Origin of the sequence: Streptomyces sp. NPDC056361 (assembly GCF_042262805.1) — a bacterium.
Taxonomy (GTDB): domain Bacteria; phylum Actinomycetota; class Actinomycetes; order Streptomycetales; family Streptomycetaceae; genus Streptomyces.
This window is the reverse complement of the sequence record NZ_JBHJQI010000024.1, coordinates 1-56,817: the sequence shown is the minus strand read 5'-3', so window position 1 is coordinate 56,817 and position 56,817 is coordinate 1. Positions and strand designations below refer to the sequence as shown.

The following is a 56,817-nucleotide window of genomic DNA, read 5'->3' as shown; positions in this document are numbered from 1 at the left end:
CCGTCGAACCCGGCGTCGAGGATCTGCCGGGCCGAGCCCACCACGGCCCGCCGGGACCCGGCGTCCTCCAGGCGCAGCCCCGTGGGGCCCTCGGTGGCCAGGACGTCGCCCAGCCAGGCCTGGACCCGTATCCCGGGCATCGTCCGGTGCACCCCGTCGATCAGCCACTTCGCCTTGGGGTACCTGGCGGCCGGCAGGGTGCCGTCGTGCTCCAGGGGCCCGGCGTGCACGTACAGGTCGCGTATGCCCGTGCCCTTGAGCCGGGCGGCGAGCGCCGTGAGGTCGGCGTCCTTCTTGCGTCCGTCGACCCAGGCGTGGCCGATCCAGAAGGCGTCCTTGCCGCGCGTCCTGGCGTCGTCCCTGAGGTCGCCGGCGTAGCTCACGCGGAGGGCGAGGGCCCCGAAGAGCGGGGGCGCCACGAGAACGAGCACGAGGCCGACGACCCACCAGCGCCCCCGCCGCCACCACCGCCGCAGCCGTCCGTTCAACCCGAGCCCCCCGAAGGTCGTCACGCCACTGGAACCACCGTAGGGGCGGCCACTGACAGTGACGCCGGGCGGCCGGGAACGGTTTCGGTCCGGTCGCGGCATGCGATACCCGGACATAGCCTCCCCTTTGTGACGCGAATAGCCACCCGAGCCCTTCTCGCAGCACTGGTGGCGGCGTGGTGGCTCCTCGTGCCCGCCGTTCACGGTGCCCACGCCGACGACCCCGTCGCCCTGTCCCGCGACGGGCAGATCACCGACCGGGTGGACGCCCTCGGCGACCGCCGCCCCGCGGTGGTCGATGCCCTCGACCGGCTCTACGACGACCAGCGGATCCAGCTCTTCGTCGTCTACGTACGGGACTTCTCCGGGCGCACGGGGCAGAGCTGGGCCGACGCCACCGCCGAGCGCAACGGCCTCGGCGCCGAGGACGTCCTCCTCGCCGTCGCCACCCACGACCGGCAGTACGGCTACTCCGCCGACCCGGCCTCGCGCCTCACCCAGGACCAGCTCGACGACGTGGCCAGGACCGCCGTCGAACCGGCGCTGCGGCAGAACGACTGGGCCGGCGCCGCCATCGGCGCCGCGGACGGCTACGACGCCGTCCTCGCCGGGCAGCCCGTCCCCGCCCCCGCGATCACCCCCGGACCCGCCGACCCCGGCGGCGCGGCCGACGACGGCACCTCCGCCTCCGACCTCGTCCTGCCGGTGGTCCTCGTCGGCGGCGCGGGAGCCGTGGCGGCCTACGCGTACACCAAACGGCGCCGGCGCACCGAGACCCGCACCACCCCCCAGGGCGGGCAGGGCTGGGGCCCGCCGCGCGAACCCGCACCGCCGTCCCTGGACGAACTCGACGGCCAGGCCCGGCACGTGCTGGTCGCCACCGACGACGCCGTCCGCACCAGCCAGGAGGAACTCGGCTTCGCGTCGGCCCAGTTCGGCGAGGACGCGGTGCGCCCCTTCACCGAGGCCGTCGCGTTCGCCAAGGAGCAGCTGACGGCGTCCTTCCGGCTCCGGCAGAAGCTCGACGACTCCTTCCCCGAGGACGACTCCACCCGCCGGGCCATGCTGGACGAGATCCTCCGCCGCTGCGCGGAGGCCGACGCCCGGCTCGACGCCGAGACCGAGGACTTCGACCGGCTCCGGGCCCTGGAGCGGACCGCCCCCGAGGCGCTGGCCGCGGTCGAGGCCGCGTTCCGGGAGCAGACCGGGCGGGTGGGCATGGCCGAGGCGGCGCTGACCGCCATGCGCGAGCGGTACGCCGAGACGGCCGCCTCCCCCGTCGCCGGCGACGCCGAGCAGGCGAAGGACCGGCTCGTGTTCGCGACGACCCACGTCAACCAGGCCCGCCAGCAGATCGACGCCGGCGACAACGGCGGCGCCGCCGTGCACATCCGGGCGGCCGAGGGCGCCGTGGACCAGGCGGCCCGGCTGATCGAGGCCGTGGACCGCAGGGCGCAGGAACTGGCCGAGGCGGTGGGCAAGCTGCCGGGTGCGCTCTCCGAGACGGACGCGGACCTCGCGGACGCCCGCGGCCTGCTCGGCGGGACCGCCGCCGGGGTGTCCACGGCCGACCTCCAGGGCCGGATCGCCCGGGCCGAGTCGGTGGTCGCCGAGGTGCGGCGCGGTGTGGAGGCCGGGCGGTACGACCCGATCGACGCCCTGCGCCGGGTCGAGGAGGCCGACACGGCGCTCGACGAGGCCCTGGAGGGCGCACGGGAGCGCGAGTCGGGCACCCGGCGCGCCCGCGCGCTCCTCGATCAGACGATGCTGACGGCCCGCTCGGCGATCGGCGCGGCCTCCGACTACATCACCACCCACCGGGGCGCGGTGGGCAGCGAGGCCCGCACGCGCCTGGCCGAGGCCCAGCGGCACTGGAACGAGGCCCACGCGCAGGCCTCCGCCGACGACCCGCAGGCCGCGCTCGCGGAGGCCCGGCAGGCGGACGCGCTCGCCCGGCGCGCCCAGGACCTCGCCGAGCAGGACGTCCGCACGTACGGGAACCCGAACGGCCTGGGCGGTGTATCAGGAGTGGGAGGAAGCGGCGGCGGCGGGCTCGGCGGCGCGGTCCTCGGCGGCATCATCCTCGGCGGGCTGTTCGGCGGGGGGCGGGGAGGCGGACACGGGGGGTTCGGTGGAGGTTCGGGCGGGGGTTCCGGTGGGGGGTTCGGGGGTGGTGGCTTCGGCGGCGGGCCCGGCAGCTTCGGCGGCAGCGGCACGCGCGGCCGGCTGGGCGGCGGCGGCCGTTTCTGAGGGCGGACCGTCCCGCGTCCTCCCCGCCCTCCCTTTTCCCGTCCCTCTCAAGGAGCTCAAGGAGAGCCATGAGCAAGCAGACCGTCCTCGGCCGTGTCACCCAGCTGGCGAAGGCCAACATCAACGCGCTCCTCGACCAGGCGGAGGATCCGCAGAAGATGCTGGACCAGCTGATCCGCGACTACTCGAACAACATCGCGGAGGCCGAGGAGGCGGTGGCCGCGACCATCGGCAACCTCCGGCTGATGGAGCAGGACCACCAGGAGGACGTGGAGGCCGCGAAGGAGTGGGGCGGCAAGGCCCTCGCCGCGAGCCGGAAGGCGGACGAGCTGCGGAACGGCGGGCAGACGGCGGAGGCGGACCGGTTCGACAACCTGGCGAAGGTGGCGCTGGGCCGCCAGCTCCAGTCCGAGAAGGAGGCGCGGACGGCGGAGCCGACGATCGCCTCGCAGACCGAGGTGGTGGCGAAGCTCAGGAGCGGCCTCGACCAGATGAAGGCGAAGCTCGGCGAGCTCGGGGCGAAGCGCGACGAGCTGGTCGCCCGCGCCGAGTCGGCGCAGGCGCAGAACCGGATGATGGACGCGGTGAAGAGCATCGACGTGCTCGACCCGACGAGCGAACTGAACCGCTTCGAGGACAAGGTGCGCCGGGAGGAGGCGCGGGCGATGGGCAAGCAGGAGCTCGCCGCCTCCTCCCTGGACGCCCAGTTCGAGCAGCTGGACGCGCTCGGCGACAGCGCCGAGATCGAGGCCCGGCTGGCCGCGCTCAAGGGCTGATCCGGCGGCTGATCCGGCGACTCCTCGCGGCCACCGTCCGGAAGCACGCCGCAGAACACGCCTCCGAGCATGTCCCGGACGTCTCCGAGCATGTCCCGGACGTCTCGGAACATGCCTCGGAACATGTCTCAGAACATGCTGAGGAGTTGCTCCACCGTGGGCTCCGCCGCCCCCTCGCCGTCCGGCAGGGCCAGTTCGAACCAGACGGTCTTGCCGCGCGGGGTGCGGCGCGAGCCCCAGGAGGAGGACAGCAGGCCGACGAGCTGGAGGCCGCGGCCGCCCTCGTCGGTGTCCCGGGCCCGTCGGCGCCGCGGCTGGACCAGGCCCGCGTCCCAGACCTCGCAGACGAGGGTGCGGTCGCGCAGCAGCCGCAGCCTGATCTCCCCCTCGCCGTACCGCAGGGCGTTGGTGACGAGTTCGCTGACGAGGAGTTCGACGGTGTCGACGAGCGGTTCGAGGTCCCAGGCCGCGAGCTGGGCGCGGGCGAGTTCGCGGGCCCGGCCGACCGAGCGGGGTTCCCTGGGCAGCTGCCAGTCGCCGACGGCCTCGCTGGGGAGCCCCTGGATCCTGGCCATGAGGAGGGCGATGTCGTCCTCGCCGTGGCCCGTGTTCAGGCTGTTCAGGACGCGGTCGCAGACGTCCTCGAGCGGACGGGCCGGGTCGGTGAGGGCGCGCCGGAAGGCGTTGAGGCCCTCGTCCAGGGGATGGTCGCGGGACTCGACGAGGCCGTCGGTGTAGAGCGCGAGCAGGGCGCCCTCCGGGAGTTCGACCTCGACCTCCTCGAAGGGTTCGCCGCCGACCCCGAGCGGCATCCCGGGGGGCACGTCGAGCAGCAGGGCCTCCTCACCGGGTTCGACGAGCACCGGCGGGAGGTGTCCTGCGTTGGCGAAGGTGCAGCGGCGGGTGACCGCGTCGTAGACGGCGTAGACGCAGGTGGCGAGGTAGACCTCGGAGAGTTCGGGACCGCGGGACTTCTGGCTGCGGGACTGCTGCGTGCCGATGGGGGCACCGAGGCCGCGGGCGATCTCGTCGAGATGGGAGAGGACCTCGGCCGGCTCCAGGTCGAGCTGGGCGAGGGTGCGGACGGCGGTGCGCAGTTCGCCCATGGCGACGGCCGCGCGCAGGCCGCGGCCCATGACGTCGCCGATGACGAGGGCGGTGCGGTGGCCGGGGAGTTCGATGACGTCGAACCAGTCGCCGCCGACCTCGGTGGCGGTGGTGCCCGGGAGGTAGCGGCAGGCGATGTCGAGGCCGGCCGCCTCGGGGTCGCCGGGCGGGAGCAGGCTGCGCTGGAGGATGAGGGCCCGTTCGTGCTCGCGGCGGTAGAGGCGCGCGTTGTCGATGCAGACGGCGGCGCGGGCGGCGAGTTCGACGGCGAGGGCCCGGTCGCGCTCCCCGAAGGGTTCGCTGCCCTTGGTGCGGGAGAACTGGACGAGGCCGACGACGATGTCGTGGGCGACCATCGGGACGACCAGGGTGGACTGGACGAGTTCGCCGTCGGCGCCGGGCACCGTCCGGACGCGGCCGGTGCGCAGGGCCCCGGCGCACGGCGAGTTGAAGGGGTAGCGGTGGACGGCCCCGACCTCGATGGGCACGGGTCCGCAACAGCCGCTGTCGGCGGCGTGGCCCTCGTCGGTTCTCAGGGGGGTGTCCGAGACGGCACTGGCGAAGGCGACCCTGCGGAGTTCGGCGCTGCCCGCTCCGTAGCCGACGTCGTGGGAGCTGCCCCAACGGCCGGGCGGGGCCTCGTCGCCGGTGAGCAGGCCCTGGTAGAGGTCGACGGAGGCCAGGTCGCAGAAGCCGGGGACGGCGACGTCGAGCAGCTCCCGGGCGGTGGCCTCCAGGTCGAGGGAGTTGCCGATGCGGGCCCCCGCCTCGTTGAGGAGGGCGAGGTTGCGGCGGGCGCTGGCGGCTTCCCGGGCCGCGTTGTGGCGGCGGGTGACGTCGATGCCGAGGCCGGCGACGCCGACCGGCCGGCCGGAGCCGCTGTGGACCCGGTAGAGGTTGATGGACCAGTGGCGGCGGTCGCGGGCGCCGGGCGCGGCTCCGACGATCCTGAAGTCGGTGACGGACTCCCCGGTGTCGAGGACCCGCTGGAGGGCGGTGGTCATCCGGTCGGCCTCGGGCCGGGTGAGGTAGTCGTGGACGGTGCGGCCCCGGTGGTCGTCGGCGGAGCCGCCGAAGACGGTGGCGAAGCGCCGGTTGGCCCGCTTGACCGTGAGGTCGGTGCCGAAGAGGAGGAAGCCGAAGGGGGATTGGCCGAATATCGCCTGGGAGGCGGCGAGGTCCGTCTCGATGCGGCGGAGGGCGCGCACGTCGACGACGATGCACAGCGCGGCCCGTTCGCCGGTCTGGGTCTCGCTCGGCATCACGTACATCTCGGCGATGCCGTGGGGCTGCTCCTCGCCGGGCAGACGGAAGGGGACGAGGCCCGTCCACTCCTTGCCGTCGAGGATCTCCTTGACCCGTCGGTGGCCTCGCTCGCGCAGGTCGGCGGGCATGAACGCCTCGACGGGATCCTTGCCCCTGGCCTGCTCGGCAGTGACTCCGAAGAGGTCCACGGCCCGTCGGCTCCACTGCTCGACGAGGCCGTCGGGCCCGATCGAGAAGGAGGCGACCCGGATGTAGTCATAGATGGAGCCGGGCGGGCTGCTCTGCCACACGACGCCGCCGCTCGCCGTCTCGAATATCTCGCTCACGCGACCGTCCCCTCCAGCTCACCGCACCGGATCGGCCATGCCCGCAGTATTCAATACGGCAGGCCCCGACGGCACGACGTTCCCGATCACAGGGTGGTCTCGGTCGTCCCGTGCCGAGTACCGGTGATCGTTGTCCCTCCCTGTTTACTCACCAGGGAGAGCCAGCTCGAACCATACGGTTTTGCCCGTCCTTCCTTTACGGGTCCCCCAGCGGCGGGCGGAACAGGCCACGAGACCGAGGCCGCGGCCCCCTTCGTCCTCGGGTCCCGGGGCGCGCGCGGTCGGCGGATCCGGAAGCGGATCGGAAACCTCCACGAGCAGCGCCGGGGGGTGGGACGGGTCGGCGTCGGCGGGGCGGGGCCGGACGAGTCGGACCCCGATCGGGCCGGACGCGTACCGCAGGGAGTTGGTCACCAGCTCGCTGACCAGCAGGACGGTCACATCTCCGAGGGCCGCGTCGAGCTCCCAGGCGCGCAGGGTCTCGCGCACCGCGTGGCGGGCCGTACGCACGGCGTTCGCTTCCGCGGGGAAGTTCCACTCGGCGCGGTCGCCGTCGGTGTCGATCACACCCGATCACTTCCCCAGCCGTGTGTCAGCGGAAGGGCCACGTCCCCTTACAGGGATCAATCTGGACATACCCGTAATTACGGGCGGGATATCGTGCGGGTCGCAGGAGCGGGCGCACGGTGGCACGAACGGCGTAGAGACTCAGCTCCGCGCTCCGTCGGCGGGCGCCTCCGGCAGCCGCAGCCCGGCCTCGGCGACGGCGGGGCGGTCCTGGTCGAGCCAGTCGACCGAGTCGAGTTCGTGCCGGGCGAGCCAGCGCAGCGCGTCGTGGTCCTCCAGCGGGCGCGGCGTGCCGGAGATCAGCCGGGCGGTCCACACCCGCAGGACGTAACCGGGCTTCAGCGGCCATTCGCCGGGGATGCGTTCACCCGGCTCGACCTCCACGCCGAGCTCCTCGCGGAGCTCGCGGACCAGGGCCTGCTCCCCCGTCTCGCCCGGTTCGAGCTTGCCGCCGGGCAGTTCCCAACGGCCGGCGAGCTCGACGGGGGCGCTGCGGCGGGCGGCGAGCAGCCGCCCCTCGTCGTACAGGGCTCCCGCGACGACGACCACGGCGTCGGGTTCGCGGGTCGGGGCGGGGTCGGCGGCGGGGCCGGTGGCGCGTTCGGTCATGGGCGCGAGCGTAGCCCGGCCCCGCCGGGCGGCCGATGCGCTCGAAACGAGCGGGGGTGCCGACGCGCCCAGAGGCCGGAGTGCCGACGCACTCAGAGGGCGGGGGTGCCGATGCGCTCGACCCAGTAGAGCTGCTTGTGACCGCGGTCGTCGAGGCTGTCCGCGATCTTCTGGGCCTCGTCCCTGGTCGCGTACCGCCCCACCCGGTAGCGATTGCCGTTGTCGTCCTGCCTTATGACCAGCCAGGGAAGGAGGGAGCCGCTGTCGGTCATCAGGCCGCTCCTTCCGCCGGTCCAGGCGCCGTCGAGGATCTCCGGGAAACCGCAATCCGCATATGCCGGAGCTTACGCCTGACCTTCACACAGCGGATATGTGTTTTCACAAAGAGATACGGATCGGCCGGGAACCGACGGAAGGCGGCCGAAGCTCACACCTCCGGCGTCACGCGCGGGGGGACGACCGGCACCGGCATCAGGACGGGACCGCCCGCACCCTGCGGATCCTTGCGGCAGACGTCGCCGCAGGCGGCGTCGAGCGAGCAGCACAGGGAGCAGATCGGCCCCGACCGCACCGGGCAGTCGGCGATGTCGGGCAGTTCATAGGCCGTCTCGCAGACTGCGCAGAGGTGGGTGGCCCGCTCGTCGGCGACCTCGGCCGACGGGCCGTTCACGGTGTTGGGACGGGCCAGGTAGTAACGCCCCTTGGTCGCCCAGGCGATCAACGGGCAGAGGACGACGGCGAGTCCGGCGGCGATGAAGGTGGAGAACGCCTGCGCGTACGTGCCGAAGAGACCGAAGAAGGCGAGGATCGAGACGGTGGAGGCGACGACCATGGCGCCGAAGCCCGCCGGGTTCACTGCGTACAGGTAGGCGCGCTTGAACTCGATGTACGGGGGGCTCCAGCCGGCCCGCTTGTTGACGACGAGGTCGGCGGCGACGGCCGCGATCCAGGCGATGCCGACGTTGGAGTAGAACCCGAGCAGCTTGTTCAGCGCCGCGAACATGTTCATCTCCATCAGCGTCAGCGCGATGGCGAGGTTGAGGAAGATGTACCAGACCCGTCCGGGGTGCCGGTGGGTCACGCGGGAGAAGAAGTTCGACCAGGACAGCGAGCCGCTGTAGGCGTTCGTGACGTTGATCTTGATCTGGGAGACGATCACGAACAGCGCGGCGGCGGGCAGGGCGAAGGAGCCGAGCCAGGGCCTGAGCGCCTCGATCTGCGGGGCGATCGGCTCCAGCGCGTGGGTCGTGCCGACGGCCTCCAGGGCGACGAAGGCGAGGAACGCGCCGCCGAGCTGCTTGGCGGCGCCGATGATCACCCAGCCGGGGCCGGCGGCCAGCACGGCGAGGTTCCACCGCCGCCGGTTCTTCTCGGTCTTCGCCGGCATGAAGCGCAGGTAGTCGGCCTGCTCGCCGATCTGCGCGATCAGCGAGAGGGCGACGCCCGTGCCGAGGCCGAAGCCGATCCACGAGAAGCCCGCGCCGGCGCCCTCCGTACCGCCGAAGGACGTGAAGGCACCCCAGGCGTCGGGGGCCTCGACGGCCAGGACGGCGAAGGGCAGCACCAGACCGACGAGCCAGATCGGCTGGGTCCAGGCCTGGACCTTGGCGAGGGCGCCCATGCCGCGGAAGACGATCGGGATGACGATCAGCGTGGTGACCAGGTAGCCGATCTCGACCGGCAGGCCGACGGCCTGGTGCATGGCCTGGGCCATGATCGAGCCTTCGAGGGCGAAGAAGATGAAGGTGAAGGAGGCGTAGATGAGTGACGTGAGGGTGGAGCCGAAGTAGCCGAATCCGGCGCCGCGGGTGATGAGGTCCATGTCCAGGCCGTACTTCGCGCAGGCCCGGGCGATGGGGATGCCGGTGAGGAAGATGAGGGTGGCGGCGGTGAGGATCGAGGCCAGGCCGCTGCCGAAGCCGTAGGTGAAGACGATCGACGCGCCGATGGCGAAGTCGGCGAGGTAGGCGATGCCCCCGAGGGCGGTGCCGGCCACGGTCGCGGGCGACCAGCGTCGGAACGAGTGCGGCGCGTAGCGCAGCGAGTAGTCCTCGCGGCTCTCGTCCGCCGCCAGCTTGGCGTAGCTGCGTCGGGGGCCGGGCGGCGGCGCGGCCGCCCCCGGCTCCGGGGTGGGCGTGGTGACCGTTTCCGTCATGGGGGTTCCTGTCGTCCGGCCGGATCGCGGGTACGGCCAGGAAGCTAGGACCCCGGGATGACGTCCGCCGTAGGCGAGGAGTTGCCGCGCGGTTACGCGACCTGACGCCCCGTTAACTCCGGGTCACACGCCCCGGACACCCGACCCCGCTCACCGATCCACCGGCCCCGGTCAGCGGACCGGCAGGTGGTAGGCGATGCGGTAGCGGTCGGCGGGGACGACGACGTCCGCGGTCTCGACGGCTCGGCCCGAGGCGTAGTAGGTCCGCTCGACGACCATCACCACGTGCCCGGGGACGCCGCCGAGCGCGAGGAGCTCCTCGGCGAGGCCGGGGCGGGCGCCGACCTGCTCCACCACGTTGTCCACGACGACGTCGATGGCGGCCATCCGCTCGACGACGCCGCAGCCGCCCAGCGGCCCCTCCTCGGGCAGCATGACGGGCGTCCGGCCGGTGACGGCGAGCGGCTCCCAGGAGGTGGAGACCATCATCGGCTCGCCCCCGTCGCGGTACACGTACCGCGTGCGCATGACCCGCTCCCCCGGGTCGATGCCCAACCGCTCGGCGACCTCGGCGCTCGCCGGCTCCTGCTCGCTGCTCGACTCCCAGGTGCCGCGGGCCCCTTCGGCGGCCTGCTCCTGCCGGAACGGGGTGGCGCCGGTCGCGGGCCGGTAGCCGGAGCGGGCGATGCGGCGCGGCACGGGGCGCTCCCGCACGTACGTGCCGGAGCCGGAGCGCCCCTCCACGAGCCCCTCGGCCATGAGCACCTTGCGGGCCTCCAGCGCGACGGTGTCCGACACCCCGTACTCCTCGCGGATGCGTGCCTGCGAGGGGAGGCGGGTATGCGGGGGAAGCGAGCCGTTGGCGATCTTCTCCCGTAGATCGCTCGCCACGCGCAGATAGGCGGGCTGCTCACCGAACGTCACTGGACACTCCCCTCAGGTTGACTGACAGCTACAGACTGACAACCGACGGTGGTGATCCGCAAGCATGGGCCAAAGTTTCACCCGATGTGATGACAGCGTGGCGAGAGGGCTTGCTACCCGCGGTCACCCCGGATAGGCGGCGCGAACCCCTTGACCCCATTGGTCCAGACCAATACGTTCCTGCCTGAACCCTCCGGAACCACCGCACGCTCCATCCCGCCTCGCACAGGAACGAGCCCATGCGTCCCAGAGCCATGACCAAGCTGACCTTCGGCGCGGCCGCCGCCGCCACCCTCGGCCTCCTCGCCACCCTGGCCCCGACCGCCGACGCGCACCAGCCCTCCTCCCCCACGCCCGCGCTGAAGCGCGTCGGCTACTTCACCCAATGGGGCATCTACGGAAGGAACTTCCAGGTCAAGGACCTGGAGACGAGCGGCACCGCCGCCAAGCTCAGCCACGTCAACTACGCCTTCGGCGTCATCGGTCCGGACGGCAAGTGCCTCATGGGCAACGCCCCCGGTTCCGACCCCTGGGCCGACTACGTGCGCCCGGTCGGCGCGGCCGATTCCGTGGACGGCACGGCCGACACCGCCGACCAGCGCCTCGCCGGCAACTTCAACGAACTGCGCGAGCTCAAGGCGAAGCACCCCGGCCTCAAGGTCATGATCTCGCTGGGCGGTTGGAGCGGCTCGGCCCACTTCTCCGACGCGGTGCGCACCGATGCCGGCCGCAAGGCCCTCGTCGCGTCCTGCATCGACACCTACATCAAGGGCAACCTCCCGGCCGACGGCGCCCGCGGCGGCGCCGGAGCGGCGGCGGGCGTCTTCGACGGCGTCGACCTGGACTGGGAGTGGCCGGGTTCGGACGGCGCCCCCGGGAACGTGATCCGCCCGGAGGACAAGCCCAACTTCACCAAGCTGGTACGGGAGTTCCGCACCCAGCTCGACGCCTACGGCCGCTCGCTGCCGCAGCGCAGGCACTACGACCTCAGCGCGTACGTGCCCACCGCCCCCGCCAAGATCGACGCGGGCTTCGAAGTCGCCAAGATCATGCGGGACTTCGACTTCGTCAACCTCCAGGGCTACGACTTCCACGTCTCCGGCGAGAAGACCACCGCCCAGCAGTCCGCGCTCTTCGCCAAGAACGACTTCAGCGTCGACGGGACCGTCAAGGCCTGGCTGCGCCGCGGCGCCCCCGCCCGCAAGCTCGTCGTCGGCATGCCGTTCTACGGCCAGGGCTGGACCGGCGTCACCGGCGGCGGCGACGGCCTCGGCCGGCCCGCCACCGGCCCCGCGCCGGCGACCTGGACCGCCGGCTCCGAGGACTACAAGCACCTGAAGAAGCTGGCCGATTCGGGCGCGTACACGCTCTACCGGGGACCGGGGAACGGCCACGCCTGGCTCTTCGACGGCACCACCCTGTGGACGTACGACGACCCCACCGTCCTGCGCACCAAGGCGTCCTACGTCCGGCAGCACGGACTCGGCGGCGCCATGGCCTGGTCCCTCGACGCCGACACCTCGGACGGTGAACTGATCACCGCGATCGACCGCGGCCTGACCCGCCGCTGACCGACCGGAACGGCACGGCACGGCACGGCACGGCACGGAGCCCGGGCCGCCGGCGGAACGACCCGCCCCGCCGGCGGCCCGGTCCGAGACCCCCGCCTCGGACCGAGACCCCTTCGCCCTCAGGCCGAAGGGCCGCCCTCGTCCTCAGACCGAGGGGGTCGCCCTCGTCCTCAGACCGACGTGCCGCCGCCCTCGCCCTCCGGCAGCGTGCCCGTGAGGCCGAGCGCGGTCCGCGCGTCCGCGCCGAGGTCCGCGGGAAGGGCGTCCCAGGCCGTCTCGTACGTCGCCCAGTACGCCTCCGCGTCGGCCGCCGACGCCAGCTTGGCCCAGTGCCGCGAGGCCCCGTCGAGCGTGCTGCCGAGTTCGGCGATCGGGGCGTTGGCGACGGCGGGCCAGTGGCGGCCCTTGAGGCCGGCGCGCGCCCGGTCGATCTCCTTCAGCAGGTCTCCGGCCCATGCCTTGTTGGCCGCGAAGTCCTCGTCGGGGTCCTCCTCCGGCTCCGCGTACACGATCGTCTCGATCGGGTTGACGGTCAGCAGGAAGGACGTCTGGTCCGCGTTCAGGGTGGACCGGTCGGACCGCACCGAGCCCTTGAAGGGTTCCTTCTCGGTGGCGTACGCGCAGATCACGGTCCGGTCGCCGCCTCGCCACGTCTGGCTGCTGGGCAGGTAGTAGTAGGTCCAGACGTCCTTGGGGACGGCCCAGGTGTCCAGCGCGTAGGCCGTGTTGATCGTGTCGCAGCGCTTCTCCGCCACCTCTTCGAGCGCGTCGTCGCCGGGCCACTTGGAGAAGCCGGTGATCTTGAAGCGGCCGGTCGCCTCGCCGTCGTGCGGGAGCGCGCAGTCGACGACCTGGACGTCGGTCGCGAACTCCTTCAGCTTGTCCTCGTCCTCGAAGCACTCCCCGATCCGCAGCGAGGTCGGGGACTTCGAGCGGGCCGCCTCGTCCATGCCCTCCTTGAAGCCCTCCTTGAAGCCGTCCCACGCCGTGCCGAAGCCGCCGGTCACGAGGCCGACGACGAGCAGCAGGCAGCTGAGCGCGGAGAGGACGATGCCGGCGATCGCGAGCCCCTTGCCCGCCTGGTCCCGCTTCCTGATCCGCGGCAGGGCGGCGAGCCCGAGGACCAGGCCGAGCGGCGGGAGGCAGCAGACGATGCCGGAGACGAGGGAGCCGATGGCGAGGCCGTTGGTGGTGCGCCGCGGCTGCCCGTAGGGAACGGCGCCGGGGATGCCGGGCGTGCCGTACGGTCCGTACGGCATCCCCGGGGAGGTGTACGGCCCTGGCGCGGGCCATCCACCCGACTGCGGCGCCCCTGACTGCGGCGCCCCCTGCTGCGGAGATCCCTCCGGGGACGAGTGCGGCGGGGTCGGCTGGATCGGCTCCACGGGTACGGTGCTCCTGTTTCGGGGCGGGCGGCGCGAACAAACGATCGAGCGCGCATCGTACGTGGCCGGGGGAACCGGAAGGTCGGCCGGGGTGAACACGCGGCAACGGCCGAGGGGCGGCCGCCCGAAGGCGACCGCCCCTCCGTCGATCACGGTTCAGAACTGCAGGGCCCAGGAGTCGATCTTCCCGGTGTCTATGGCCGCGTTGTCCGTGACCCGCAGCTTCCACGTGCCGTTGGCGACCTCCGAGGAGGCGTTCACGGTGTACGTGGTGTTGATGTTGTCCGCGCTGCCGCCGGTGCCGAAGCCCTTCAGCGTGTACGCCGTGCCGTCCGGGGCGATCAGCTGGACCTGGAGGTCACCGATGTACGTGTGGACGATGTTCACCGGCACCTGGAGGGCGGCGGGGGCGTTGCCCGTGACGCCGCTGACGGTGACCGGGGACTCGACGGTCGCGTTGTCGTTGATCGCGTAGTCCGCGGTGTTCTCGAACTTCGGGCCGGTGGGCGGCGGGGTGGTGCCGCCGCCGACGAAGAGCAGCCTGTTCGGGGAGCCGCTGCCGGGGCTGGTGACGACGTTCGGGGTGGCCGCGGTCGTCAGGGCCGTGGAGACCTGCGCCGGGGTCGCCGTCGGGTTGGCGGCGAGGTAGAGGGCGGCGGCGCCCGCGACGTGCGGGGTCGCCATCGACGTGCCGGAGATGGTGTTGGTGGCGGAGTCGCCGGTGCCCCACGACGAGGTGATGGACGAGCCGGGGGCGAACAGGTCGAGGCCGCTGCCGTAGTTGGAGTAGCTGGCCTTGGCGTCGCTCGACGTGGTGGCGCCGACGGTGATGGCCTCGGCCACGCGCGCGGGTGAGTGGTTGGCGGCGTTGTCGGTCTCGTTGCCGGCGGCGACCGCGTAGGTGACGCCGGAGGCGATCGAGTTGCGGACGGCCTGGTCGAGGACGGAGTCGACGCCGCCGCCGAGGCTCATGTTGGCGACGGCCGGCTTGACGGCGTTCTGCGTCACCCAGTCGATGCCCGCGACGACCTGCTCGGTCGTGCCCGAGCCGGAGTTGTCGAGGACGCGAACGCCGACGATCTTCGCCTTCTTGGCGACGCCGTACGACGAGCCCGCGACGGTGCCGGCGACGTGGGTGCCGTGGCCGTGGCCGTCCTGGGCGGTGTTGTCGTTGTCGATGGCGTCGTAGCCGTAGGTGGCGCGGCCGCCGAACTCGGTGTGGGTGATGCGGACGCCGGTGTCGATGATGTACGCCGTGACGCCCTGCCCCGCGGTGTCCGGGTAGGTGTAGCTCTGGTTCAGCGGGAGGGCCTTCTGGTCGATCCGGTCGAGGCCCCAGGACGGTGGGGAGGGCTGGGTGCCGTCGACGTGGAAGACGCGGTTCTGCACGACGGACTTCACGGCGGGGTCGGCCGCGAGCTTCCGCGCCTGCGCCTCGGAGAGCTCGACGGAGTAGCCGTTGATCGCCGAGGTGTACGTCCGCTTGATCTTCGCGCCGAACCGCGCGGCGACCGCTCTGCCCGCGGCGGTCTCCGCCGGTGCGGACTCGTCGAGGGTGACGATGTAGCTGCCCGCGACGGTGCCTGCGGCTCCGGCGTTCTCGATGACGCCCTCCGGGGCGGCGGGTGCGGCGGCGGCCGGGAGGGTGGAGGCGGAGCCGAGCGCGAGCGCGGCGACGGCGATGGCCGCTGCGGTGGCGATTCGGCGACGGGAGTCGCGCATCACTGACATGAGGGGGGTCCTCCTCGTGGGGGGTGTGTGCTGCCGTGGGGGTACGGCAGGGACGCCCGAATATGACGAGGACATGACAAGAAACGTCGGGATGCCCTCGCCGTTCCGAACGCCCGGCTGCCGAGCGAAAGATTGGCGGATCCATAGGAATCCCACAAGAGTTCCCGACGGCCCGTCACATCCGCGTCACACGGCTGCCATGCTGGACCCCATGACCGCCTACGTGTGCCCCGACTGCCAGGTCCACCTGCCCACGTCCGCGCTCACCTGGTGTTGTCCGAAGTGCCGCGGCCCCTGGGACCTCGACTTCGCGAGTGAACCGGTGCCCCTCCCCTCACTCGCGTCACGTGTGAATTCATTGTGGCGTTACACGGAGGCACTGCCTCCGATGCCGTGCGCGCCCGACGTGACCCTCGGGGAGGGCCGCACGCCCCTCGTCCCCCTCACCGACTCGGTTTCGGCCAAACTCGACTTCCTCATGCCGACCCTGTCGTTCAAGGACCGCGGCGCCGTCCTGCTCGCCGCGCACGCACTGCGGCTCGCCCGCGCCGGAGGCCTCGAACGGATCGTCGCCGACAGCAGCGGCAACGCCGGAACGGCCGTCGCCGCGTACGGGGCCCGGGCCGGACTCGACACCCTGGTCTACGTCCCCGAGGGCACGTCCCCCAAGAAGCTGGACCAGATCCGGGCACACGGGGCCCGGGTCGTCGAGGTGCCCGGCGACCGCGAGGCGACGGCCCGGGCCGCCCGTGCCGCCGCCGACGAGCCCGGCACCTTCTACGCCTCGCACGTGTACAACCCGTACTTCACGCAGGGCACCAAGACCTACGTCTACGAGCTCTGGGAGGAGCTCGGCGGCCGTCTCCCCGACACGATCGTCGTCCCCGTCGGCAACGGCACCCTCCTCCTCGGTGCCGCCCTCGCCCTCGACGAACTGCAGCGCCACGGCCTCACCGCCACCCGGCCCGCGCTCGTCGCCGTCCAGGCGCGGGCCGTCTCCCCGCTGGCCGCCGCCTTCCACGCCGGCGCGGACGACCTGGCCTCACCGGCCGTCGCCCGCCCCACCCTCGCCGAGGGCATCGCCATCACGGCTCCGCCCCGCGCCCGCCGGATCCTCCGGGCGGTACGCGAGACGGGCGGCACGTTCCTGACCGTGACCGAGGACCAGATCCGTACCGCCCAGCGGGACCTGGCCCGCCGCGGCCTGTTCGTCGAACCCACCGGTGTCGCCTGCTGGGCGGCGGTGCAGGCCGCCCCGCCCCGCCCGGGCCTCACCGTGGTGCCCCTGTGCGGGGCGGGCGCGAAGACCGGCCTGGCGGCCTGAGTCCCCGTCCCGCCCCGCCCTTCCGGGGGTCACACGGGTCCGGCTCAGAACTCGTCGGCGCCGTTGCGGAGCTCGTACGTCCAGTAGCCCGTCTTCGCGGCGGCCTCGTCGACGGCCAGGCCGCCGGCCGGGGCCTTGACGACGACGCTGCCCTCGGCGGGGCCGTCGGCGGCGAAGAGGTTCACGTTGAACTCGTTGACGACCTTGTTGTCCTCGTGGGCGCCGCCGAGGGCGACGCGCACGTTGGCGTAGGCGGGCTCGCCGGCCTTGAGGACGATCGGGGCCGACGGCTTGCTCTTCGCGACGGCCGGGACGTCCTTGGCCGTCTGGATCGGGCCGAAGGCGATCAGCGGGTACTGCAGCAGGGTGCAGGAGCGGCCGGACGTGTTCGTCGCGGTGAGCACGATGTGCTCGGTCGGGACCTCGTCGGCCTTCTTCGCCGTGATCTTGACGTCGCCGAAGGCGCAGGCCGGGGCCTTGGCGGAGGTCTTCGAACCGCCGGTGGAGCCGGTCGAACCGGTGGAGCCGGTGGAGCCGGACGAGGACCCGCCGGAGGAGGTGGACGTGGCGGTGGAGCCGCCGGCCGAGCCCGAGCCCGAGCCGTTCTTGGAGGCGGTCTGGTCCGCCGTGCCGCCGGTGGCCGTGCCGCCCTCGCCCGTACCGCCGGCCGCCTGCGAGGCGCTGGCGGCGCCCGCGTCCTTGGCGCCGGCGGTGTCGCCGCCGCCGCACGCGGTCAGGCCCAGCGAGAGGGCGGCGATGGCGGCGGCGGCCAGGACGGTGTTCTTGCGGTGGTTGCGCATGGTGGTGTTCCCCCGTTGAAGCGGTTCGGTCGGCGCACGTGACGTCGTGCTCGGTGCTGTATCCAGCTTCCGGCCCGGCGCTGCCGTCCCGCTTGCGTACCGCTAACGATCCGCTGACAGCCGCGAAAGACGCTCCGTCGCCCGCGCCGAACCTTCGCGGAAACCGGCCTTGTCGGCCGCCGCGATCGCACGTTCCAGCTGGTCAGCCGCCTCGTCGAGGCGGCCGATGCCGGCCAGTGCCTCACCCCGGGCGATCTGCAGCTGCGCCCGGACGACCACCGCGTCGGGCGCGACCAGTTCCCCGGCGCGAACGATGTGGGCGAGGGCCGCCTCGTAGTCCTCCGCCTTCAGGCAGTGCCCCGCCAGATGCTGGAGGGTCAGCACCTGGGTGGAGGGGTGGCCGGTGCGGTCGGCGAGCGAGACCGCGTGCACCATGAGCAGCCCGGCCCGCTCGTGCTCCCCGGTCGCGTCCAGCACGGCGGCGTAGTTGACGTAGGCGATGGCCTCGCTGATGGCGTCGCCCGCCCGGGCCGCAAGACCGGGCGCCTTCTCCAGGTGGACGAGCGCCTCGGCGTCCCGACCCTCCTCGTGCAGGATCCAGCCGAGCAGCGCCCGCGCCCGCGACTGCGCGTCGAGGTCGCCGACGTGCACGGCCGAGGCGAGTCCCGCCTCCAGGAGCGGCGTCCAGCCGTCGCCGATCCGCATGAGCATCAGCGGCCACTGCACGAGGGCGAGCCGCCAGGCCCGGTCGTGCAGTCCGAGGGACGCGGCGGTCGCCACCGCGCCCTCCAGGGCGGGGCGTTCGGCCGCGTACCAGTCGAGGGCCGCCGTGCGGTCCTCGAACTCCCTCGTGGCGGCGGGCCGTCGGGCGTCGGCGGGCAGCGAGTAGCAGGGCTGGGAGCCCGGTTCGGCGGCGGCGTCGGCCGCGAGGCCCGTGTACAGGTAGTGGTCGAGGAGGCGGAGCAGCCCCTCGGGGTCGGCCTGCGGGGCGAGGTGGCGGGCGTACAGCCGCACCAGGTCGTGCGGTGTCCAGCGGCCCGGGACGGACTCGGTGAGCAGATGTGCGGCGGCCAGCCGGTCCAGGTCGACGGAAGCCTGCGCGGGGGACGTCCCTGCGAGCGCCCCCGCCGCGAAGCGGTCCAGGTCGGAGCCGGTGTGCAGACCGATCGCGCGGAACAGCCGGGCGGCGGACTCGGGCAGCTGCTGCACGGTGAGCCGCAGCGCCGCCGACACCCCCCGGTCCTCCACGTCGAGCAGGAGCAACCGGCTCTGCTCGTCGGCGAGTTCGCCGACCATCGCGCTCAGCGTCCACTGCGGCCGTTCGGCCAGGCGGGCCGCCGTCACCCGCAGCGCCAGCGGCAGGCCGTCGCAGAGCCCGGCGAGCTGCGCGGCGGCGTCGGGCTCGGAGGCGACCCGCGCCGCGCCCAGCACGGTGGTGAGCAGTGCCGTCGAATCGGCCGTCGGCAGATGCCGCAGCGGCACCGGACGGGCGGCGTCGGAGGCGATGAGGCCGCCGAGCCGGTCACGGCTGGTGATCAGGGTCGTGCAGTGGTCGCCGCCCGGCAGCAGCGGCCTGACCTGCTCGGAGGAGCGCGCGTTGTCGAGGACGACGAGCAGCCGCCGCCCTGCGGTGAGCGAGCGGAACAGCGCGCCCCGCGCCTCGACCGCCTCGGGGATGCGCTGCGGCGGGACGCCCAGCGCGAGCAGGAACTCCCGCAGTACGGCGGCGGTCTCGGGCTCCTGGGTGTCGCTGAAGCCGCGCAGGTCGGCGAAGAGCCGCCCGTCGGGGAAGTCGGCGCACCGCCGGTACGCCCAGTGCACGGCGAACGCGGTCTTGCCGACGCCGGCGGGCCCGGTGACGAGGCACACCGGCCCCTCCTCGCAGGACACCGCCCGGTCGAGCGCGGCCAGCTCCTCGCCCCGCCCGGTGAAACCGCGCGGCGCCCGCGGCAGCCCCTCCGGCACCTGGACGTCGGCCGGGGCAGCCGGGCGCGACACGGTGACGGGCTCGGCCGAGCGGAGCAGCGTCGCGTACGCCTCGGCGAGCGTCTCGCCCGGGTCGACGCCCAGCTCCTCGGCGAGCAGCCGCCGGGTCCTGTGGTACCAGTCGATGGCGTCCGACTGCCGCCCCGAGCGGCCGAGCGCCAGCATCAGCGCCGCCGCCAGCGACTCCCGCAGCGGATGCGCGACGGCCTCGGTACGGAGCACGGCGGCGGCCCTGGCGTGCTCGCCCAGCTTCCCGTACGCCTCCGCCAGCGCCTCCACCGACGCCAGCCGCAGCTCCTCCAGGCCGCCGGCCGCCGCCTCCAGCGGCCTGCTGTGCACGGTCCCGGTGAGCGCCGGCCCCTGCCAGTACGACAGCGCCTCCCGCAGCATCCGCACCGCGTCGGCCGGCTGCCGCTGCACCCCCGCGAGACCGACGAGCTCCTCGAACCGGTGCGCGTCCACCAGCGACTCCGGCATCCGCAGCACGTACGCCGACCCGTGGGTCGCGAGCTCCACCCCGTACGCCTCGGCCCCGTGCTCCGCCAGCAGCGCCCTCAGCCGCGACACATGCCCCTGCAACACCGTCTTCGCGTGCGTGGGCGGCTCCTCCTCCCACAGCGCGTCGATCAACTGCCCCACGTTCACCGCGCTGTTGGGCCGCAACAGCAACATCGCGAGCAGGCTCGTCCGCTTGGCGGGCCCCAAGGCTACGTCCCTGTCCTCCGCCACCAACGCAACGGAGCCGAGCAGCCTGAACTCCACCATGTACCTCCGCGATCCCTCTCCCCCACGCCCCCGATCCCCGGCCCCCGAGGATACGTCGCCCCCGACACCCCCCTCGCACCCACCGCCCCCGTCCCCGCCTCCGTCCCCGCCCCCACCGCCACGATCCGGACACGGCGCCGGACCAGGGGACACGGACCGCGGGGCGCGGGGCGTGCGTCAGGGTGACTCCTCCTGCCCGACCGCCGGCGGTTCCTCGCCCACCAGGCCCAGTCGCGCCTGCTCCTCCTCCACGATCCTCTGGACGATGCCGACGTCCGACACGTCGACCGCGTCCGGGGTGGCCTCGGCCACGGCACTGCGCCGGGCGTACGAGTCGAACAGGCGGGTCTTGGCCGCCAGCATCCTCACCAGGCGCTCGTCCACCCCACCGGTGGCGAGCAGACGGTGGACCCGGACCCGTCTGACCTGGCCCATGCGATGGGCCCGGGCCACCGCCTGCTGCTCGATCGTCGGCTTGACCTGGGGTTCGCAGATGACGACCACGGACGCGGCCTGCATGTTGAGGCCGGTTCCCCCCACCTGGATCTGCGCCAGCAGCACCGCGGGCCCGGGCACGGCCGCGAAGTCGTCGACGACCTGCTGCCGGCGCACCGGCGGGACCTCACCGGTGAGCGGACCGTGCACGGGCACACTGCCGGCGAGGGCCTCTCCCACCACGCCCAGCACGTCCTTGAAGTAGGAGAAGACCACTGTCTTCTGGCCGTTCTCGCCGGCCTCCCGGACGATCTCGCGGAGCCGCTCCAGCTTGGCCGACTTCTCGGGGCGCAGGTACGCGGCCCGCCGCATCGCCATGAAGTTGCCGGCGGCCACCGCCTCCCGGTAGGCCTCCTCGTCGGAGACGCTCGGCTCCTCCCACTCGTCGGTGTGCTGGAGGGCGGGCAGCTCGGCCAGTACGTCCTTCTGGTTGCGCCGGAGGTAGACCGGTGCGACGGCCTGGCGGAAGGCGACCGAGCCCGTCAGGGCGTCCCCCTCCGTCAGCGAGTCCGCGACGCCGGGGTGGAGCATCCGGATCAGGTCGCGGAACTCTCCGACCCGGTTCTCCATCGGGGTGCCGGTCATGAAGAGGGCACGCTCACAGCGCTCCACCCACCGGGCGACCGCCTGGGACCGCAGCGTCTTCGGGTTCTTCACCGCGTGCGCCTCGTCCACCACGAGCATCCCGATCTCGCCGCCTTCGGGGGCGGGGAATCCGCGCAGCGCGTCGAAGGTGGTCACCGCGACCCCGCCCCGGCTCCTCCAGTCGGCGAAGGCGTCGTGGCGGTCGGGGCCGTGCAGGAGCGTGGACCGCAGCGTGCTGCGGGCCTCGATCTCGCGCACCCAGTTGACCAGGACGCTCGGCGGGCAGACGACCACGAAGTGGCTCTGCCCCTTGGCGGCGAGATGCGTCAACGCGGCGATCGCCTGGATCGTCTTGCCGAGCCCCATCTCGTCGCCGAGGAGCACCTTGCGCTGGGCGAGGGCGAACCTCGCGCCGAACTCCTGGTACCCGCGCAGGGAGACGCGCAGGCGGGAGTCGTCGAGGCGCTGGCGCCGCACCCGCTCGGCGAGCTTGTCGGGCAGGAACCCCTGGGCGGCGCCCACGTCCGGCGCCCGCCCGGGGATCTCGGCGAGCAGGCTGTAGTACTCGGCGGAGCGCAGCTCGAAGTCGACCCAGGCCGCGATGTCGGTCGCGGGCTCGCGCAGCAGATCCACCGACGCCTGGGCGAGCAGTCCGAGCGCCCCCGCCCGCTCCGCGTCCTCCACCAGCGACCGGATCCCGTCCACCGCCGCGAGCGCCCGTGACCGCTTCTCCCGGCCGGCAAGCAGCATCCGGAACCGTCCGGCGGCCGGTCCGGCCTCGGCCAGCAGCGGACCGAGCCGCAGCGCCAGGCCTTCGGCCATGTCCACCGCGCGCCGCCCGTCCGGCCCTGCCTCCACCAGGAGGTTCAGGGCGATGACGAGAGCCGAGGTCCGCGGTTCCGGCCGGTCCACGTCGATCCGCACCGCGACGGTCTCGTGCGCGGCCTCGGACAGCCGCCGGGCGGCCGCGAGGATCTGGTCCGCGGTGCGCCGGCCGACCCCGGGAACCTGCCGCAAGCGGTAGGGGCCCGCCTCCAGCACCCGCCCGACCGTCCTCAGCCCGCTCCGCTCGACGCTCTCCCACTGCACCCGTCCCCCGGTGGCCTCCTGGAGCCGGGCGACGGGCGTGGCGTCGAGCTCCCGCGCCACCGCCTCGTCCTGCAGCGGCCTCAACGCCTCCTGTACCGCCTCGACGGCCCTGCCGTGATCGCCGCACACCCCTCGGGCCGCCGCGTAAAGCCGCGCCCCTCTGGCCACCACCTCCCGCTCATCACGCCCCACGCGCCCCACCCCTCTTCTCCCGTGCCCGGCCCGATCCACCGGAGCGCACCGCGGCGTCTCCCTGGACGAGCAGTCTCCCGGAGGCCGTCCACCACCTCCCCGAGACCCCCGCCGCACCGACCCCGCGGACGGCGCCGGCCGGAGGGGCCGGGGCGTCACCGTGCGGGCAACCGGGTGCCATCGGAGGGGTATCGCGGCGGGCGATGGCGGAGGCATACCGGATCGAAGGAGCGGATTCCTAAGTTCCTCGTTGCCGGCCGAGAACGACCGGCTCGAACAGGCGAACAGGGGTCGGCCGCGAGGCCCGGACCGTGTACCGCCGGTCACCCGAAGGAACCGAACGTGCGCAGAACCGCGCTTCCCGCAGTCGCGGCAGTGTCACTGGCCCTGCTGCTGCCCCAGTCCGCCATCGCCGAGGAGGTCCCCTCCCCCGCGCTGGAGTCCGGTACGACCCAGCTGATCGGCCCGGGCATGTACCAGTCGGCCGACGACACCTTCCAGATATCCGAGAACGACGTGACGTACGGCCTGATGAGCCGTACCCACACGGTGGACGGCACCGGCCCGGGCGTCGCCCAGGCCCAGGACGCCCCGACCACCCGCTCGGACCTCGGGGTGTTCGGTCCGAGCTGGGAGTCCGAGTTCGTCGGCGGCCAGCTGAACCGCAAGCTGGTCCCCGGCTCCGGTTCGATCACCACCACCGACCTGGACACCGCCGAGTCCGTCCGCTATGACCTGACCGACTCCGTCGCCGGCGCCAACGGCGGCAGCATCAACACCTACAAGGCGGCCGACGGCTCCACGCTGGTGGAGAACGTGCAGTGGGACGACCTCGCCGGTGTGCTGAAGACCACGGTCACCGAGACGCTGAACGTCGACCTCGCCCAGGCCGCCTCCGGTGACGACGTGCCGCTGGACTCCACCGGCGCCGCGATCCCGGCCGGCTCCCTCAAGCCGTCCTACACCTGGAAGCAGGTCGGCGGCAGCGGCGACAACTGGCGGGTGACGGCGGTCGGCAACACCGCCTTCAAGCAGACGACGGTCACCTACGACAGCGTCGGCCGCGTCTCCACCGTCAAGGACCCGGCTCGCGCCGACGTCCCCGCGCAGACGGTGAAGGTCAACTACGCGACCGCCACCACGGCCTCCGGCCAGACCCTCGGCGACGTCGCCGGCCAGGTCAAGGACATCACCGTCACCGTCGGCCAGACCGTGTCGACCCTGGCCCGCTACTCGTACGACGGCTCCGGCCTGCTCCGCAAGGTCGTCGACCCGGCGTCCGGCGGCCAGCTCAACACCTACAGCTACGACGCCTCGGACCGGGTCGTCGCCGCCTCCGCCGAGGACGGCGCCTCCTGGCAGCTGACCTACTCCGGTGACGCGGCCGCCCCGCAGTCGGTCGAGACCACCGGCATCCGCCCCGAGGGCGGCAGTGCCGTCCAGGGCGCCCCGAGCCTGGCCCAGGCCGAGGGCGTCGCCCCGGCCGCCGAGGACTTCGGCCCCGGCGAGATCACCTCCGCGCAGGCCTACCCGAGCTACTGCTCCCGGCCCGAGACGTGGATGTGGTACCAGTACAGCGGCTGCGCGACCAAGGTCGCCCACTACGGCTGGCGCAACCCGAGCTGGCGGCAGACCCCGACCGGCGCCTGGGTCATGGGTGTCTACAAGGACCACTGCACCAGCGCCTCCGACAAGCCCGGCGGCTGGGACTTCCGCGCCGCGTGCGACTCGCACGACTACGGCTACGGCACCATCGGCAACACCTACAAGGGCTACCGCTACTACCTGGACCGCAACAAGGGCATCGCCACCGACGTGGCCTTCTACAACATGCTCTACTACAACACCTGCCCGGCGTACTTCTGGAAGAGCGCCTGCCGCTCCACCGCGTACTCGTACTACCTCGGGGTCTTCTACGGCGGCCACCCCAAGAACGGTGCCGACGCCACCTGACGGGCCGTGAGACGCAGGGGAACCGGGCAGACGAACAGCCGACGCTGCTGCCCGGTCCCCGCCCCGGGGCCTGACCACACGGCCCCGCCCCCCTGAACTTCCAGCCCTGAACTCGCGGGCTTCGTGAGCGAGTCACCCCCTCCCCCTCTTTTTCTCTACCGCCGCGGCACCGCCCGCTCGGTGCCTACTCCCTGGAGCCTGTCGTGAAGAGATCTGCTGTGGCCGTCGCGATGGCCTCGGGCCTGCTGCTCGGCGCACTGCCGGCGGGCCTGGTGCCCCTGGTCGGAGTGGCCCCCGCGGCGGCGACCGACGAGGTCCCGGTGGACCCGGCGCTGGAGACCGGCACGCAGGGCGGCGGCACGGTCCGGGTGAACGTGGTGACCCAGACCCGCTCCGACGTGGCCACGGCCGCCACGGCCGGCGAGACCGAAGTGGCGTACGAGCGGCTGCCGATGGTCACCCTCACCGTCGACCAGGCGGGACTCACCGCGCTCCGCTCCAACCCGGACGTGGTGAGCGTGACCGAGGACGTCCCGGTCGCCCCGATGCTGGACGAATCGACGGTCCGGATCGGCGCGGACAAGGCCTTCGCCGCCGGCGCCACCGGGGCGGGCACCGCGGTCGCGGTGATCGACACCGGTGTCGCGAAGAACCACCCCTTCCTGAGCGGCCGGGTCACGGCCGAGGCGTGCTTCTCGGTGAACGACGAGAGTTACGGCGCGACCAGCCTCTGCCCGAACGGCGAGGCCTCCCAGGAGGGCACCGGCAGCGCCGACGCCGACACCGGCAGCTGCGCGGAACTGGGCGCGGCCTGCTCGCACGGCACCCACGTGGCGGGCATAGCCGCCGGCAACGGGACCGGCCTGAGCGGCGCCCCCAAGCGCGGGGTGGCCCCCGGCGCGAACATCGTGGCGATGCAGGTGTTCTCCCGCTTCGACTCCGACGACTACTGCGGCGCGGGCAACAGCCCCTGCGTACTGAGCTTCACCAGCTCGCAGATCAAGGCGCTGGAGAAGGTGTACGCGCTGAAGCAGTCCGGCATGGACATCATCGCGGCCAACATGTCGCTGGGCGCCGGTCGTTGGACCACGGCCTGCGACACCGACCCCCGCAAGTCCGTCATCGACAGCCTGTACTCGGTGGGCGTGGCGACGGTCGTCGCCGCCGGCAACAACGGGTACGGCGACGCGGTCAACGCCCCCGGCTGCGTCCCGTCGGCGGTGACGGTCGGCGCGACGACCGACGACGACCAGGTGGCCTCGTTCAGCAACCGCGGCCCCCTGCTGGACCTGATGGCCCCCGGCACGTCCGTGGTGTCCTCGGTCCCGGGCGGCGGCTACGCGGCGAAGAACGGCACCTCGATGGCGGCCCCGCACGTGACGGGGGCCCTGGCGGTCCTGCGCCAGAAGTACCCGGCGGAGAGCATCGCGAACCTGGTGGCGAAGCTGGGCACCACCGGCACGCCGATCACGTACACCGGTGCCGTCACCCCCCGGATCGACGTCGGCAAGGCCGTCGTCGGCACGGTCGCCCCGGAGCCCGCGCCGGCCGCCCGGCCGCGCCCCTCCCAGGTCTTCGACGACACCGACCGGGTCATCCCGGACCCGGGCACCCTGGAGGCCCCGCTGACCGTCACCGGCGTTCCGGGCAACGCGCCCAAGGCTCTCCGGGTCGAGCTGGAGGGCAGCCACGACTGGCGCGGCGACCTCAAGATCGACCTGGTGGCCCCCGACGGCCGGCTGTACCGCCTGAAGTCCACCTCCGCCACCGAAACGGGCGGCGCGCTCGGCGGCTTCACCGTCGACGCCTCCGCCTCCCCCGCCTCCGGCACCTGGAAGCTGCAGATCACGGACGCCTCCACCGGCGGCAAGGGCACCCTCCTCGGCTGGTCGCTGAACTTCCCCACCCCCTTCGCCATGACCGGCAACCTCAGCGTCCCGGACGGCGGATCGGTCACCTCCGACCTCACGGTGGACGGCATCGGCGGCAAGGCCCCGGCCGCCCTCCAGGTCGCCGTGGACGTCACCCACGAGTGGCGCGGCGACGTCCGGATCGACCTGCTCTCCCCCGACGGCCGGACCTACCCGCTGCGTTCGACCTCCACCGCCGCCACCGAGAACGGCGGGGTGCTCCGCGAGACCTACCGAGTGGACGCCTCCGCCTCCCCGGCCGACGGCAAGTGGACGCTGAAGGTCTCCGACCCGTCCCCCGGCTCCGTCGGCACCCTCAACGCCTGGTCGATGACGTTCCCCGCGTACGAGGTGCAGACCCCGCACTCGGTCCCGGACCCGGGCACCGTCTCGATCCCTGTCACCGTCACCGGCATCACGGGCAACGCGCCGAAGAACCTCCAGGTGTACATGCACGCCACCCACACCTGGCGCGGTGACCTCGACGTCCACCTGGTCGCCCCGGACGGCAAGGTCTACCTCGTCAAGGAGTCCGTGGAGGAGGAGGGCAACGGCGTGATCCAGCAGGTCTACACGGTGGACGCCTCCGCCTCCCCGGCGAGCGGGGTCTGGTGGCTCCGGGTCGAGGACATCTCGGCCGGCTCCTCCGGCACGCTCGACCACTGGACCCTGAAGTTCTGACCGGTCCCCTCCGGACCGCCCCGCACCACCCCCGCACACGCGGCCCCCGGCTTCCCCCGCCGGGGGCCGCGCCCGTTTCCGCAGGTCGGAGGGGCCGGAAAGGGGAGAGGATAGCGAGCCGATAAGCAATCGAAGTCCCCTCCCCCTAACGTCTGTCGATGTCGGAGCGAGTCGCCCGGGGAACGGACCGGCAAGAGGCCGGAATCCGGTGGGCGACAAGTGAGAAGGAGCGGGGACATGGGGAACACGCAGCTGGTCAAGGCCGTTGTCGCGATCGCGGCGGTCATCACGGGCGTCATGCTCGCCGCCGGTACCGCGGTGGCCGGCGGGACCACGGCGACGTCCGCGGCCGGTGAGACCACGACGATCGTGCAGACCGAGCCCTGGGACTGATCCCCGGCCCGGGTCACACCTCCTTCGGAAGCTCCGCGCCGGGTGCCGTCGTACAGCCCCGGCCCGGAGCCCGAACGGCAGCCCGGGTCACGCCTTCTGCGGGAGCTCCGCGCCCGGCACCGTCGTACAGACCGAGCCCGGAGACCGAGCCGCGGCCCGGGTCACGCCTTCTGCGGGAGCTCCGCGCCCGGTGCCCGCGCCTCCTCCAGTTCGACCCTGAGCAGGTGCAGGCGGTCCAGCAGGACGGTGCTGCCGGTCTCCTCGGCCAGGGCGAGGGCGGCGGCGAGGTCCTCGTCGGCCCGGTCGGCGCGGCCGGCCCGCAGGCGGGCCTCGGCCAGACCCAGCAGGACGTAGGCCATGCCCAGCCGGTCGTGCTTGGCGCGGACGATTCCGGCCGCCTCGGTCAGGGCCTCCTCCGCCTCCGGCAGCCGCCCGGCCACCAGCAGGGCCCGACCCAGCCGGTGGAAGGCCTGGGCAGCGCCCCGGGTCGCGCCCAGCTCCCGGGCCAGCGCGACCGCCTCCCTGCCGAGGCGTACGGCCTCCTCCGGTTCGCCCGCGTCCAGGGCGATCTGGGCGAGGTTGTTGAGCGCGTGGGCCTGCGCGGAGAGGTCCCCGGCGGCCCGCAGCGCGGGCAGCGCCCCGTCCAGGAGTGCGCGTGCCGCGGCCGCGTCGCCCCGCTGGCGGACCACGACGGCCAGCTTGCAGGCGTTCAGCGCGGCCCCGTAGACCTCGCCGCCGGCCCGGAGTACGCCGTCCGCCTCCTCCAGGAGCCGGACGGCGGCCTGCGACTCGCCCCGGTAGAGCAGTGCGGCACCCAGCTCACCGAGCATCACGCCCTCGCCCTGCCGGTCCCCGGCGGCCCGGGAGGCCGCCAGGCCCTCCTCGCAGAGGCGGCGCCAGTCGTCGGTGTTGCTGCGGATCTCGCAGAAGCCGACGGTGGAGGAGGCCAGGTCCCAGGCGAGCGCGGCGAGTCCCAGCCGGGCGGCCTGGGTGACGGCCGCCACCAGGCAGTGGCGTTCGGAGTCGAACCAGTCCAGCGGGCGGGCCAGCAGGTCGTCCAGGAGGTCCCGGTCGACGTGCGGGCGGGGGGCAGGGCCGTGCACCACCGAGTGGTCGCCGCCGTACTCGCGGCGGTGGGCGGCCTCGGCGACGGTCAGCCAGCTGTGCAGCGCCCGGTCCCGGGCGGCCTCGGCGGCCGGGCGATCGGGGTCCTCCTGGGCGCGTTCGCGCGCGTAGAGACGGAGCAGGCTCTGGAAGCGGTAGCGGTACTGGCCGGTGGCGTCCGGGCCGGAGACCTCCAGGAGGTGGGCGTCGGTGAGCTCGTCCAGGTACTGCTCGGCGGTCTCCACCGGGCAGTCCAGGAGGGCGGCGACGGCCCAGGCCGGCACGTCGGGGACGTCGAGGAGGGAGAGCCGCCGGTACACGGAGGCGAGGCCCGGTGACAGGCAGCCGTGGCTCAGCTCGAAGCTGGCCCGGACCCGGCTCCCGCCGAGGCTGAGCTCGTCCAGGCGGCGGTGCTCGTCGGCGAGCCGGTCGGCGAGGCGGCGCACGGTCCAGTGCGGGCGGGTGGCCAGCCGGGCGGCGGCGATGCAGAGGGCGAGCGGCAGCCCGTCGCAGAGCTCGGCCAGCCGGGCCGTCTGCGCGGGGGAGGCGGCGGTGCGGCCCCCGGTGACGATCCGGTCGAGCAGGGCGGTGGAGTCGGCCCGGTCGAGCACCCCGAGCGGCACCCGGACGGCGCCGTGCCGCAGCACCAGCTCCTCCATGCTCTCCCTGCTGGTGACGACCACACAGCAGCCGCCGTTGGCCGGCAGCAGCGGGGCGACCTGGGGGAACGAGGAGGCGTCGTCCAGGACGACGAGGACCCTGCGGCCGCGCAGCAGCCTGCGGTAGAGCGAGATCCGGGACGCCTCGTCGTCGGGCAGCCGGTCACCGGGCGCGCCGAGCGAGCGCAGCAGGCGGCCCAGGACCTCGCCGGGGGCGGTCGGGGCGGAGCCCAGGTCCACGTGGAGGCAGCCGTCCGGGAAGGCGGCGGCCGCACGGTGCGACCAGTGCACGGCCAGCGCGGTCTTGCCGATCCCGGCCACCCCGGTGACCAGGGCGACCCGCGGCGGCTCGCCGTCGGGGCGGCCGTCGAGCAGCGCGTCGAGGACCTCCGTCTCGGCGGTACGGCCGGTGAACGAGGGGATGTTCGGGGGGAGGTCGGACGGGGCGAGGGCCGGTGCGGCGGGCAGGGCGGGGCGGCGGTCGCCGGAAGCGGCGGCGGGGGCCTCGCCCGGGAAGTTCGCGGGCGAGGCCTCCGGCCGGCCCTCCGGCTCCTCGACCGTGACGGGTGCGACGGGTAGCGCGGTCACGGCAGGGACGACGGTCACGGCCGGTACGCCAGGTACGACGGACGCGACAGGCGCGACAGGCGCGACGGGCCCGACGGTCACGGCAGGTGCGACAGCCGCGACGGGCTCGGGGACGGTCGGCGGGGCCGCGATGGCCGGGTCCTCGCAGAGGACCGCGTTGTGCAGCTCCCGCAGTGCGGTGCCGGGTTCGAGCCCCAGCTCGTCGACGCACAGCTGGTGCCCGGTGCGGAAGGTCTCCAGGGCTTCGGCCCGGCGGCCGGAGCGGTACTGGGCGAGCATCAGGGAGTGCCGGGTGCGCTCGCGCAGCGGGTGCTCCCTGACCAGGGCGGCCAGTTCGGCGGTGAGCTCCTGGTGGCGGCCCAGGGCGAGCCGCAGTTCGGCGTGGTCGTCCAGCGCGGTCAGCCGCTGCTCCTCCAGCCAGCAGGCCTCCTGCTCCAGCGCGTAGCCGGTCAGGCCGTCCAGGGCGGGACCGCGCCACAGGGCGAGGGCCCGCCGGTAGGCGTCGGCGGCCTCCGCCGTGCGGCCGGAGCCGGCGAGCGCGGAGGCCTGTCCGGCCAGCGAGAGGAAGTCGACGAGGTCGACCCCGTGGCCGTCGGTGTCGAGCCGGTACCCGGGGTGGGAGGTGACGATGACCTCGCCGTCCACGCCCGCCTCCCGGAACAGCTTGCGCAGCTGGGCGACGCAGATGGAGATCTGGGTCCGGGCGGTGGGCGGCGGCGAACCGTCCCAGACGGTCTCGGCGAGCTCGTCCACGGAGACCGTACGGCCGCGCCGCAGCAGAAGCAGCGCCAGCACCGCGCGCTGGCGTGCCCCGCCGAGCCGGATCTCCCGGTCCTCACAGGCCAGTCGGAGTGTCCCGAGCAGGCAAAACCGCATCGACGCCAATCCAGGCCCCCCTGAAAGTTGTCATGATCATAATCGCTGGGGCGCGGGTTCGACAGAGGGAACGAGCCCCGAGCCAGCGCTCCGAAACGCCGATAAGCGGCCGATACCGGGAGGATGGGCCGCCCGCCTACGGTCGCTCCCCATGACGCCCTTCCTGGAGACCGCCCTGCTCGGACCGGTCCGCATCCGGGCCGCGTCCGAGGGCGCGGAGAACGCCCTGGGCGGCGCGAAGCCCCGCACGGTCCTCGCCGCACTGCTGCTCGCCGAGGGACGGGTCGTCCCCGACGACCGCCTGATCCGCGCCCTGTGGGGCGAGCGCCCCCCGGCCCGCTCCGTCGCCCAGCTGCACACCTACGCCTCCCGGCTGCGCGCCCCGCTCGACGGGGCCGCCACGCTCGAACGGGTGGGACGCGGCTACCGCCTCTCGGCCGTCCCCGGACGGCTCGTCTGCGACCACCGCCTGTTCGCGGAGCGCGCCGCGCTCGGCGGCACGCTGCTGCGCCAGGGGGACGCCCGACAGGCCGCCGCCGTCCTGCGTTCGGCGCTCGACCTCTGGCAGGGCGAGGCCCTCGCCGACACCACCGAGCAGCTGGCCCACGAGGAGCGCCCCTGGCTGGAGGAGGCCCGGCTCACGGCCCTGGAGGACCGGGCCGAAGCGGAACTCGCCACCGGCCTCCCGCACGGCCTGGTCGCCGAACTGACCCGGCTGGTGGCCCGTTACCCCCTGCGTGAGCGGTACCGCTCCCTGCTGATGACCGCCCAGTGCCGTGCGGGCCAGCCCGCGGCGGCCCTGCTCCAGTTCCACTCCGGCCGGCAGCTCCTCGCCGACCGCCTGGGCGTCGGCCCCGGCCCCCTGCTCACCCGCACCTTCCAACTGGCCCTCGCCGGCGACCTCGCCGGCTGAACCGCCCCTCCGGCCATCCGGCCATCCGGCCATCCTCAGGAGGGAAGCAGCGCAAGCGCCGCCGGGACGTCCGGCACACAGGCGGCGGAGTCCTCCAACACCGCCAGCACGGCGTCCACGCCCTCGCACGCCCACCCCGAGCGCCCCTCCTCGCCCGCCCGCCACAGCCAGAGCAGCGCGGCCCCGACGTAGCACAGCGCGTACCGGGCAGCGAGATGCCCAGCGGCCGGCCCCCCGGAAACGTCCCCGCACTCGGCCATCTCCCAGTGCAGCCGGTCGGCAGCCTCCGCAAGCCGGCCCGCACGGGAAGCCATCACACCCCCCGCCGACTCCCGGCTCAGCCCGGGCAGCGACTGCACCACCGCACAGCCCCGCCCGTCGTCCACCCCGCCCCCCGGCCCCCCGACAGCCGCTTCCCCCTCAAGTCCGGCCGCCGCCCGGAACAACGCCCCGCCATCGGTCCGTTCCCCCGCGAACCCGCGCACCAACTGCGGCACCCGCTCCAACAGCGCCTCCGGCGGCCCCTCGAGCACCGCGGCAGTCACCGCCGCCTGCCCCGGCAGCAGCCGTAAGGTCCCCGCCGCGTAGTCGAGTACGGCTCCCCGCACTGCCCCCATTGCCCGCTCCTCCCACCGGCCCCCCGCAGTCCGGGGTCGAAGCACCAACATCACGGAGGGGGCTGCACAAGTTCTGTATTTTCTCCGCACTCCCCACACCAACGTCGTAATCCGGACAACCACCCGCCCCACCCCCCACCCCAGCCCCCGGCACGGGAACGGGAACGACAAAGGACCCGACTCCGAAGAGTCGGGCCCTCTCCGACCTGCATGCCCGCCGGATCAGCGACCTGGCGACATGCCGGCCGCTACACGTTGAAGCGGAATGCCTGCGGGCTGACCCTGACCTGTGGCGGAGCCCCCTCCAGGGCTCTGACCTGGGATTTCCCGGTTGGCATGCGTTGGCTCCTGACGGCCGTTTACGGGTGTCCCGCGGACTGGCTGCGGACTGGCCGGGCAGGCGGAGGCCGAGAAATCCATGGCACCCGGGCGGGACCTGCAACGAGACTGCGCAGGTGAGCGACTCCTACCCCTGCCCGTGCTGCGGCCACCGCGTGCTGGGCGCGATGCCCGGCTCGTACGAGATCTGCCCCGTCTGCTTCTGGGAGGACGACGGGGTCCAGTTCCGCTGGCCGACCATGGCCGGCGGCGCGAACAAGGTCTCTCTGATCGAGGCCCAGCGCAACTACCAGGACTTCGGCGCCTGCGACCAGCACGGCCGACGGTACGTCCGCCCGCCGGCCGAGGATGAGCCGCTCGATCCCGCCTGGCGCCCCATCGACCTGACGCGCGACTCGTTCGAGGACTGGGCGGCCGAGGACCGCGCCCCGTGGCCCGACGACTGCTCAGTGCTCTGCTGGTGGCTGCCCACTTTCTGGCGGCGCGATCACCCATGACCACTCACATCGAGAGACTCATCCAGCAGCTCGACGACTCGACCGGCCCGTCGTACGACGCCCGCGCAGAACTGATCGGCATCGGCTCCGACGCCATCCCCACCATCATCGACGGACTGCCCTCCCTCGGCGGCTTCGGTCAGCTGACCGCCATCGAGGTCTTCGAAGAGGTGGCGGACCCACGCTGCGGCTCCGCTCTGATCGCCCTCCTGCGCAGCGACGACTCCACTATCCGGGAATGGGCGGCGATGGCCCTGGCGAGCCTGAAGATCGACGGCGCGGTCGAGCCTGTGCGCCGCGCCTATCGCGCCTGCCTGGAACGAGCGACGCCACCGGACTGGAGCGAGCCGGAGGGCATCCGCTGGGCCCTGACCGAACTCGGCGCACGCCCCCCCGTCGTCCCACCGCTCACCGCGCGCCTACGAGCCACCGCGGCGGACGACGCCCCTGGCTGGCCCTCGGCCCACTTCGCCGAGATCATCAACGACCTGGCCGACCACGCCCAGGTGATCCTCTACTCCCAGTTCTGGCGGGTGGACGCCGGCCGCACGTACGGCGTCTCCGGCCCCGGCCTGGACTGGGAGCTCGACTGGACCGCGCCCTGGGAGCACCTGGTCGAGGAGTCCCGCACCTGGTCCCTGCTGGAAGCCTCCGAAGCCCCCGCCGGCGACGACATCTTCGTCGCCCTCACCTGGATCGACCGTACCGACCTGCACCCGGAGAGGTGACCTATGCCGTTCCAGCACCCCGAGGAGATCGGCTACGGCTACGTGATCGAGCGCTACGTGACGAGGAAGGACTCAGACCACCCGCGCTACCGCGAACTGAAGAGCGGTCGCGTCCTGCGGCCCGGGTGGCCACACACCGAACGCTTCGCCCGTCACCTCATCGACGACGCAGCCACGATCACCGACGCCGAGCTGGAGGCCCTCCTCGGCTACGAGTGGCGCTCACGCCTCACCGCCGGCTGGTTGATCGGCATAGGCCGACGCGCCACGTTCCGCGAACGCATCGGCGACCTGCTCCTCGCCAGCGAGTTCTGCTTCTCCGGCGGCGCCTACTGCTTCGCCCTGGCCCGCTTCGGCACCCACGCCGACGCCGAGATCCTCACCGCCTACCTCGACCATTACCTCCCCCGCACCGACCTCCGCTACGACCAGCCCGCAGCCCTCGGTGCACTCCTCCGCCTCGACGCCCACCTCGGCACCCACCGTGCGGGCCGCTTCACCCAGCCTGATGGTCTCTGGGACCAGTGGGTCAATGCCCTGGCCCACCTCCGCGACGACCCCGCCTACACCGCTGCTCAGCAGCACCGCTGGACGGACCTCCACTGCGACTTCGCCAACGGCTGGACTCGGCCGTAGCCTCAGCCGCCCGACTGCCGCTACGTGAAGTCCGTGTACGCCACGTCCACTTGCACCTGCCCAAGCCCATGCGGGAGTTCAGCGAAGCAAACGCGGGCTGACTCACGGTCTTCCAGCTGCCTGCTTACGCGACCTGAACCCTCAAGTAGGTATCTGGTCGCTGGTCAAGCGCGACATCGGCAACCGCGCCGCCGCCGGCCTGGTCTTGGGCGCACACAATCCAGTTCATGTCACGCCCCGAAGGGCAGGTTCCGCACCTCAGCGTGCAGCGCGCTGTATACGCGCCGAGTATGGATCACCGGCACAACGCCCCGCCCTCGCGACCACCTCGATCGCCCCGCCGACACACACCGCGGCCACACTCAGATTGACGCGTATAGCGGCGCCAACACGATCACCCCTGCGACCTCACGAATGGCAAGAGGTAAGAGAAGGAACTACTCCCGGATCTCTGTCCCGGAATCAGCCACCCAATCGGCGGCTCATCCCAACCGGTGCATGCAACCCAGATTGTGTACACATGGCACACTCGGCACCCTTGGGGCATGACTCAGCCGCTGCCCATAGAGTCCATCCGCGACGTACGCGCCCACTTGGCCGAAGTCGTCGAACGGGCCGACCGCGACGACACGCCCACCGTCATCACCCGTCGCGGCAAGCAGGTCGCCGCCGTGGTCTCGATCGAGGTGCTGCGCAAGTACCAGGAGTGGGAAGAGCGCGAGATCAACCGCATCATCGATGAGCGCATGGCGAGCCCGGCCGCCGGCGTCCCGATCGAGGACGTGATGAGGGAGACGCTGGCACGCAGTGAGTGACTACCGCACGGTGTTCCGGCCCGAGGCCCAGGTCGAGCTGCGCAAGATCCCGCGTGACATGGCGCTTCGCATCCTGGCCAAACTGACAGAGCTGGAGAGCGACCCCTTCGGCTTCAACACCACCGCACTCGTATCCCAGCCTGAGCGCCGCCGCCTACGGGTCGGCGACTATCGCGTCGTCTACACGATCGACAACGGGGAGCTGGTGGTGTGGGGCGTACACGTCGGACACCGCTCCACGGTCTACGACGCGTAGCTGCTCCCGGCCCTGCGGACTGCTGCGGACAACAGAAGGGCCTGACCTGCATCCTCGCAGGTCAGGCCACCTCTGGATACGCGATCAGACGTTGAAGCGGAACTCCACCACGTCGCCGTCCTGCATGACGTACTCCTTGCCCTCCATGCGGGCCTTGCCGGCGGAGCGGGCGTCGGCGACGGAGCCGGTGGCGACGAGGTCGTCGAAGGAGATGACCTCGGCCTTGATGAAGCCCTTCTGGAAGTCGGTGTGGATGACACCGGCGGCCTCGGGGGCGGTGGCGCCCTGCTTGATGGTCCAGGCGCGGGATTCCTTGGGGCCGGCCGTCAGGTAGGTCTGGAGGCCGAGGGTGGCGAAGCCGACGCGGGCGAGGATGGCGAGGCCGGGCTCCTCGGCGCCGACGGACTGGAGGAGCTCCATGGCGTCCTCCTCGTCGAGCTCGGCGAGGTCCTGCTCCAGCTTGGCGTTGAGGAAGATGGCCTCGGCGGGGGCGACGAGGGCGCTCTGCTCGGCCTTGAAGGCGTCGTCGGTGAGCTCGTCCTCGTCGACGTTGAAGACGTAGAGGAACGGCTTCGTGGTGAGGAGGTGGAGGTCGTGGAGGAGCTCCGCCTTCTCCGAGCCCTGGACGATGCCCTGCGAGAAGAGGGTGTCGCCCTTCTCCAGGATCGCCTGGGCGGCCTCGACGGCGGCGACCTTGGGCGCCGTGTCCTTCTTGATCCGCATCTCCTTCTGGAGGCGCGGGAGGACCTTCTCGATCGTCTGGAGGTCCGCGAGGATCAGCTCCGTGTTGATCGTCTCGATGTCGTCCTTGGGCGAGACCTTGCCGTCGACGTGGACGACGTTCTCGTCCTTGAAGGCGCGGATGACCTGGCAGATCGCGTCCGACTCGCGGATGTTCGCGAGGAACTTGTTGCCGAGGCCCTCGCCCTCGCTCGCACCGCGCACGATGCCCGCGATGTCGACGAAGTCGACGGTCGCCGGGAGGATGCGCTGGGAGCCGAAGATCTCCGCGAGCTTGGTCAGGCGGGCGTCGGGGACACCGACGACGCCGACGTTGGGCTCGATCGTGGCGAACGGGTAGTTGGCCGCCAGCACGTCGTTCTTGGTCAGGGCGTTGAACAGGGTCGACTTGCCGACATTCGGCAGACCGACGATTCCGATCGTGAGCGACACGGTGGCGACTTCCTGAAGTGTGGACGGGGGGCCGATCCCCCAGTTTACGGGCGGGGAGAACCGGCCAGTGACGCCCGCCTTCGGTCGATCTCCGGCGCAACGTCACCCAAAGGGCGTGTCCCGGACCCGGTTCCCGGCCCCATCCGACCTACGTTGGTCGTGTGGAGCAGCACAGGACAAGTCAGCCGCAAGGCCGCCGACGGCCGCAAACCCCCGTCACGCCGCCCCCGGCACTCGTGGAGGGCGCGGCCGTGTACCGCGTGACCGGCCGGTCCGGGCGGGCCCCGGGTGACGCCCGGGTGGAGCGGGCCGGCGCGGTGGCGGGCGCCGCCGCCGGCCGCGGTGCCGGGCGGCCTGCGGGGTCCAGGCCCGTGCCGCCCGTCGTCCTCGCCCTGCGCCGCCTGCCCTCGCCCCGGCTGACCGGGCTGGGCGCCGGGCTGTTCGCCTCCGCCGTGATGCTGACGATCGGCTTCCTCGACCTGCTGCTCCTCGACGGCTCCCCCATCGCCTACGGGCTGCTGTTCCTGCCGGTCAGCGCGCTGACCGCGCTGTGGGTCCGTACCGCCGACCTCGTGACGGCCCCGATCGCCGTCCCCATCGCCTTCGCGGTCGGTGTCGTCCCGATCGCGGGCGGTACGGGCGGGCTCGGCGGCCAGGCCATGGCGGTCGTCACGGCCCTCGCCGTCCACGCGGGCTGGCTCTACGGCGGCACTCTGGTGGCCGGGCTCATCGCGAGTTTCCGGAAGGTACGGGAGATGGGTCGCCGTCATCAGCGTTCCGCCGCGGCCGCCCGGATCGCCGCGGCGTCCCCCGCCCCCGCGGAACCGCCCCGCGGCCCCCGCCGCCGCCCCGTGGTGTAGCCGGGCCCCGGACGGGCCCCGCAGGCCGGCCCGGGGCGGGTGGTCGACTCGGGTCAGGACCCGCGGGCCGCCATCGCCGCGCCGACGATGCCGGCGTTGTTCTGGAGTTCGGCGGGGACGATCTCGGCGCGGATGCCCTCGACGAGGGGGAGGAACTTGTCGGCCTTGCGGCTGACGCCGCCGCCGATGATGAAGAGCTCGGGCGAGAAGAGCATCTCCACGTGGGCGAGGTACTTGCGGACCCGGCGGGTGGCCCAGTGCTCCCAGCTGAGGTCCTCGTCCTCCTTGGCCTTGGTGGAGGCGCGGGTCTCGGCGTCGTGGCCCTTGAGTTCGAGGTGGCCCAGTTCGGTGTTGGGGACGAGGCGGCCGTCGGTGAAGACGGCGGAGCCGATGCCGGTGCCGAGGGTGAGGAGGATGACGGTGCCCTTGCGGCCGCGGCCGGCGCCGAAGGTCATCTCGGCGATGCCGGCGGCGTCGGCGTCGTTGAGGACGGTCACGGGGAGGCCGCCGAGGCGGTCGCGCAGGAGGGTGCCCGCGTCGACGCCGATCCAGGACTTGTCGACGTTGGCGGCGGTGCGGATGGTGGAGCCGGTCACGACTCCGGGGAAGGTGACGCCCACCGGGCCGGTCCAGCCGAAGTGCGCCACGACCTCCGCGACGCAGCCCGCCACACCGTCGGGTGTGGCGGGCTGCGGGGTCAGGACCTTGTGGCGCTCCTCGGCGAGCGCGCCGCGCTCCAGGTCCACGGGGGCGCCCTTGATGCCCGAGCCGCCGATGTCCACTCCGAAGACGTTCATGGACCCACGGTAAGGGCTTCGGCGCGGAGCTACTCCTTGACGGGCGCGGCCGCGGCGAGCTTCTCCGCCTCGGCGCGGAGGTCCTTGTTGCGGAGCTCCTTGGGCAGCGAGAAGGTCAGGGACTCGTCGGCGGTCTTGACGATCTCGACGTCCGCGTAGCCGCGCTCGGCGAGCCACTCCAGGACCTCCTGGACGAGGACGTCGGGGACGGAGGCGCCGGAGGAGAGGCCGACGCTGGTGACGCCCTCCAGCCAGGCCTCGTCGATCTCGGTGGCGAAGTCGACGAGGTACGCGGCGGGGACGCCGGCCTGCTTGGCGACCTCGACCATGCGGATCGAGTTCGAGGAGTTCTTCGAGCCGACGACGATCACCAGCTCGGCCTGGCCGGCGAGCTCCTTGATGGCGATCTGGCGGTTCTGGGTGGCGTAGCAGATGTCGTCGGACGGCGGGGAGATCAGCTGCGGGAACTTCTCCTTGAGCGCGTCGACCGTCTCCATCGTCTCGTCGACCGAGAGCGTGGTCTGGGAGAGCCAGACGACCCGGGAGGGGTCGCGGACCTCGATCTTGGCGACGTCGCCGGGGCCGTCGACCAGCTGGATGTGGTCGGGGGCCTCGCCGGAGGTGCCGATGACCTCCTCGTGGCCCTCGTGGCCGATGAGGAGGATGTCGAAGTCGTCGTTGGCGAAGCGGACGGCTTCCTTGTGGACCTTGGTGACCAGCGGGCAGGTCGCGTCGATGGTCGCGAGGCGGCCCTGGCGGGCCTCCTCGTGGACGGTCGGGGCGACGCCGTGCGCGGAGAACATCACGATGTTGCCCGGCGGGACCTCGGTCGCCTGGTCGACGAAGATCGCGCCCTTCCGCTCCAGGGTCTGGACGACGTACTTGTTGTGGACGATCTCGTGGCGCACGTAGATCGGGGCCCCGTACTGCTCCAGGGCCTTCTCCACGGCGATCACGGCACGGTCGACGCCCGCGCAGTAGCCACGGGGTGCGGCGAGCAGGACACGCTTCGGGCGGTTCGTCGCGGGCGTTGCAGTCATGCGTCCCATCGTAAGGCCGCGTCGGTGAGCGCTTTGATCGGCGTGGTGGCCGAAACTGTCGCCATGGCCGAGGAAACGCAGGTGGCGGCGGACGGGGAGCACACCGGTCTACGTCGGAACCTCGGGTTCCGTGACCTGGTCGTCTACGGGTTGCTCTTCATCGCGCCGATGGCCCCGGTGGGCGTCTTCGGCACGCTCGACGCCAAGTCGGACGGGGCCGTCGCACTGGTGTACCTCGTGGCGACGGTCGCCATGGCGTTCACGGCGTTCAGCTACGCGCAGATGGTGCGGGTCGCGCCGCAGGCCGGTTCGGTGTTCACGTACGCCCGCAAGGGCCTCGGGGCGGGGCCGGGATTCGTCGCCGGGTGGATGGCGATGCTCGACTACCTGCTGATCCCGGCGGTGGCCTACCTCTTCGCGGGCATCGCGATGGAGGCGCTGGTGCCGGAGGTCCACCGGTGGGTGTGGACGGGGATCGCCGTGGTCGTCACCACGCTGCTCAACCTGTGGGGCGTACGGGCGGCGGCCCGGGTCGGCTTCGCGGTGCTCGCCATGGAGATCGTCGTCCTGCTCGTGTTCGTCGTGTCGGCGGTGGTGGTGCTCGTACGGGACGGGGCGCGGCGCGACTGGTGGTCGCCGCTCACCGGGGACACCGGCTTCTCCCTGGCGGCCGTCCTGGGCGCGGTGTCGGTGGCCGTCCTGTCCTATCTGGGCTTCGACGCGATCGCGTCCTTCGCGGAGGAGGTCACCGGCGGCTCGGCGAAGGTGGCGCGGGCGGTGCTGTTCTGCCTGGCCCTCGCGGGCGTGCTCTTCATCGCCCAGTCCTGGCTGGTGGCGCTCCTGGAGCCGGTCTCGTCGGCGGAGCTCGCGGCCGATCCGGGGAAGCAGGGCTCGGCGTTCTACGACGCGGTGGACACGTCCGTCGGCGGCTGGCTGCACGACCTGGTGGCCGTCTCGAAGGCGATCGGCGCGGCCTTCGCGGCGCTCGCCGGGCAGGCGGCCGGCGGGCGGCTGCTCTTCGCGATGGGCCGCGACCGGCGGCTGCCGCACCTGCTCGCCCGTACGGACGGGGGCGTGCCGCGGGTGGCGCTGCTCGTGGCGGCGTCGGTCACGATGATCGCGGCGGTGTGGGCGGCCCGTCGGGACGACGGCCTCGACCACCTCGTGTCGGTGGTCGACGTCGGCGCGCTGACGGCGTTCGTGCTCCTGCACGCGAGCGTGGTGGGGTGGTTCGCCGTCCGCCGGGCGGAGGGGCCGCCGAACGTGCTCAAGCACATCGTCCTGCCCGTGGTCGGCGCGGCGATCCTCGTCGCGGTGATCGTGGAGGCCTCCGTCGCCGCCCAGGTCGTGGGCGTGGTGTGGCTGGGCGTCGGGCTCGTCGTCCTGGCCGTCCAGGGCGCGGCCCGGACCTCCCCGCCCGCGTGACCCGGCCCTCCGCGCGGTCCTGACGTTGTCGTACCGCGCGGTTACGCTCGGTCCATGGGTCTGACTACGTCCGCCGAAGCACCGCTTCCCGTCGGTGAGGTCTCCCGGCTGATCGGGGGGTGGATCGACCGGCTCGGGGCGATCTGGGTCGAGGGGCAGATCACGCAGTTGTCGCGGCGGCCCGGCGCCGGGGTCGTGTTCCTGACGCTGCGGGATCCCTCGCACGACATCTCCATCGGGGTCACCTGCTACCGCAAGGTCTTCGACGCGGTCGCGGACGTCGTGTCGGAGGGCGCCCGGGTCGTCCTGCACGCGAAGCCCGAGTGGTACGCGCCGCGCGGGCAGCTGTCGCTGCGGGCCGTGGAGATCAAGCCGGTCGGGATCGGCGAGCTGCTCGCCCGTCTGGAGCAGCTGAAGCGGAGCCTGGCGTCCGAGGGTCTCTTCGCGCTCGACCGGAAGAAGCCGCTGCCGTTCCTGCCGCACCGGATCGGCCTGGTCTGCGGCCGCGCCTCGGCGGCGGAGCGGGACGTCCTGGAGAACGCGCGGCGCCGCTGGCCGGCCGTCAGCTTCGAGGTGCGCAACGTCGCGGTGCAGGGCGTGAAGGCCGTCCCGCAGGTGATCCAGGCGGTGCGGGAGCTCGACGCGGACGACGAGGTGGACGTGATCGTCGTCGCCCGGGGCGGCGGCAGCGTCGAGGACCTGCTGCCGTTCTCGGACGAGCTGCTCGTCCGGGCGGTGGCCGACTGCCGTACGCCGGTGGTCTCCGCGATCGGCCACGAGCCGGACTCGCCGCTGCTCGACCTGGTGGCGGACCTGCGCGCCTCGACGCCGACGGACGCCGCCAAGAAGGTCGTGCCGGACGTCGGGGAGGAGCTGGACCGGGTGCGCGGCCTGCGGGACCGCGCGCTGCGGACCGTGCGGGGACTCCTGGACCGGGAGGAGCGCGGCCTGGCGCAGGCGCTCGGCCGGCCCGTCATGGAGCATCCGCAGCGCATGGTCGAGGTCCGCGAGGACGAGATCGCCGCGCTGCTCGCCCGCAGCCGGCGGGTGCTCGGGCATCTCCTCGACCGGGCGGACTCCGAGCTGTCGCACACCCGGGCGCGGGTCCGGGCGCTGTCGCCGGCCGCGACGATGGAGCGGGGGTACGCGGTGCTCCAGCGGGCGGACGGCACGGTGGTCCGCTCCCCCGAGGAGGTCGCGGAGGGCGAGGACCTGCGGGCCCGGGTCGCCGAGGGCGAGTTCGCGGTGCGCCGCGTGGCGGCCGACCCGTCCTGACGCGGGGCTGACGCGGGGCTGACGCGGAGAAACAGAGACACAGGGATTCAGAGGAAGCGGACACGGAGGGTGGAGTTCATGGCAGCCGGTACGGAAGAGGCGGCGCTCGGGTACGAGCAGGCGCGGGACGAGCTGATCGAGGTCGTCCGCCGCCTGGAGGCGGGCGGGACGACCCTGGAGGAGTCCCTCGCGCTCTGGGAGCGCGGCGAGGAGCTGGCCAAGGTGTGCCGGCGGCGTCTGGAGGGGGCGCGGGCCCGGCTCGACGCGTCGCTGGCGGCGGAGCGCGCGGGCGAGGCCGTGGAGGCGGAGGACGGGGACGGGGACGACGAGTAGCCCCGGCGCCTCCGCTTCGAGCTCCGACGCGGGCTCCGATGCGGGATCCGACTCGGCTCCGACGCGGGATCCGACTCCTACTCGGGCTCCGACTCGGGCCCTGCCGCGAGCGCCGATGCGGGATCCGGTTCCGGCCTCGTTTCGGGCTTCCGCGCGGTTCGGCGGCGGATCTGCCGTAGACTCGGCGAAGTGAAGCGGATCACTATCCGGATGGATTAGTTGAACTTTCACCAATTCTGGGCGTACTGTCGAGACATCGCTTGAACTTTGTACGAGCGACTCCCCTTGCAGTCCGGAAGGTACGCAGCATGTCTCTCGCCCTTGACCCCGCCGCCCAGGACCTCCTCTTCCGTGAGGCCCGCACCGCCAACACGTTCACCGACGAGCCGGTGACCGACGAGCAGGTCCAGGCGATCTACGAGCTGGTGAAGTTCGGCCCGACCGCCTTCAACCAGTCCCCGCTGCGCATCACGCTGGTCCGCTCCCCCGAGGCCCGCGAGCGCCTGGTCAAGCACATGGCCGAGGGCAACCAGGCCAAGACCTCCTCCGCGCCGCTCGTCGCGATCCTGTCGGCCGACAACGAGTTCCACGAGGAGCTCCCGGCCCTGCTCCCGCACTTCCCGCAGGCCAAGGACATGTTCTTCGCCGAGCGCCCGGTCCGCGAGGGCTCGGCCACGCTGAACGCCGCCCTGCAGGCCGCGTACTTCATCGTGGGCGTCCGCGCCGCCGGCCTGGCCGCCGGCCCGATGACCGGCCTGGACTTCGCCGGCGTCCAGAAGGAGTTCCTGGACGACGACCACACCCCGCTGATGGTGATCAACATCGGCAAGCCGGGCGAGGACGCCTGGTTCCCGCGCTCCCCGCGCCTCTCCTTCGACGAGGTCATCACCACCGTCTGAGCCACGCCGCACCGGCGGGCCGCAGACAGGGCGAAGGCCCCGCACTCGACGAGTGCGGGGCCTTTCCCGTGCGTCCGGGGTGGGGTCGGACCTTCGCGTCCGGCCTGGGCCGGACCTCGCGTCCGGAGGGGGTCAGACCTTGCTCGAGCGGAGCGCGCCGGCCATCTCGGCCAGCCGCTCGAAGGAGGCGGTGCCGGTGACCACGGTCGTCGCGCCGCCGTCGGTGCGGACGAGCGCGTCGTACTTGGGGCCCTCCCAGCGCTGCCAGACCTGGCCGGCCACCGTCTCGGTGCGGCCGGTGTTCTTGGCCCGCTGGGTGACGTCCGGCACATAGGTGTTGGCCGCGGCCGTCGACTGGTGGATCGCCACGTACTGCGTGTCCGGGGAGAGGAAGCCGAGCTGCCAGGCGTCGGCGTTCTCGCGCTTGTACGAGACGACCGTCGCCTTCCAGCCGTCGCCGAGGCCCTCGGGGGCCAGCACCGGATAGGGCGCCGCCCGCTGGGCCGTGAGGAGCTCGACCCGGTAGTCCTTCGCCTTGACCGGTTCGGATTCCTCGCCATGCGGAATGAAGAGATACATCACGCCCGCGGCGACCAAGATCACCCCGAGGGACTGGAACATCCCGCGTACCGTCTGCCTGCCTCGCATACCTGCCACGCCCACCATGGTCGCATCATGGTCTCGTGCTCATACGTGGGCCCCTCTGCTCATTTTGTCGACGTACCGATAGAGTCGCAGCACCCTCTTATTTCCGGCCGTCGCCGTACAGAAAGGTGCGTTCCGATGACCGAGCAGCATCATCTGCCGCCCGAGCTTGTCGTCTCTCCCGAGGCCCCCGACCGCAACCTGGCCCTCGAGCTGGTCCGGGTCACCGAGGCCGCCGCCATGGCCGCCGGCCGCTGGGTCGGCCGCGGCGACAAGATCGGCGCTGACGGCGCCGCGGTCAACGCCATGCGGACCCTGATCTCCACCGTCTCGATGGACGGCGTCGTCGTCATCGGCGAGGGGGAGAAGGACGAGGCCCCCATGCTCTTCAACGGCGAGCGGGTCGGCGACGGTACCGGCGCCGAGGTCGACATCGCCGTGGACCCGATCGACGGCACCACGCTCAACGCCAAGGGCATGCCGAACGCCATCGCCGTCCTGGCCGCCGCCGACCGCGGCGCCATGTTCGACCCGTCCGCGGTCTTCTACATGGACAAGCTGGTCACCGGCCCCGAGGCCGCCGACTTCGTCGACATCAACGCCCCCGTCTCGGTCAACATCCGCCGGGTCGCCAAGGCGAAGAAGTCCTCGCCCGAGGACATCACGGTCGTCATCCTGGACCGCCCCCGCCACGAGGGCATCGTCAAGGAGATCCGCGAGACCGGGGCCCGGATCAAGTTCATCTCGGACGGCGACGTCGCCGGTTCGATCATGGCCGTCCGCGAGGGCACCGGCGTCGACATGCTCATGGGCATCGGCGGCACGCCCGAGGGCATCATCTCCGCCTGCGCCATCAAGTGCCTCGGCGGCGTCATCCAGGGCAAGCTCTGGCCGAAGGACGACGCCGAGCGGCAGAAGGCCCTCGACGCGGGCCACGACCTCGACCGGGTGCTCTCCACCGACGACCTGGTCCGCGGCGACAACGTCTTCTTCGTCGCGACCGGCATCACCGACGGCGAGCTGCTCCGCGGGGTGCGCTACCGCGCCGAGACGGCGACCACGCAGTCGCTGGTCATGCGCTCGAAGTCCGGCACGATCCGCCAGATCGACTCCACGCACCGGCTCTCGAAGCTGCGCGCGTACAGCAAGATCGACTTCGATCGCGCGAAGTAACACCCGAGGGAGCTCCGACGCGACGCGCGACGCGACACATGGCGTGACGCGCGGGCGCGGCGGACGCGCGCGACGACGGTACGAAGAGGGGCGCCCCCATGTGCGGTGGGGGCGCCCCTTCCCGTACGGGCCCGCGGAGACGCGTCCGCGGTTCCCGTCAGCCGGCCTGGGCGATCCGCTCGGTCGCGGCGGCCTTGCGCAGCTCCACCTCGCGCCGCCGGCGCCGGGCCAGGACCACACGGCGCTCCGCCGCGGTGAGCCCGCCCCACACCCCGTACGGCTCGGGCTGGAGCAGCGCGTGCTCACGGCACTCGACCATGACGGGACACCGGGCGCAGACCCGCTTGGCCGCCTCCTCGCGGGCCAGCCGTGCGGCGGTCGGCTCCTTCGACGGAGCGAAGAACAGCCCGGCTTCGTCCCGGCGGCACACCGCCTCCGCGTGCCAAGGGCCTGCCTCGTCCTCCCGGGTGGGCGTGGTGCGCTGAGGGGGGACGGCGGCGACCTGGAGGGGCTGATGCGGCAGTTGCAGCACGGTCTACTCCTGACGACGGCTTCGCGAGCGAGCGGCGATGCACCAGCCCTACCCGCTGTGCGCGTGCCTATGCACTGCGTGCCGCGCCGTTCCGCACTGCGGATACCCGTGGGCGGATTCCGGTCATCGCGCGGCGGTCGGGGCGGTCGCCGGGCCCGGCGTCAGTGGCCGAGGTGTTTGCGCAGCTTGTCCTGGAGGTCGGTGATCCACTTGCCGCGCTTGGGTCTGGCCTCCACGTTCCCGAAGACCGAGTAGCCGTTGATGACGACGACGGGGGCCTGCGGGTCCACGCCCTCCAGGGTCACGACCTCGAAGTTGCCGAAGACGCCGCTGCCGCTGCCGCGCAGGCTGATGTTCTCCGGGACGCGGACCTCGACGTTGCCGAAGATCGAGGTGGCGTTGATGGTGGTGAGCCGCTGGGCGAAGATCGCCTCGGTGAGGTCGACCTCGATGTTCCCGAAGAGCGCGAAGGCGTTCGTCCGGCGGCTCACCCGCCAGCGCCCCTTGCGGGTGGTGCTGGAGAAGATCGCGATGAGGTTGTCCGCGGGGCCCTCGGAGTCCTCGGCGGACCACGCGTAGGCCGGCTCGGGCTCCTTGCGCGTCCGGGCGGACGGCAGGTCGCGGACGATCGGCTCCAGCTCCCCGACCGTCTTGGCCCGGTAGACCGCGTCGATCCGGTCCGAGTGCTCCTCGGGGTCGAGCCGCCCCTCGGCCAGGGCGTCCCTGAGGATGTCCGCGATCCGGTCCCGGTCCGCGTCCGAGGCCCGCAACGCGCCCTGCGGGTCGGCGAAGGCGGTCTCCGCGGGGGCGGTCTCGGCGGGGGCGGCCGGCCGCTGCGGCTGCGGCTGCTTCTCGGGTTCGGGCTGCTTTTCGAGGTCCACGGTGCCAGCCTAGCGAAACGCGATAGATCGCGACCAGGGGGCGGGGCCGGGCCTGTGGACGAAAGCCTCCGAGCACCCGAACACCCCCAAGTGAGCCTTACCTCACAGGATCGGCGCGCCGCCCTCGTTCTACGCTTGAGGGCGCGCGGCCAACGGAGGCGGCGCTGCTGTCTGCCGAGTGAGGAATGGCCGCCGTCATGCCAGAGTTTGCGTACTCCGATCTGCTCCCGCTGGGAGAGGACACCACGCCCTACCGCCTGGTGACCTCCGAAGGTGTCTCCACCTTCGAGGCCGACGGCCGTACGTTCCTCAAGGTGGAGCCCGAGGCCCTGCGGCAGCTGGCCGCCGAGGCGATCCACGACATCCAGCACTTCCTGCGCCCGGCCCACCTGGCGCAGCTGCGCCGGATCATCGACGACCCCGAGGCCTCGTCGAACGACAAGTTCGTCGCGCTGGACCTGCTCAAGAACGCGAACATCGCCGCCGCGGGCGTCCTGCCGATGTGCCAGGACACGGGCACCGCGATCGTGATGGGCAAGCGCGGCCAGAACGTGCTGACCTCCGGCCGCGACGAGGAGGCCCTGTCCAAGGGCATCTACGACGCGTACACCAAGCTGAACCTGCGGTACTCGCAGATGGCGCCGGTGACCATGTGGGAGGAGAAGAACACCGGCTCGAACCTGCCCGCGCAGATCGAGCTGTACGCGACCGACGGCGGCGCGTACAAGTTCCTCTTCATGGCCAAGGGCGGCGGCTCGGCCAACAAGTCCTTCCTCTACCAGGAGACGAAGGCCGTCCTCAACGAGGCGAGCATGATGAAGTTCCTGGAGGAGAAGATCCGCTCGCTCGGCACGGCCGCCTGCCCGCCGTACCACCTGGCGATCGTCGTCGGCGGCACGTCGGCCGAGTTCGCGCTCAAGACCGCGAAGTACGCCTCCGCGCACTACCTGGACGAGCTGCCCACCGAGGGCTCGGCCGAGACCGGCCACGGCTTCCGCGACAAGGAGCTGGAGGAGAAGGTCTTCGAGCTGACGCAGAAGATCGGCATCGGCGCCCAGTTCGGCGGCAAGTACTTCTGCCACGACGTCCGCGTGGTCCGCCTCCCCCGCCACGGCGCCTCGCTGCCCGTCGCCATCGCCGTCTCCTGCTCGGCCGACCGCCAGGCCGTCGCGAAGATCACCGCCGAGGGCGTCTTCCTGGAGCAGCTGGAGACCGACCCGGCGCGCTTCCTGCCGGAGACGACCGACGAGCACCTCTCCGAGGAGAGCGACGTCGTCACCATCGACCTGAACCAGCCGATGGACGACATCCTCGCCGAGCTGACCAAGTACCCGGTCAAGACCCGGCTGTCCCTGAACGGCCCGCTGGTCGTGGCGCGCGACATCGCGCACGCCAAGATCAAGGAGCGCCTGGACGCGGGCGAGGAGATGCCGCAGTACCTGAAGGACCACCCGGTCTACTACGCGGGTCCGGCGAAGACCCCCGAGGGCTACGCCTCCGGTTCCTTCGGCCCGACGACGGCCGGCCGCATGGACTCGTACGTGGAGCAGTTCCAGGCCGCGGGCGGCTCGAAGGTGATGCTGGCCAAGGGCAACCGCTCCGGTCAGGTCACCGCCGCGTGCGGCGCGCACGGCGGCTTCTACCTGGGCTCGATCGGCGGCCCGGCGGCCCGTCTCGCGCAGGACTGCATCAAGAAGGTCGAGGTCGTCGAGTACGAGGAGCTCGGCATGGAGGCGGTCTGGAAGATCGAGGTCGAGGACTTCCCGGCGTTCATCGTCGTGGACGACAAGGGCAACGACTTCTTCCAGAACCCGGCGCCGGAGCCGACGTTCACGCACATCCCGGTGCGGGGTCCCGGCCTCGGCTGATCCCCTGACGCTCCGGCGAAGCCTCCGTTCCCCCGGGAACGGGGGCTTCGTCGTTCTCCGCTCAGAAAGTCGCTACCGACCGGTAGCCCTCCCGTCGCCTACTGGTCAGTATGGGTCGCGAGCATGTCAACCACTGAGCCGGTCGACCCTCGGGAGCCCCCCATGCCCTCCGCCAAAACCACCGCCGCCGCCACCCTCGGCCTGGCCGCCGTCCTCGTCGTCGGGCCCGCGCCCGCGGCCTCGGCGGCCGACCCCGACACCCACGTGACGTCGGCCGCGGCCCTCGCGGACGTCGACTACGGAACCTGGCGCCGCGACGTGGCGGCCGTCGTCGCCGAGGCCCGCCCGTACATCGAGAAGCGCTCCGAGAACGCCGGCCGCGAGAAGCAGGCGATCGTCCTCGACATCGACAACAGCTCCCTGGAGACGGACTTCCACCCGTTCTGGGAGCTGCCGACCCCGGCCATCGCGGACGTGCGCGCCCTCGTCCAGGACGCCCACGCGCGCGGGGTGGCGGTCTTCTTCGTGACCGCCAGGCCCGGCATCATCCAGTCGCTGACGGACTGGAACCTGAAGAAGTCCGGGTACCCGGTTGACGGCCTGTACGTGCGGAACCTGCCCGACCTGTTCGCGGAGGTCAGCGCGTACAAGACCGCGAAGCGCGCGGAGATCGAGGCCAAGGGCTACACGATCATCGCGAACATCGGCAACAACACCACCGACCTCGTCGGCGGCCACGCCGAGCGCGCGTTCAAGCTCCCGGACTACGGCGGCAAGCTGTCCTGACCGGAGGCCTCCGGAGGGCCCTGGCCTAACGGACGGTGATGTGGAACTCCATCTGCTCGTAGTCGCCGTCGGGGGTGGTCCGGATATAGCCGCGGGCGCTCTTGAAGTCACCGGTTCCGCCGGTGACGGCGACGTCGTAGGCGGAGGGCGCCGCGGCCGAGGTGTCGAAGGTGACGAGGGCCTGGGCGGTGATCTGTCCGCCCGGTCCTCCGTTCAGGACGAAGGTGCCGACGCAGTTCACGTCCGCCTGGGTGCCCGAGACGCGTACGACGGCGCAGGTGACGCCGTCGCGGCCGACCTTGGAGCCGCCCTTGGTCTTGTACAGGTCGTCGGCGACGGTGAAGACGTCGCCGACCTTGGGCGGCGGGCCGCTCTCGTCGGTTCCCTCGCCCGGGACCTCCTTGGCGTAGAGCGTGAACTCGAACCCGTCTCCGTTGTCGGCGTGGACCGGAGCGGCGGCGGCGCCGAAGGCGACGGCCGCGACCGTACAGGCGCCGAGCGCGCCGATCCTCCTGAAGGTGCGGGTCATGTCCTGCCTCCCGGTGGGAGTGGGGGTCCCCCCACGGCATGCTTCACATTGTGCGGCGCTCCCCGCGCGTTCGCCCGTCCGGGCGAATCGCCGCACCCGCGGTCGGCGATCATGACGGCATGCGAGAGAGAGCACTTCCGATACGCGCGGCGGTCCCCGTCGCCCTGGCGGCGGCCGGGCTGCTGCTGACCGGCTGCGGTACGACTCCGGCGCCCGTGGCCCCGGCGCGCACCGCCGCGCCGAAGGCCGGGGCGTCGAACGCCGCGGCCCCGACGGCCGGGGTTCCCAAGGCCGCCGCCACCCTGGGCGGGCCGGGGACGGCCTGCGCGCTGCCCGTCTCGTTCGCGCTGGCGGAGCGGTGGGAGCCGGAGGCGATCGACGATCCGGAGAACCCGGAGTTCGCGGCGCTGACGCGGCAGGGTCCCGCGGTCGTCCGCTGCGAGGTGGACGCCAAGGGGGCCGGGCACGTGGGCTACCTGCGGATCTGGACGGCGGGCAAGGGCCCCGCGCGGACCGCGCTCGAAGGCTTCGTGAAGGCCGAGCGGAAGACCTCGAAGGTCGCCTACCGGGAGACCGGGGCCGGTGCGCTGCCGGCCACCGAGGTCACGTACACCGTGGCGAACGAGCTGATGGAGGAGTCGAAGGAGGAGCGGGCCTTCGCCGTCTCCACCTCGAAGGGGGTCGTCATCGTCCACCTCGGCGGGCTCGACACCGACGAGCACCGGGCGATGATCCCGGCGTACGAGCTGGCGAAGTCGACCCTGAAGGCGCTCTGACCGCTCGGGGACCCCGGGTCTCCGCGCGGGACCGTGGCCCCCGCCCCGCACCGGACGGGGGCCACGGCGTCTCCGGGGCCCTACGCGAACCGCTGGTTCGCGGAGCCGTTGCAGCTCTGGAGCCTGATCGGCTCCTTCGCCGCGCCCTGGGTGAGGCAGAGGCCGGTCGCGGCGGCGGGGCGGACGGTGGCGCCGTCGCGGACGAACTTCTGGTTGGCGGCGCCGCTGCAGTTCCAGACGATGAGCGCCTTGCCGGCCTGGTAGGCGGCGCCCGGCACGTCCAGGCAGCGGTCCTGGGTGAGCTGGGTGTGGAGGGTCTGCCGGGCGGAGTCGTACCACCAGCCCTGGTTGCGGCCGCCGTGGCAGTCCCAGCCGAGGACGGCGGTCCCGTTGGCGGACTCGGACGCGTTGACGTCCAGGCAGTTGCCGGTCGCCTGGTTCGTGAGCGGCCGGTAGGCGTCGTCCCAGGCGACCGGGAAGAGCGTGGGGGTGCCGGAGGAGTTGACGTCGGCGCAGCTCGCCTCGCGCTGACCGGAGTTGTAGATCTGCGTCAGGCAGGACGCGAAGGCGGCGTGGCCGCTCTTGTTGGGGTGGAAGGACTGCCGGACGGAGTTCTCGTCGATGCCGCCGGGCTTGGAGAGGTCGATGTAGAGGCCCCGGGCCCAGGTGTCCTCCATGCAGACCTCGTGGCCGTGGAAGAGCCGCGAGTTGTCGAGGAAGACGGCCCCGGTGGAGGCGGCGGCCTTGCGCATGCCGCGTTCGAAGGCCGGGACGGCGGTGTTGCGGCCCCACTTGGTGTCGGAGTCGTAGCCCATGCCGCCGCAGATCAGCTTGCCGGGGAAGTTCGGGTTGTCGTTGAAGTCGGGGCCGATCGGGCTGGGGTAGCCCATGACGACGAGCTTGTAGTCGCCGTCGGCGTATCCGGCGTCGCGCATGACGGTCTTCAGGTCGCGCACGGTCTGCTCGACCTTGGGGACGAGCGCGTCGACGCGGGCCTGCCAGCCGGGGGCGTACTTGGGCTCGCAGGTGCCCTGGCTGAGCACGTAGCGCTGGACGCAGTCGGTCATGACGGGCCCGAACTGCAGGTCGTCGTTGGCTCCGGCGACGAGGAGGACCATCTTGATCCGGGTGTTGCGGGCCTTGATCGCGAGGTTGTCGCTCTGGACCAGCTCGTCGGCGTACTGCTTGGAGCCGCCGATCCGGATGTTGCCGGTGTACGCGCCGGAGCAGGCCACGTTGAAGGTGAGGTCCGCGGGGATCCCGGTGCGGTGGATGGCGGCGTCGGGCGAGCGGTGGCACCAGTTGGTGGGGCCGTTGGTGGGGGACTCGTAGGTGCCGACGCCCTCGCCGGAGATCTCGCTGTCGCCGAGCGAGATCAGGCCGGTCCTGCGCTGGGCGAGCGGGCGCTCGGCCGGGTCGCCGTAGATCTTCACGGCCTCGGCGGCGCGGATCGCCTCCAGCTCGGGGGAGAGCGGCGTGGAGGTGATTCCGGCCGTGGTGCTCGTGTCGACCGCGCCGGCGGGGGCCGCGGCGGTCATGCTGCCGAGGGCCGCCGCGGCGGCGGCGACGGCGACGACGGGCCAGCGGAGTCTGTACCTGGTGCGCTTCATTGCGCCTCCTGGAAGTGGGGTTACCCACGGTTTTTACTGGCCGGTACGCGCCTTGGGAATACATCGAACAAGACAAGTGCTCATCTTTTTCAGGGGGTTGGGAGTCGCCCCCCGCACAGCACAGCCAGGAGGTTGGGAAAATGAACGACACCGAGGACTACCGGATCGAGCACGACTCCATGGGCGAGGTACGGGTCCCCGCCCACGCCAAGTGGCGGGCCCAGACCCAGCGGGCGGTGGAGAACTTCCCCATCTCGGGCCAGCGCCTGGAGCGCACCCACATCGAGGCCCTGGCCCGGATCAAGGCCGCCGCCGCCAAGGTCAACGCCGCACTGGGCGTCATCGACGAGGACCGCGCCGAGGCCATCGCCTCGGCCGCCGACGAGGTCGCCGAAGGCCGCTGGGACGAGCACTTCCCCGTGGACGTCTTCCAGACCGGCTCGGGCACCTCCTCCAACATGAACACCAACGAGGTCATCGCCACCCTCGCCACCGAACGGCTCCCCGCGGGCCGCGAGGTCCACCCCAACGACCACGTCAACGCCTCGCAGTCGTCCAACGACGTCTTCCCGTCCTCCATCCACATCGCGGCCACCGCCGCCGTCACCCACGACCTGATCCCCGCCCTCGACCACCTGGCCACCGCCCTGGAGCGAAAATCGGCCGAATTCACGACGGTGGTGAAGTCCGGCCGCACCCATCTGATGGACGCCACCCCGGTCACCCTCGGCCAGGAGTTCGGCGGGTACGCGGCCCAGGTCAGGTACGGCGCCGAGCGGCTGCGCACCGCACTCCCCCGGCTCGCCGAACTCCCCCTCGGCGGCACGGCGGTGGGCACCGGCATCAACACCCCGGCCGGCTTCTCCGCCGCCGTCATCGCCGAGGTCGCCCGCGCGACCGGACTGCCGCTGACCGAGGCCCGCGACCACTTCGAGGCGCAGGGCGCCCGGGACGGCCTGGTCGAGACGTCCGGGCAGCTCCGCACCCTCGCCGTCTCCCTCACCAAGATCGCCAACGATCTGCGCTGGATGTCCAGCGGCCCGCGCACCGGCCTCGCCGAGATCAACCTCCCCGACCTCCAGCCCGGTTCGTCGATCATGCCGGGCAAGGTGAACCCGGTGATCCCCGAGGCCGTCCTCATGGTCGCCGCGCAGGTGACCGGAAACGACACCACGGTCGCGGTGGCCGGCGCCGCCGGGAACTTCGAGCTCAACGTGATGCTGCCGGTCATGGCCAAGAACCTCCTGGAGTCCGTACGGCTGCTCGCCAACGCCTCCCGGCTGCTCGCCGACCGCACGGTCGACGGCATCACCGCCAACGTCGAGCGCGCCCGCGAGTACGCCGAGTCCTCACCCTCCGTGGTCACCCCGCTGAACAAGTACATCGGGTACGAGGAGGCCGCCAAGGTCGCCAAGAAGTCCCTCGCCGAGCGGAAGACCATCCGCGAGGTCGTCATCGAGTCCGGCTACGTCGAGCGGGGCGACCTCACCGTCGAGCAGCTGGACGAGGCGCTCGACGTCCTGCGGATGACCCGCCCGTAGCGCGCACCGCCCCGCCGGAAGCGCCCGCGCCCCGTCGGCGCGCCGCAAGCGACCGGCGGGTAGCTGACTCATCCGTGACCCGTACCGCAGCGGTCGTGGGAGCGCGCCCCTAAGATCTGCGCATGACAGGATCGGGCGGCTCTCAGCACTGGGCGCCGGGGGATCACATCCTCTGGCGCTACCGCGGCAACGGCACCGGCGAGGTGCACATCTGCCGGCCGGTGACCGTCGTCCAGGACACGCCCGAGCTGCTCGCGGTCTGGATGGCGCCCGGCACCGAATGCGTACGCCCCGTGCTCGCCGACGGCACCGCGGTGCACGAGGAGCCGCTCGCCACCCGCTACACCGCCCCGCGCACCACGGAACGCGCGCGCTGGTTCGGCAGCGGGGTGCTGAAGCTGGCGCGTCCCGGCGAGCCGTGGTCCGTGTGGCTGTTCTGGGAGCGCGGCTGGCGCTTCCGCAGCTGGTACGTGAACCTGGAGGAGCCGCGGGTCCGCTGGTCCGGCGGCTTCGACTCCGAGGACCACTTCCTCGACATCTCCGTCTACCCCGACCGCAGCTGGCTGTGGCGGGACGAGGACGAGTTCGCGCAGGCCCAGCGGTCCGGCCTGATGGGCCCCGAGCAGGCGGCGCGGGTACGGGCCGCCGGACAGCGGGCGGTGGAGCGGATCCACGCGTGGGGCGCGCCGTTCGCGGACGGCTGGGAGGACTGGCGGCCCGATCCGGGATGGAAGGTTCCGGAGCTGCCGGCCGACTGGGACCGCACTCCGGCGCACACGGCGCCGTGAGACCCTTGATGCGCCCCCGGGGTTCAAACGTAGGATCGTCCTCCGCACGGCACAAGCGCATCGCACAGCCCGTCGCACCGACCGAACAGCACGCCAACGACTCAGTACGGCGCAGGACCTGACCACAAGTCATCCACGAGGGGGAGAACAGTGCCGGACGTGTGCCCGGGTGTTCCGGCCCCTGCCGTTGCCGCGACTCGCGGAGCGTCCACATCCGCTGCATACGAGGGGTTTATCCCCGCCGAAGGCGCGGCATCGGCGAGAAGAGCGAGTGCATCGCACCACCGGCCCGGACGGACGGAACCCCACGCGTGACGGAGCATCCCACCTCCCACGAAGGCCGGCAGCCCCTGGCTGCCCGGCCGCAGGAACGCGCGCGCCCTCGCCAGGAGGCGGCGGCCGGCCTGCCCTCCGACCTGCCCGCGCAGCCGGGCGGACCGGCGGGCCGGACGGCCCCCGCCCCCGGTACGGACACGCCGACGGCGCCCGGCCGGACGGCGACGCCCGGCCAGGCCGCGCCCCCGGGCCCGACGGCCGCGCCCACCGGCAACGGCGGCCCGGCGGGAGCCGGCACCGGCACCCCGGGCTCGCCGCACTCCCCCGGCTCTCCGCATCCCACGGGCCCCGCGGGCGGACCGGGCGGCCCCGGTGCGCCCGGCGGTCCCGGAGCCGTGGCCGTCGCCGTGGCCCCGCAGCCGCCCGGCGGCGCCCGGGGCGGGGACACCGCCGGGCGGCGCGAGGGCGACCGGCTGCGGTTCGTCGGCGCCGCGACCCGGCGCATCGCGCGCGGCATCGACCTGGACGAGATCGTGCTCGGTCTGTGCCGGGCCACCGTGCCGACCTTCTCGGACGAGATCCTGGTCTACCTCCGCGATCCCCTGCCGGTCGGCGACGAGCGGCCGGTGGCGCCGTTCGTGCTGCGGCTGCGCCGCACGGACCGGCTCCGGTTAAGCGAACTGGAGGGCGAGGAACTGGTCCTCGTGCCCGACCCGGATCCGACCCCCGCGGCCGAACTCTGCGAGGTGCGGTCCGGCGGTGCGCTGGCCGAGGTGCTGCGCGGGGTGCGGCCGGTCTTCGGCGACTCCGCGGCCGCGAAGGCCGCGCTCGGCGAGCTGCTCGGTGCCGACCATCCGCTGCCCGGCGGGCTGCGGGCGGTCCTCGCGCCGCTGCGCGGCCGGCGCCGGGTGATCGGCGCGGCCGTGTTCCTGCGCCGCCCCGAGCGGGCCGGCTTCGAGCCGAACGACCTGCTCGTCGCGGCGCAGCTCGCCACGCACACCGCGCTCGGCATCGACAAGGCCGTGCTCTACGGCCGCGAGGCGTACATCGCGGACGAGCTCCAGCGGACGATGCTGCCGGACTCGCTGCCGCAGCCGACCGGCGTGAAGCTGGCCTCCCGCTACCTGCCGGCGGCCGAGACGGCCCGGGTGGGCGGCGACTGGTACGACGCGATCCCGCTGCCCGGCAGCAGGGTCGCCCTGGTCGTCGGCGACGTCATGGGCCACTCCATGACCTCGGCGGCGATCATGGGCCAGCTGCGCACCACCGCGCAGACCCTGGCCGGCCTCGACCTGCCGCCGCAGGAGGTCCTGCACCACCTGGACGAGCAGGCGCAGCGGCTCGGCCAGGACCGGATGGCGACCTGCATGTACGCGGTGTACGACCCTGTCTCGCACCGGATCACGGTGGCCAACGCGGGCCATCCGCCGCCGATACTGCTCCACCTGGGCGGGCGCGCCGAGGTGCTGCGGGTGCCGCCCGGCGCCCCGATCGGGGTGGGCGGGGTCGACTTCGAGGCGGTCGAGCTGGACGCCCCCGCGGGCGCCACGCTGCTCCTGTACACGGACGGCCTGGTCGAGTCCCGGCTGCGGGACGTGTGGACCGGGATCGAGCAGCTGCGGGAGCGCCTGGCGGCGACCGCGCAGCTGACCGGCCCCGACCACTCGCCGCCCCTGGAGGCGCTCTGCGACGACGTCCTCGACATGCTGGGCCCCGGCGACCGGGACGACGACATCGCGCTGCTCGCGGCCCGTTTCGACGGGATCGCGCCGAGCGACGTGGCGTACTGGTTCCTGGAGCCGGAGGACGCGGCCCCGGGGCGGGCCCGGCGGCTCGCCCGGCGGGCACTGGCCCGCTGGGACCTGGAGGAGCTGACGGACTCGGTCGAGCTGCTGATCAGCGAGGTCGTGACGAACGCCGTGCGGTACGCGGAGCGGCCGGTGACGCTGCGTCTGCTGCGGACGGACGTGCTGCGCTGCGAGGTCGGCGACGACTCGCCGCAGCTGCCCCGGCAGCGGCGGGCGCGGGACACGGACGAGGGCGGTCGCGGTCTCTTCCTGGTGAACCGGCTGGCCCGGCGGTGGGGGGCGACCCGGCTCTCGGGCGGCAAGGTGGTCTGGTTCGAGCTGGCCACCCGGAGCTGAGCCACCCGGAGCGGGTTGCGCCCCGGAGCCGGTGCGCCCCGGACCGAGGTGCCCTGAGCCGGGCCCCGCGAGACCCGTACGACGAAGGCCGGACCCCCGAGGGGGTCCGG

47 protein-coding genes (1 of these 47 only partly in view) are annotated in these 56,817 nt (G+C 72.6%); 25 read left to right on the top strand and 22 right to left on the bottom strand.

Annotated features, from left to right (window positions below; genetic code table 11):
• Positions 1-512, bottom strand: the start of a protein-coding gene (locus tag ACFCY7_RS10680; RefSeq protein WP_376483265.1) for a hypothetical protein. Its footprint begins 532 nt before the window's first position; only the first 512 of its 1,044 coding nucleotides appear in the window; it begins with the start codon at positions 510-512; the stop codon falls past the left edge of the window.
• Between the two features lie 105 nt (positions 513-617).
• On the opposite strand from ACFCY7_RS10680, the gene ACFCY7_RS10675 reads away from it, so the two are divergent.
• Complete coding sequence (locus ACFCY7_RS10675) at positions 618-2,738, top strand: TPM domain-containing protein (RefSeq protein ID WP_376483263.1); 2,121 nt, start codon at positions 618-620, stop codon at positions 2,736-2,738.
• 68 nt (positions 2,739-2,806) lie between these two features.
• Entirely contained in the window at positions 2,807-3,514 is a 708-nt protein-coding gene (locus ACFCY7_RS10670; RefSeq protein WP_376483261.1) for a PspA/IM30 family protein, read from the top strand.
• 128 nt (positions 3,515-3,642) lie between these two features.
• On the opposite strand, the gene ACFCY7_RS10665 is transcribed toward ACFCY7_RS10670, so the two are convergent.
• The 6 genes from ACFCY7_RS10665 to ACFCY7_RS10640 form a co-directional block, all read right to left on the bottom strand.
• The gene (locus tag ACFCY7_RS10665; RefSeq protein ID WP_376483259.1) at positions 3,643-6,213 is read right to left on the bottom strand and encodes a SpoIIE family protein phosphatase; all 2,571 of its coding nucleotides are present in this window, start codon (positions 6,211-6,213) and stop codon (positions 3,643-3,645) included.
• A gap of 144 nt (positions 6,214-6,357) precedes the next feature.
• Positions 6,358-6,780 (bottom strand): ATP-binding protein, encoded by a 423-nt coding sequence (locus ACFCY7_RS10660; protein WP_376483257.1) that lies wholly within the window; start codon positions 6,778-6,780, stop codon positions 6,358-6,360.
• A gap of 141 nt (positions 6,781-6,921) precedes the next feature.
• Positions 6,922-7,389: a (deoxy)nucleoside triphosphate pyrophosphohydrolase gene (locus ACFCY7_RS10655; RefSeq protein WP_376483255.1), complete on the bottom strand. Its 468-nt coding sequence runs from the start codon at positions 7,387-7,389 to the stop codon at positions 6,922-6,924.
• 92 nt (positions 7,390-7,481) lie between these two features.
• Positions 7,482-7,661 (bottom strand): SPOR domain-containing protein, encoded by a 180-nt coding sequence (locus ACFCY7_RS10650; RefSeq protein WP_376483253.1) that lies wholly within the window; start codon positions 7,659-7,661, stop codon positions 7,482-7,484.
• A 155-nt stretch (positions 7,662-7,816) separates the two neighbouring features.
• Positions 7,817-9,544 carry a purine-cytosine permease family protein gene (locus ACFCY7_RS10645; RefSeq protein WP_376483252.1) on the bottom strand — a complete coding sequence of 576 codons (1,728 nt, stop codon included), beginning with the start codon at positions 9,542-9,544 and terminating at the stop codon, positions 7,817-7,819.
• Between the two features lie 171 nt (positions 9,545-9,715).
• Positions 9,716-10,468, bottom strand: a complete 753-nt coding sequence (locus tag ACFCY7_RS10640) for a GntR family transcriptional regulator (RefSeq protein WP_376483251.1) — start codon at positions 10,466-10,468, stop codon at positions 9,716-9,718.
• Positions 10,469-10,707: 239 nt separating this feature from the next.
• Between ACFCY7_RS10640 and ACFCY7_RS10635 the strand changes: the two genes are divergently transcribed.
• Positions 10,708-12,039: a glycoside hydrolase family 18 protein gene (locus ACFCY7_RS10635; RefSeq protein ID WP_376483249.1), complete on the top strand. Its 1,332-nt coding sequence runs from the start codon at positions 10,708-10,710 to the stop codon at positions 12,037-12,039.
• Between the two features lie 170 nt (positions 12,040-12,209).
• Here the strand turns inward: ACFCY7_RS10635 and ACFCY7_RS10630 are convergent, their stop codons facing one another.
• Both ACFCY7_RS10630 and ACFCY7_RS10625 read right to left on the bottom strand, forming a co-directional pair.
• Complete coding sequence (locus tag ACFCY7_RS10630; protein ID WP_376483247.1) at positions 12,210-13,298, bottom strand: DUF4190 domain-containing protein; 1,089 nt, start codon at positions 13,296-13,298, stop codon at positions 12,210-12,212.
• Positions 13,299-13,580: 282 nt separating this feature from the next.
• Positions 13,581-15,155 (bottom strand): S8 family serine peptidase, encoded by a 1,575-nt coding sequence (locus tag ACFCY7_RS10625; protein WP_376483245.1) that lies wholly within the window; start codon positions 15,153-15,155, stop codon positions 13,581-13,583.
• A 199-nt stretch (positions 15,156-15,354) separates the two neighbouring features.
• Between ACFCY7_RS10625 and ACFCY7_RS10620 the strand changes: the two genes are divergently transcribed.
• On the top strand, positions 15,355-16,479 hold the full coding sequence (locus ACFCY7_RS10620; RefSeq protein WP_376483244.1) for a threonine synthase: 1,125 nt from the start codon (positions 15,355-15,357) through the stop codon (positions 16,477-16,479).
• Positions 16,480-16,523: 44 nt separating this feature from the next.
• Here ACFCY7_RS10620 and ACFCY7_RS10615 read toward each other — a convergent pair whose 3' ends face one another.
• From ACFCY7_RS10615 to ACFCY7_RS10605, 3 genes are all read right to left on the bottom strand, one after another.
• Positions 16,524-17,279, bottom strand: coding sequence for a DUF4232 domain-containing protein (locus ACFCY7_RS10615; protein WP_376483242.1), 756 nt, complete (start codon positions 17,277-17,279; stop codon positions 16,524-16,526).
• 102 nt (positions 17,280-17,381) lie between these two features.
• Positions 17,382-20,027, bottom strand: a complete 2,646-nt coding sequence (locus ACFCY7_RS10610; protein ID WP_376483296.1) for a BTAD domain-containing putative transcriptional regulator — start codon at positions 20,025-20,027, stop codon at positions 17,382-17,384.
• A gap of 180 nt (positions 20,028-20,207) precedes the next feature.
• A complete protein-coding gene (locus tag ACFCY7_RS10605) occupies positions 20,208-22,391 on the bottom strand; it encodes a DEAD/DEAH box helicase (RefSeq protein WP_376483240.1) in 2,184 nt (727 codons plus the stop codon).
• 342 nt (positions 22,392-22,733) lie between these two features.
• Here ACFCY7_RS10605 and ACFCY7_RS10600 point away from each other — a divergent pair, with 342 nt between their 5' ends.
• The 3 genes from ACFCY7_RS10600 to ACFCY7_RS10590 all read left to right on the top strand — a co-directional run bounded on the left by ACFCY7_RS10600 (position 22,734) and on the right by ACFCY7_RS10590 (position 27,328).
• The gene (locus ACFCY7_RS10600; protein ID WP_376483238.1) at positions 22,734-24,344 is read left to right on the top strand and encodes a phospholipase A2; all 1,611 of its coding nucleotides are present in this window, start codon (positions 22,734-22,736) and stop codon (positions 24,342-24,344) included.
• Between the two features lie 203 nt (positions 24,345-24,547).
• Positions 24,548-26,935: a proprotein convertase P-domain-containing protein gene (locus ACFCY7_RS10595; RefSeq protein ID WP_376483237.1), complete on the top strand. Its 2,388-nt coding sequence runs from the start codon at positions 24,548-24,550 to the stop codon at positions 26,933-26,935.
• Positions 26,936-27,172: 237 nt separating this feature from the next.
• The gene (locus ACFCY7_RS10590; RefSeq protein WP_376483235.1) at positions 27,173-27,328 is read left to right on the top strand and encodes a hypothetical protein; all 156 of its coding nucleotides are present in this window, start codon (positions 27,173-27,175) and stop codon (positions 27,326-27,328) included.
• Positions 27,329-27,489: 161 nt separating this feature from the next.
• Here ACFCY7_RS10590 and ACFCY7_RS10585 read toward each other — a convergent pair whose 3' ends face one another.
• Positions 27,490-30,555 carry a BTAD domain-containing putative transcriptional regulator gene (locus tag ACFCY7_RS10585; protein WP_376483234.1) on the bottom strand — a complete coding sequence of 1,022 codons (3,066 nt, stop codon included), beginning with the start codon at positions 30,553-30,555 and terminating at the stop codon, positions 27,490-27,492.
• 151 nt (positions 30,556-30,706) lie between these two features.
• Here ACFCY7_RS10585 and ACFCY7_RS10580 point away from each other — a divergent pair, with 151 nt between their 5' ends.
• A complete protein-coding gene (locus tag ACFCY7_RS10580) occupies positions 30,707-31,468 on the top strand; it encodes a BTAD domain-containing putative transcriptional regulator (protein WP_376483232.1) in 762 nt (253 codons plus the stop codon).
• 35 nt (positions 31,469-31,503) lie between these two features.
• Here ACFCY7_RS10580 and ACFCY7_RS10575 read toward each other — a convergent pair whose 3' ends face one another.
• Positions 31,504-32,085: a hypothetical protein gene (locus ACFCY7_RS10575; RefSeq protein ID WP_376483230.1), complete on the bottom strand. Its 582-nt coding sequence runs from the start codon at positions 32,083-32,085 to the stop codon at positions 31,504-31,506.
• A gap of 455 nt (positions 32,086-32,540) precedes the next feature.
• Between ACFCY7_RS10575 and ACFCY7_RS10570 the strand changes: the two genes are divergently transcribed.
• From ACFCY7_RS10570 to ACFCY7_RS10550, 5 genes are all read left to right on the top strand, one after another.
• Positions 32,541-32,921, top strand: a complete 381-nt coding sequence (locus tag ACFCY7_RS10570) for a CPCC family cysteine-rich protein (protein ID WP_376483229.1) — start codon at positions 32,541-32,543, stop codon at positions 32,919-32,921.
• Positions 32,918-33,649: a HEAT repeat domain-containing protein gene (locus tag ACFCY7_RS10565; RefSeq protein ID WP_376483227.1), complete on the top strand. Its 732-nt coding sequence runs from the start codon at positions 32,918-32,920 to the stop codon at positions 33,647-33,649. Before ACFCY7_RS10570 ends, ACFCY7_RS10565 begins: the two co-directional genes overlap by 4 nt.
• A gap of 3 nt (positions 33,650-33,652) precedes the next feature.
• Positions 33,653-34,285 (top strand): DUF6000 family protein, encoded by a 633-nt coding sequence (locus ACFCY7_RS10560; protein ID WP_376483226.1) that lies wholly within the window; start codon positions 33,653-33,655, stop codon positions 34,283-34,285.
• A gap of 545 nt (positions 34,286-34,830) precedes the next feature.
• A complete protein-coding gene (locus ACFCY7_RS10555; RefSeq protein WP_030963159.1) occupies positions 34,831-35,100 on the top strand; it encodes a type II toxin-antitoxin system Phd/YefM family antitoxin in 270 nt (89 codons plus the stop codon).
• Positions 35,093-35,356: a type II toxin-antitoxin system RelE/ParE family toxin gene (locus ACFCY7_RS10550; protein ID WP_376483225.1), complete on the top strand. Its 264-nt coding sequence runs from the start codon at positions 35,093-35,095 to the stop codon at positions 35,354-35,356. Before ACFCY7_RS10555 ends, ACFCY7_RS10550 begins: the two co-directional genes overlap by 8 nt.
• Before the next feature lie 84 nt (positions 35,357-35,440).
• Here ACFCY7_RS10550 and ychF read toward each other — a convergent pair whose 3' ends face one another.
• Complete coding sequence (gene ychF, locus ACFCY7_RS10545) at positions 35,441-36,529, bottom strand: redox-regulated ATPase YchF (RefSeq protein WP_376483223.1); 1,089 nt, start codon at positions 36,527-36,529, stop codon at positions 35,441-35,443.
• Between the two features lie 161 nt (positions 36,530-36,690).
• On the opposite strand from ychF, the gene ACFCY7_RS10540 reads away from it, so the two are divergent.
• Entirely contained in the window at positions 36,691-37,389 is a 699-nt protein-coding gene (locus ACFCY7_RS10540) for a DUF6542 domain-containing protein (protein WP_376483222.1), read from the top strand.
• Positions 37,390-37,442: 53 nt separating this feature from the next.
• Here ACFCY7_RS10540 and ppgK read toward each other — a convergent pair whose 3' ends face one another.
• Entirely contained in the window at positions 37,443-38,186 is a 744-nt protein-coding gene (ppgK, locus tag ACFCY7_RS10535) for a polyphosphate--glucose phosphotransferase (RefSeq protein ID WP_376483221.1), read from the bottom strand.
• A 29-nt stretch (positions 38,187-38,215) separates the two neighbouring features.
• A complete protein-coding gene (locus ACFCY7_RS10530; RefSeq protein WP_376483219.1) occupies positions 38,216-39,235 on the bottom strand; it encodes a 4-hydroxy-3-methylbut-2-enyl diphosphate reductase in 1,020 nt (339 codons plus the stop codon).
• 54 nt (positions 39,236-39,289) lie between these two features.
• On the opposite strand from ACFCY7_RS10530, the gene ACFCY7_RS10525 reads away from it, so the two are divergent.
• The 4 genes from ACFCY7_RS10525 to ACFCY7_RS10510 all read left to right on the top strand — a co-directional run bounded on the left by ACFCY7_RS10525 (position 39,290) and on the right by ACFCY7_RS10510 (position 43,158).
• Positions 39,290-40,651, top strand: a complete 1,362-nt coding sequence (locus ACFCY7_RS10525) for an APC family permease (protein WP_376483217.1) — start codon at positions 39,290-39,292, stop codon at positions 40,649-40,651.
• Positions 40,652-40,705: 54 nt separating this feature from the next.
• On the top strand, positions 40,706-41,926 hold the full coding sequence (gene xseA, locus ACFCY7_RS10520) for an exodeoxyribonuclease VII large subunit (protein WP_376483216.1): 1,221 nt from the start codon (positions 40,706-40,708) through the stop codon (positions 41,924-41,926).
• Between the two features lie 78 nt (positions 41,927-42,004).
• Complete coding sequence (locus ACFCY7_RS10515; protein WP_376483215.1) at positions 42,005-42,259, top strand: exodeoxyribonuclease VII small subunit; 255 nt, start codon at positions 42,005-42,007, stop codon at positions 42,257-42,259.
• Between the two features lie 308 nt (positions 42,260-42,567).
• Complete coding sequence (locus ACFCY7_RS10510; protein WP_376483214.1) at positions 42,568-43,158, top strand: malonic semialdehyde reductase; 591 nt, start codon at positions 42,568-42,570, stop codon at positions 43,156-43,158.
• A gap of 132 nt (positions 43,159-43,290) precedes the next feature.
• Here the strand turns inward: ACFCY7_RS10510 and ACFCY7_RS10505 are convergent, their stop codons facing one another.
• Positions 43,291-43,824, bottom strand: coding sequence for a DUF4245 domain-containing protein (locus tag ACFCY7_RS10505; protein ID WP_376483213.1), 534 nt, complete (start codon positions 43,822-43,824; stop codon positions 43,291-43,293).
• Positions 43,825-43,941: 117 nt separating this feature from the next.
• Here ACFCY7_RS10505 and glpX point away from each other — a divergent pair, with 117 nt between their 5' ends.
• Positions 43,942-44,976, top strand: coding sequence for a class II fructose-bisphosphatase (gene glpX / locus ACFCY7_RS10500; protein WP_376483211.1), 1,035 nt, complete (start codon positions 43,942-43,944; stop codon positions 44,974-44,976).
• A gap of 157 nt (positions 44,977-45,133) precedes the next feature.
• Here the strand turns inward: glpX and ACFCY7_RS10495 are convergent, their stop codons facing one another.
• Together ACFCY7_RS10495 and ACFCY7_RS10490 are read right to left on the bottom strand one after the other, a co-directional pair.
• Positions 45,134-45,508 (bottom strand): WhiB family transcriptional regulator, encoded by a 375-nt coding sequence (locus ACFCY7_RS10495; RefSeq protein WP_376483210.1) that lies wholly within the window; start codon positions 45,506-45,508, stop codon positions 45,134-45,136.
• A gap of 161 nt (positions 45,509-45,669) precedes the next feature.
• The gene (locus tag ACFCY7_RS10490) at positions 45,670-46,389 is read right to left on the bottom strand and encodes a DUF1707 domain-containing protein (protein ID WP_376483208.1); all 720 of its coding nucleotides are present in this window, start codon (positions 46,387-46,389) and stop codon (positions 45,670-45,672) included.
• A 197-nt stretch (positions 46,390-46,586) separates the two neighbouring features.
• Between ACFCY7_RS10490 and ACFCY7_RS10485 the strand changes: the two genes are divergently transcribed.
• Together ACFCY7_RS10485 and ACFCY7_RS10480 are read left to right on the top strand one after the other, a co-directional pair.
• Entirely contained in the window at positions 46,587-48,257 is a 1,671-nt protein-coding gene (locus tag ACFCY7_RS10485) for a fumarate hydratase (RefSeq protein WP_376483206.1), read from the top strand.
• A gap of 162 nt (positions 48,258-48,419) precedes the next feature.
• Positions 48,420-49,043: an HAD family acid phosphatase gene (locus ACFCY7_RS10480; protein WP_376483204.1), complete on the top strand. Its 624-nt coding sequence runs from the start codon at positions 48,420-48,422 to the stop codon at positions 49,041-49,043.
• A gap of 25 nt (positions 49,044-49,068) precedes the next feature.
• Here ACFCY7_RS10480 and ACFCY7_RS10475 read toward each other — a convergent pair whose 3' ends face one another.
• Positions 49,069-49,572 carry a dirigent protein gene (locus ACFCY7_RS10475; protein WP_376483202.1) on the bottom strand — a complete coding sequence of 168 codons (504 nt, stop codon included), beginning with the start codon at positions 49,570-49,572 and terminating at the stop codon, positions 49,069-49,071.
• 119 nt (positions 49,573-49,691) lie between these two features.
• Between ACFCY7_RS10475 and ACFCY7_RS10470 the strand changes: the two genes are divergently transcribed.
• Positions 49,692-50,348: a lipoprotein gene (locus ACFCY7_RS10470; protein WP_376483200.1), complete on the top strand. Its 657-nt coding sequence runs from the start codon at positions 49,692-49,694 to the stop codon at positions 50,346-50,348.
• A gap of 80 nt (positions 50,349-50,428) precedes the next feature.
• Here the strand turns inward: ACFCY7_RS10470 and ACFCY7_RS10465 are convergent, their stop codons facing one another.
• Positions 50,429-51,958 carry a ricin-type beta-trefoil lectin domain protein gene (locus ACFCY7_RS10465; RefSeq protein ID WP_376483198.1) on the bottom strand — a complete coding sequence of 510 codons (1,530 nt, stop codon included), beginning with the start codon at positions 51,956-51,958 and terminating at the stop codon, positions 50,429-50,431.
• 140 nt (positions 51,959-52,098) lie between these two features.
• Here ACFCY7_RS10465 and ACFCY7_RS10460 point away from each other — a divergent pair, with 140 nt between their 5' ends.
• From ACFCY7_RS10460 to ACFCY7_RS10450, 3 genes are all read left to right on the top strand, one after another.
• Positions 52,099-53,499, top strand: coding sequence for a class II fumarate hydratase (locus ACFCY7_RS10460; RefSeq protein ID WP_376483196.1), 1,401 nt, complete (start codon positions 52,099-52,101; stop codon positions 53,497-53,499).
• A gap of 122 nt (positions 53,500-53,621) precedes the next feature.
• Positions 53,622-54,287: a DUF402 domain-containing protein gene (locus tag ACFCY7_RS10455; protein WP_376483194.1), complete on the top strand. Its 666-nt coding sequence runs from the start codon at positions 53,622-53,624 to the stop codon at positions 54,285-54,287.
• A gap of 311 nt (positions 54,288-54,598) precedes the next feature.
• Entirely contained in the window at positions 54,599-56,707 is a 2,109-nt protein-coding gene (locus ACFCY7_RS10450) for a SpoIIE family protein phosphatase (protein WP_376483192.1), read from the top strand.
• Positions 56,708-56,817 lie beyond the last annotated feature (110 nt).

Excerpts from the sequence above, each read along its gene's own strand:
- ACFCY7_RS10670 (WP_376483261.1), top strand. The coding sequence starts at position 2,807 with ATGAGCAAGCAGACCGTCCTCGGCCGTGTCACCCAGCTGGCGAAGGCC.
- ACFCY7_RS10655 (WP_376483255.1), bottom strand. The coding sequence starts at position 7,389 with ATGACCGAACGCGCCACCGGCCCCGCCGCCGACCCCGCCCCGACCCGC.
- ACFCY7_RS10650 (WP_376483253.1), bottom strand. The coding sequence starts at position 7,661 with ATGACCGACAGCGGCTCCCTCCTTCCCTGGCTGGTCATAAGGCAGGAC.
- ACFCY7_RS10645 (WP_376483252.1), bottom strand. The coding sequence starts at position 9,544 with ATGACGGAAACGGTCACCACGCCCACCCCGGAGCCGGGGGCGGCCGCG.
- ACFCY7_RS10635 (WP_376483249.1), top strand. The coding sequence starts at position 10,708 with ATGCGTCCCAGAGCCATGACCAAGCTGACCTTCGGCGCGGCCGCCGCC.
- ACFCY7_RS10630 (WP_376483247.1), bottom strand. The coding sequence starts at position 13,298 with ATGCCGTACGGACCGTACGGCACGCCCGGCATCCCCGGCGCCGTTCCC.
- ACFCY7_RS10625 (WP_376483245.1), bottom strand. The coding sequence starts at position 15,155 with ATGTCAGTGATGCGCGACTCCCGTCGCCGAATCGCCACCGCAGCGGCC.
- ACFCY7_RS10620 (WP_376483244.1), top strand. The coding sequence starts at position 15,355 with ATGCTGGACCCCATGACCGCCTACGTGTGCCCCGACTGCCAGGTCCAC.
- ACFCY7_RS10615 (WP_376483242.1), bottom strand. The coding sequence starts at position 17,279 with ATGCGCAACCACCGCAAGAACACCGTCCTGGCCGCCGCCGCCATCGCC.
- ACFCY7_RS10590 (WP_376483235.1), top strand. The coding sequence starts at position 27,173 with ATGGGGAACACGCAGCTGGTCAAGGCCGTTGTCGCGATCGCGGCGGTC.
- ACFCY7_RS10585 (WP_376483234.1), bottom strand. The coding sequence starts at position 30,555 with ATGCGGTTTTGCCTGCTCGGGACACTCCGACTGGCCTGTGAGGACCGG.
- ACFCY7_RS10580 (WP_376483232.1), top strand. The coding sequence starts at position 30,707 with ATGACGCCCTTCCTGGAGACCGCCCTGCTCGGACCGGTCCGCATCCGG.
- ACFCY7_RS10575 (WP_376483230.1), bottom strand. The coding sequence starts at position 32,085 with ATGGGGGCAGTGCGGGGAGCCGTACTCGACTACGCGGCGGGGACCTTA.
- ACFCY7_RS10565 (WP_376483227.1), top strand. The coding sequence starts at position 32,918 with ATGACCACTCACATCGAGAGACTCATCCAGCAGCTCGACGACTCGACC.
- ACFCY7_RS10560 (WP_376483226.1), top strand. The coding sequence starts at position 33,653 with ATGCCGTTCCAGCACCCCGAGGAGATCGGCTACGGCTACGTGATCGAG.
- ACFCY7_RS10555 (WP_030963159.1), top strand. The coding sequence starts at position 34,831 with ATGACTCAGCCGCTGCCCATAGAGTCCATCCGCGACGTACGCGCCCAC.
- ppgK (WP_376483221.1), bottom strand. The coding sequence starts at position 38,186 with ATGAACGTCTTCGGAGTGGACATCGGCGGCTCGGGCATCAAGGGCGCC.
- ACFCY7_RS10530 (WP_376483219.1), bottom strand. The coding sequence starts at position 39,235 with ATGGGACGCATGACTGCAACGCCCGCGACGAACCGCCCGAAGCGTGTC.
- ACFCY7_RS10525 (WP_376483217.1), top strand. The coding sequence starts at position 39,290 with ATGGCCGAGGAAACGCAGGTGGCGGCGGACGGGGAGCACACCGGTCTA.
- xseA (WP_376483216.1), top strand. The coding sequence starts at position 40,706 with ATGGGTCTGACTACGTCCGCCGAAGCACCGCTTCCCGTCGGTGAGGTC.
- ACFCY7_RS10515 (WP_376483215.1), top strand. The coding sequence starts at position 42,005 with ATGGCAGCCGGTACGGAAGAGGCGGCGCTCGGGTACGAGCAGGCGCGG.
- ACFCY7_RS10510 (WP_376483214.1), top strand. The coding sequence starts at position 42,568 with ATGTCTCTCGCCCTTGACCCCGCCGCCCAGGACCTCCTCTTCCGTGAG.
- ACFCY7_RS10505 (WP_376483213.1), bottom strand. The coding sequence starts at position 43,824 with ATGGTGGGCGTGGCAGGTATGCGAGGCAGGCAGACGGTACGCGGGATG.
- glpX (WP_376483211.1), top strand. The coding sequence starts at position 43,942 with ATGACCGAGCAGCATCATCTGCCGCCCGAGCTTGTCGTCTCTCCCGAG.
- ACFCY7_RS10485 (WP_376483206.1), top strand. The coding sequence starts at position 46,587 with ATGCCAGAGTTTGCGTACTCCGATCTGCTCCCGCTGGGAGAGGACACC.
- ACFCY7_RS10480 (WP_376483204.1), top strand. The coding sequence starts at position 48,420 with ATGCCCTCCGCCAAAACCACCGCCGCCGCCACCCTCGGCCTGGCCGCC.
- ACFCY7_RS10475 (WP_376483202.1), bottom strand. The coding sequence starts at position 49,572 with ATGACCCGCACCTTCAGGAGGATCGGCGCGCTCGGCGCCTGTACGGTC.
- ACFCY7_RS10470 (WP_376483200.1), top strand. The coding sequence starts at position 49,692 with ATGCGAGAGAGAGCACTTCCGATACGCGCGGCGGTCCCCGTCGCCCTG.
- ACFCY7_RS10465 (WP_376483198.1), bottom strand. The coding sequence starts at position 51,958 with ATGAAGCGCACCAGGTACAGACTCCGCTGGCCCGTCGTCGCCGTCGCC.
- ACFCY7_RS10460 (WP_376483196.1), top strand. The coding sequence starts at position 52,099 with ATGAACGACACCGAGGACTACCGGATCGAGCACGACTCCATGGGCGAG.
- ACFCY7_RS10455 (WP_376483194.1), top strand. The coding sequence starts at position 53,622 with ATGACAGGATCGGGCGGCTCTCAGCACTGGGCGCCGGGGGATCACATC.